The organism is Cryobacterium lyxosi, from assembly GCF_004403345.1.
GTDB classification, from domain to species: domain Bacteria; phylum Actinomycetota; class Actinomycetes; order Actinomycetales; family Microbacteriaceae; genus Cryobacterium; species Cryobacterium lyxosi.
In genome coordinates, this window is the sequence record NZ_SOGT01000008.1 from 115,344 (window position 1) to 173,014 (window position 57,671).

At 64.1% G+C, this 57,671-nt stretch carries 52 protein-coding genes and 1 pseudogene (2 of these 53 cut by a window edge); 25 read left to right on the top strand and 28 right to left on the bottom strand.

The genetic code is table 11. The features are described from left to right. The 3 genes from crcB to E3T27_RS06770 form a co-directional block, all read right to left on the bottom strand. Positions 1 to 113, bottom strand: partial view of a fluoride efflux transporter CrcB gene (gene crcB, locus E3T27_RS06760; protein WP_134572025.1) — the beginning only. The gene continues 268 nt to the left of window position 1, outside the view; only the first 113 of its 381 coding nucleotides appear in the window; the start codon lies at positions 111 to 113; the stop codon falls past the left edge of the window. Then, positions 110 to 562, bottom strand: a complete 453-nt coding sequence (locus E3T27_RS06765; protein WP_134572026.1) for a CrcB family protein — start codon at positions 560 to 562, stop codon at positions 110 to 112. Before E3T27_RS06765 ends, crcB begins: the two co-directional genes overlap by 4 nt. A 231-nt stretch (positions 563 to 793) precedes the next feature. Further along, on the bottom strand, positions 794 to 1,153 hold the full coding sequence (locus E3T27_RS06770; RefSeq protein ID WP_233200686.1) for an ArsR/SmtB family transcription factor: 360 nt from the start codon (positions 1,151 to 1,153) through the stop codon (positions 794 to 796). A 146-nt stretch (positions 1,154 to 1,299) separates the two neighbouring features. Between E3T27_RS06770 and arsB the strand changes: the two genes are divergently transcribed. From arsB to E3T27_RS06785, 3 genes are read left to right on the top strand one after another with little or no spacing between them, the layout of a single operon-like run. Next, a complete protein-coding gene (arsB, locus tag E3T27_RS06775; RefSeq protein ID WP_233200704.1) occupies positions 1,300 to 2,364 on the top strand; it encodes an ACR3 family arsenite efflux transporter in 1,065 nt (354 codons plus the stop codon). Between the two features lie 25 nt (positions 2,365 to 2,389). Next, positions 2,390 to 2,794: an arsenate reductase ArsC gene (locus E3T27_RS06780; RefSeq protein ID WP_104127764.1), complete on the top strand. Its 405-nt coding sequence runs from the start codon at positions 2,390 to 2,392 to the stop codon at positions 2,792 to 2,794. A gap of 2 nt (positions 2,795 to 2,796) precedes the next feature. After that, positions 2,797 to 3,435, top strand: coding sequence for an arsenate reductase ArsC (locus E3T27_RS06785; RefSeq protein ID WP_104196774.1), 639 nt, complete (start codon positions 2,797 to 2,799; stop codon positions 3,433 to 3,435). 144 nt (positions 3,436 to 3,579) lie between these two features. Here E3T27_RS06785 and E3T27_RS06790 read toward each other — a convergent pair whose 3' ends face one another. From E3T27_RS06790 to E3T27_RS06810, 5 genes are all read right to left on the bottom strand, one after another. After that, the gene (locus E3T27_RS06790) at positions 3,580 to 3,855 is read right to left on the bottom strand and encodes a metal-sensitive transcriptional regulator (RefSeq protein WP_104196775.1); all 276 of its coding nucleotides are present in this window, start codon (positions 3,853 to 3,855) and stop codon (positions 3,580 to 3,582) included. A 1-nt stretch (position 3,856) separates the two neighbouring features. Next, positions 3,857 to 4,159 (bottom strand): rhodanese-like domain-containing protein, encoded by a 303-nt coding sequence (locus E3T27_RS06795; protein ID WP_104196776.1) that lies wholly within the window; start codon positions 4,157 to 4,159, stop codon positions 3,857 to 3,859. Further along, complete coding sequence (locus E3T27_RS06800; RefSeq protein ID WP_134572027.1) at positions 4,156 to 5,823, bottom strand: FAD-dependent oxidoreductase; 1,668 nt, start codon at positions 5,821 to 5,823, stop codon at positions 4,156 to 4,158. The genes E3T27_RS06795 and E3T27_RS06800 overlap by 4 nt, the downstream gene beginning before the upstream one ends. A 186-nt stretch (positions 5,824 to 6,009) precedes the next feature. Continuing rightward, a complete protein-coding gene (locus E3T27_RS06805; protein ID WP_134572028.1) occupies positions 6,010 to 8,238 on the bottom strand; it encodes a heavy metal translocating P-type ATPase in 2,229 nt (742 codons plus the stop codon). Further along, a complete protein-coding gene (locus tag E3T27_RS06810) occupies positions 8,238 to 8,462 on the bottom strand; it encodes a heavy-metal-associated domain-containing protein (protein ID WP_104196779.1) in 225 nt (74 codons plus the stop codon). The genes E3T27_RS06805 and E3T27_RS06810 overlap by 1 nt, the downstream gene beginning before the upstream one ends. Before the next feature lie 134 nt (positions 8,463 to 8,596). Between E3T27_RS06810 and E3T27_RS06815 the strand changes: the two genes are divergently transcribed. Together E3T27_RS06815 and E3T27_RS06820 are read left to right on the top strand one after the other, a co-directional pair. Continuing rightward, entirely contained in the window at positions 8,597 to 8,905 is a 309-nt protein-coding gene (locus E3T27_RS06815; RefSeq protein ID WP_104127771.1) for a metal-sensitive transcriptional regulator, read from the top strand. 93 nt (positions 8,906 to 8,998) lie between these two features. Beyond that, positions 8,999 to 9,685: a response regulator gene (locus tag E3T27_RS06820; RefSeq protein ID WP_134572029.1), complete on the top strand. Its 687-nt coding sequence runs from the start codon at positions 8,999 to 9,001 to the stop codon at positions 9,683 to 9,685. On the opposite strand, the gene E3T27_RS06825 is transcribed toward E3T27_RS06820, so the two are convergent. After that, positions 9,585 to 11,345: a GAF domain-containing sensor histidine kinase gene (locus E3T27_RS06825; RefSeq protein WP_134572030.1), complete on the bottom strand. Its 1,761-nt coding sequence runs from the start codon at positions 11,343 to 11,345 to the stop codon at positions 9,585 to 9,587. The two genes, E3T27_RS06820 and E3T27_RS06825, sit on opposite strands and share 101 nt — an antisense overlap. A 62-nt stretch (positions 11,346 to 11,407) precedes the next feature. Further along, positions 11,408 to 12,262 carry a universal stress protein gene (locus E3T27_RS06830; RefSeq protein ID WP_134572031.1) on the bottom strand — a complete coding sequence of 285 codons (855 nt, stop codon included), beginning with the start codon at positions 12,260 to 12,262 and terminating at the stop codon, positions 11,408 to 11,410. A 257-nt stretch (positions 12,263 to 12,519) separates the two neighbouring features. Between E3T27_RS06830 and E3T27_RS06835 the strand changes: the two genes are divergently transcribed. The 3 genes from E3T27_RS06835 to E3T27_RS06845 all read left to right on the top strand — a co-directional run bounded on the left by E3T27_RS06835 (position 12,520) and on the right by E3T27_RS06845 (position 15,889). After that, positions 12,520 to 13,575 (top strand): zinc-dependent alcohol dehydrogenase family protein, encoded by a 1,056-nt coding sequence (locus E3T27_RS06835; protein ID WP_134572032.1) that lies wholly within the window; start codon positions 12,520 to 12,522, stop codon positions 13,573 to 13,575. Between the two features lie 287 nt (positions 13,576 to 13,862). Beyond that, entirely contained in the window at positions 13,863 to 14,726 is an 864-nt protein-coding gene (locus E3T27_RS06840; protein ID WP_134572033.1) for a universal stress protein, read from the top strand. Between the two features lie 188 nt (positions 14,727 to 14,914). Next, complete coding sequence (locus E3T27_RS06845) at positions 14,915 to 15,889, top strand: hypothetical protein (RefSeq protein ID WP_134572034.1); 975 nt, start codon at positions 14,915 to 14,917, stop codon at positions 15,887 to 15,889. A gap of 8 nt (positions 15,890 to 15,897) precedes the next feature. Here E3T27_RS06845 and E3T27_RS06850 read toward each other — a convergent pair whose 3' ends face one another. After that, on the bottom strand, positions 15,898 to 16,686 hold the full coding sequence (locus tag E3T27_RS06850) for an NUDIX hydrolase (RefSeq protein ID WP_134572035.1): 789 nt from the start codon (positions 16,684 to 16,686) through the stop codon (positions 15,898 to 15,900). Positions 16,687 to 16,841: 155 nt separating this feature from the next. Between E3T27_RS06850 and E3T27_RS06855 the strand changes: the two genes are divergently transcribed. The 8 genes from E3T27_RS06855 to E3T27_RS06890 all read left to right on the top strand — a co-directional run bounded on the left by E3T27_RS06855 (position 16,842) and on the right by E3T27_RS06890 (position 25,998). Next, on the top strand, positions 16,842 to 17,897 hold the full coding sequence (locus E3T27_RS06855; protein ID WP_104196788.1) for a 2,3-butanediol dehydrogenase: 1,056 nt from the start codon (positions 16,842 to 16,844) through the stop codon (positions 17,895 to 17,897). 65 nt (positions 17,898 to 17,962) lie between these two features. Continuing rightward, entirely contained in the window at positions 17,963 to 18,730 is a 768-nt protein-coding gene (locus tag E3T27_RS06860) for an MBL fold metallo-hydrolase (RefSeq protein ID WP_104196789.1), read from the top strand. A gap of 420 nt (positions 18,731 to 19,150) precedes the next feature. Beyond that, positions 19,151 to 20,233, top strand: a complete 1,083-nt coding sequence (locus tag E3T27_RS06865; RefSeq protein WP_134572036.1) for a hypothetical protein — start codon at positions 19,151 to 19,153, stop codon at positions 20,231 to 20,233. Then, on the top strand, positions 20,234 to 21,805 hold the full coding sequence (locus E3T27_RS06870; protein ID WP_241992159.1) for an efflux RND transporter periplasmic adaptor subunit: 1,572 nt from the start codon (positions 20,234 to 20,236) through the stop codon (positions 21,803 to 21,805). Then, the gene (locus tag E3T27_RS06875) at positions 21,802 to 22,482 is read left to right on the top strand and encodes an ABC transporter ATP-binding protein (protein WP_134572037.1); all 681 of its coding nucleotides are present in this window, start codon (positions 21,802 to 21,804) and stop codon (positions 22,480 to 22,482) included. Before E3T27_RS06870 ends, E3T27_RS06875 begins: the two co-directional genes overlap by 4 nt. Beyond that, entirely contained in the window at positions 22,479 to 23,810 is a 1,332-nt protein-coding gene (locus E3T27_RS06880) for an ABC transporter permease (RefSeq protein WP_134572038.1), read from the top strand. Before E3T27_RS06875 ends, E3T27_RS06880 begins: the two co-directional genes overlap by 4 nt. Before the next feature lie 71 nt (positions 23,811 to 23,881). After that, entirely contained in the window at positions 23,882 to 25,357 is a 1,476-nt protein-coding gene (locus tag E3T27_RS06885; protein ID WP_134572039.1) for an MFS transporter, read from the top strand. 143 nt (positions 25,358 to 25,500) lie between these two features. Next, positions 25,501 to 25,998, top strand: a complete 498-nt coding sequence (locus E3T27_RS06890) for a universal stress protein (RefSeq protein WP_134572040.1) — start codon at positions 25,501 to 25,503, stop codon at positions 25,996 to 25,998. Between the two features lie 200 nt (positions 25,999 to 26,198). Here the strand turns inward: E3T27_RS06890 and nrdF are convergent, their stop codons facing one another. From nrdF to mmsA (E3T27_RS06925), 7 genes are all read right to left on the bottom strand, one after another. Continuing rightward, positions 26,199 to 27,173, bottom strand: a complete 975-nt coding sequence (gene nrdF / locus E3T27_RS06895; RefSeq protein WP_134572041.1) for a class 1b ribonucleoside-diphosphate reductase subunit beta — start codon at positions 27,171 to 27,173, stop codon at positions 26,199 to 26,201. 73 nt (positions 27,174 to 27,246) lie between these two features. Then, positions 27,247 to 29,370: a class 1b ribonucleoside-diphosphate reductase subunit alpha gene (nrdE, locus tag E3T27_RS06900; protein WP_104196796.1), complete on the bottom strand. Its 2,124-nt coding sequence runs from the start codon at positions 29,368 to 29,370 to the stop codon at positions 27,247 to 27,249. An 11-nt stretch (positions 29,371 to 29,381) separates the two neighbouring features. After that, complete coding sequence (gene nrdI, locus E3T27_RS06905; protein ID WP_104127790.1) at positions 29,382 to 29,786, bottom strand: class Ib ribonucleoside-diphosphate reductase assembly flavoprotein NrdI; 405 nt, start codon at positions 29,784 to 29,786, stop codon at positions 29,382 to 29,384. 62 nt (positions 29,787 to 29,848) lie between these two features. Beyond that, positions 29,849 to 30,082: a glutaredoxin-like protein NrdH gene (gene nrdH / locus E3T27_RS06910; RefSeq protein ID WP_104127791.1), complete on the bottom strand. Its 234-nt coding sequence runs from the start codon at positions 30,080 to 30,082 to the stop codon at positions 29,849 to 29,851. Between the two features lie 461 nt (positions 30,083 to 30,543). Further along, positions 30,544 to 31,635, bottom strand: a complete 1,092-nt coding sequence (locus E3T27_RS06915) for a substrate-binding domain-containing protein (RefSeq protein ID WP_104196797.1) — start codon at positions 31,633 to 31,635, stop codon at positions 30,544 to 30,546. A 92-nt stretch (positions 31,636 to 31,727) separates the two neighbouring features. Then, the gene (gene mmsB / locus E3T27_RS06920) at positions 31,728 to 33,041 is read right to left on the bottom strand and encodes a multiple monosaccharide ABC transporter permease (protein WP_134572042.1); all 1,314 of its coding nucleotides are present in this window, start codon (positions 33,039 to 33,041) and stop codon (positions 31,728 to 31,730) included. Beyond that, entirely contained in the window at positions 33,038 to 34,588 is a 1,551-nt protein-coding gene (gene mmsA / locus E3T27_RS06925; RefSeq protein ID WP_104196799.1) for a multiple monosaccharide ABC transporter ATP-binding protein, read from the bottom strand. Before mmsA (E3T27_RS06925) ends, mmsB (E3T27_RS06920) begins: the two co-directional genes overlap by 4 nt. 165 nt (positions 34,589 to 34,753) lie before the next feature. Between mmsA (E3T27_RS06925) and E3T27_RS06930 the strand changes: the two genes are divergently transcribed. Continuing rightward, on the top strand, positions 34,754 to 35,572 hold the full coding sequence (locus tag E3T27_RS06930; protein ID WP_134572043.1) for a shikimate 5-dehydrogenase: 819 nt from the start codon (positions 34,754 to 34,756) through the stop codon (positions 35,570 to 35,572). 67 nt (positions 35,573 to 35,639) lie between these two features. On the opposite strand, the gene mmsB (E3T27_RS06935) is transcribed toward E3T27_RS06930, so the two are convergent. The 7 genes from mmsB (E3T27_RS06935) to E3T27_RS06965 form a co-directional block, all read right to left on the bottom strand. Continuing rightward, entirely contained in the window at positions 35,640 to 36,869 is a 1,230-nt protein-coding gene (mmsB, locus tag E3T27_RS06935) for a multiple monosaccharide ABC transporter permease (protein ID WP_104196801.1), read from the bottom strand. Between the two features lie 30 nt (positions 36,870 to 36,899). After that, positions 36,900 to 38,429, bottom strand: coding sequence for a multiple monosaccharide ABC transporter ATP-binding protein (gene mmsA, locus E3T27_RS06940; protein ID WP_104196802.1), 1,530 nt, complete (start codon positions 38,427 to 38,429; stop codon positions 36,900 to 36,902). A gap of 170 nt (positions 38,430 to 38,599) precedes the next feature. Then, positions 38,600 to 39,724, bottom strand: a complete 1,125-nt coding sequence (chvE, locus tag E3T27_RS06945; protein ID WP_277612394.1) for a multiple monosaccharide ABC transporter substrate-binding protein — start codon at positions 39,722 to 39,724, stop codon at positions 38,600 to 38,602. A 69-nt stretch (positions 39,725 to 39,793) separates the two neighbouring features. Continuing rightward, complete coding sequence (araA, locus tag E3T27_RS06950) at positions 39,794 to 41,311, bottom strand: L-arabinose isomerase (protein ID WP_134572044.1); 1,518 nt, start codon at positions 41,309 to 41,311, stop codon at positions 39,794 to 39,796. Next, entirely contained in the window at positions 41,311 to 42,021 is a 711-nt protein-coding gene (locus E3T27_RS06955; protein WP_104196804.1) for an L-ribulose-5-phosphate 4-epimerase, read from the bottom strand. Before E3T27_RS06955 ends, araA begins: the two co-directional genes overlap by 1 nt. Continuing rightward, positions 42,018 to 43,775 carry a ribulokinase gene (araB, locus tag E3T27_RS06960; RefSeq protein ID WP_241992160.1) on the bottom strand — a complete coding sequence of 586 codons (1,758 nt, stop codon included), beginning with the start codon at positions 43,773 to 43,775 and terminating at the stop codon, positions 42,018 to 42,020. The genes E3T27_RS06955 and araB overlap by 4 nt, the downstream gene beginning before the upstream one ends. A gap of 248 nt (positions 43,776 to 44,023) precedes the next feature. Beyond that, positions 44,024 to 45,052: a LacI family DNA-binding transcriptional regulator gene (locus E3T27_RS06965; protein ID WP_134572046.1), complete on the bottom strand. Its 1,029-nt coding sequence runs from the start codon at positions 45,050 to 45,052 to the stop codon at positions 44,024 to 44,026. Between the two features lie 146 nt (positions 45,053 to 45,198). Here E3T27_RS06965 and E3T27_RS06970 point away from each other — a divergent pair. The 6 genes and pseudogenes from E3T27_RS06970 to arfA form a co-directional block, all read left to right on the top strand. Continuing rightward, a pseudogene (locus E3T27_RS06970) lies at positions 45,199 to 45,648 on the top strand (aldose epimerase family protein); the annotation flags it as partial. A gap of 66 nt (positions 45,649 to 45,714) precedes the next feature. Then, positions 45,715 to 46,731 carry a LacI family DNA-binding transcriptional regulator gene (locus tag E3T27_RS06975; protein WP_134572047.1) on the top strand — a complete coding sequence of 339 codons (1,017 nt, stop codon included), beginning with the start codon at positions 45,715 to 45,717 and terminating at the stop codon, positions 46,729 to 46,731. Positions 46,732 to 46,820: 89 nt separating this feature from the next. Then, positions 46,821 to 48,167, top strand: a complete 1,347-nt coding sequence (locus E3T27_RS06980) for an extracellular solute-binding protein (protein WP_104196809.1) — start codon at positions 46,821 to 46,823, stop codon at positions 48,165 to 48,167. Positions 48,168 to 48,243: 76 nt separating this feature from the next. Beyond that, entirely contained in the window at positions 48,244 to 49,188 is a 945-nt protein-coding gene (locus E3T27_RS06985) for a carbohydrate ABC transporter permease (RefSeq protein WP_104196810.1), read from the top strand. Next, entirely contained in the window at positions 49,185 to 50,084 is a 900-nt protein-coding gene (locus E3T27_RS06990; protein WP_134572048.1) for a carbohydrate ABC transporter permease, read from the top strand. The genes E3T27_RS06985 and E3T27_RS06990 overlap by 4 nt, the downstream gene beginning before the upstream one ends. A gap of 48 nt (positions 50,085 to 50,132) precedes the next feature. Then, on the top strand, positions 50,133 to 51,668 hold the full coding sequence (arfA, locus tag E3T27_RS06995; RefSeq protein WP_134572049.1) for an arabinosylfuranosidase ArfA: 1,536 nt from the start codon (positions 50,133 to 50,135) through the stop codon (positions 51,666 to 51,668). Positions 51,669 to 51,732: 64 nt separating this feature from the next. On the opposite strand, the gene E3T27_RS07000 is transcribed toward arfA, so the two are convergent. Both E3T27_RS07000 and E3T27_RS07005 read right to left on the bottom strand, forming a co-directional pair. After that, positions 51,733 to 52,884, bottom strand: a complete 1,152-nt coding sequence (locus E3T27_RS07000; protein ID WP_134572050.1) for a cystathionine gamma-synthase — start codon at positions 52,882 to 52,884, stop codon at positions 51,733 to 51,735. Between the two features lie 24 nt (positions 52,885 to 52,908). Further along, a complete protein-coding gene (locus E3T27_RS07005; RefSeq protein ID WP_134572051.1) occupies positions 52,909 to 54,273 on the bottom strand; it encodes a cystathionine beta-synthase in 1,365 nt (454 codons plus the stop codon). Positions 54,274 to 54,531: 258 nt separating this feature from the next. Here E3T27_RS07005 and E3T27_RS07010 point away from each other — a divergent pair, with 258 nt between their 5' ends. Beyond that, positions 54,532 to 55,212, top strand: a complete 681-nt coding sequence (locus E3T27_RS07010) for a DUF3105 domain-containing protein (protein WP_134572052.1) — start codon at positions 54,532 to 54,534, stop codon at positions 55,210 to 55,212. 13 nt (positions 55,213 to 55,225) lie between these two features. Beyond that, positions 55,226 to 55,930, top strand: coding sequence for a DUF305 domain-containing protein (locus tag E3T27_RS07015; RefSeq protein WP_134572053.1), 705 nt, complete (start codon positions 55,226 to 55,228; stop codon positions 55,928 to 55,930). Positions 55,931 to 56,031: 101 nt separating this feature from the next. Here the strand turns inward: E3T27_RS07015 and E3T27_RS07020 are convergent, their stop codons facing one another. Then, positions 56,032 to 57,671: the 3' portion of an ABC transporter ATP-binding protein gene (locus tag E3T27_RS07020; protein ID WP_420898046.1), read on the bottom strand. Its footprint extends 280 nt past the window's final position; the window shows 1,640 of its 1,920 coding nt (coding positions 281–1,920); the start codon falls outside the window, past its right edge; the stop codon is at positions 56,032 to 56,034.

Consider the following 57,671-nt stretch of genomic DNA (forward strand, 5'->3'; position numbering starts at 1 on the left):
CCGAACGGGAACGCGTCACCCAGCCGGGATCGCACGAGGCCGTCGAGAAGGAACCGGGCGGCCGCGCCCGCGCCGCCAGCCGCGGCGATGGCCAGGAACAGGAGGGGGGTCATGCCGTCTCCTCCCCAGCGACTGCGGGGCCGTCGTGCGTGCGCCGGTGCAGCGCCGCACCGATCAGGATGCCGAGCCAGGTGGCGACGCCACCGAACAGAACCGAACCAAGACCATAGGCAATGGCCACTCCGGTCGCACCATCCTGCAGCAAAAAAACGCTGTCGGTTGCGAGGGCGCTGTAGGTCGTGAATCCGCCGAGCAGTCCGGTGCCGAGCAGCAGGCGCGCGGTGCGGCGACGGCCAACGTCGGTTCCGCGACGCGCGAGGGCCTCGAGGAGCAGCCCAAGCAGCAGGGCACCGAGCAGGTTGATGCCGAGGGTGGTCAGCGGCAGTCGAGCCCCAGCGGCGAGATCAACCGGGGGCAGCGCGAGTGTGACTGCCTCGCGGAGCGCGGTGCCCACAGTTCCGCCGAGAAAGACGAGGCCGACGTAACCCCAACGCCGGTGCACGGCGCCCGGCGTGATCGTGTCGATGGTTCACCTGTCTCATCGTTGCTGGTTCCGTCACAATCAGCGGGAACCATTGGCCCCGGCCGAGTCGAGCGGATGCTCCGACGAGATCGGGCGCCGTGGCCAGAATACATGCCCTTTTCGGCACGTTTTCACGGCGGTACGGCAGCGCGGCACGGCAGCGCGACCGCGCTTCGGTCGAACGGAGGCCGCAGGTTGGACAGCCGCGAGTCAGATAGCGGAGAGCACCCGGGCGACAGCGCCCAGCGAGCCGGGCACCAGGCTGTAGTACGACCAGGTTCCACGTTTGGCGCGGCTGAGAAACCCCGCCTCCACGAGCACCTTGAGGTGGTGCGAGATGGTGGGCTGGCTCAGGGTGAGCTGGTCGGTCAGGTCGCAGACGCAGGCTTCCTGGTTGGCATGGGCTGAGACGATCGAGATGATGCGCAGCCGGGCCGGATCGGCGAGGGCTTTGAGCGAATGGGCGAGGGTCTCGGCGTGCTCAGGTGAGGTGGCCGCGCGCGCCTGCGGAGTGGAGCAGGCATCCGCTCGCGAAATGTCAGTCAGGGGCAGGATCTGGGTAAACGTCACGTGAACACACTCTCCTTAGATTGACATTGGTCGATGTATTGCTCTAGCGTAAGGATCGACAACGATCAATGTTAGCGCGAATCGCTGTCGTCAATACTTGGAGATTCGTGAGCAACACAGCAATAGCACCCACCCGGCTCGGCGCAATGGACCGGCTGCTGCCGGTCTGGATCCTCGCTGCCATGGGCCTCGGCCTGCTGCTCGCCGTGTTCGTTCCAGCCGTCGGTGACGTGCTCCACGCCTTCACCATCGGGTCGATCAGCGTGCCGATCGCCATCGGACTGCTCATCATGATGTACCCGGTGCTCGCCAAGGTGCGCTACACGGATGCCCGTGCCGTCGCCGCCGACAAACGCCTCCTGGTCTCCTCCCTGCTGCTGAACTGGCTGGTCGGCCCAGCCCTCATGTTCGCCCTGGCCTGGATTTTTCTGCCCGACCTGCCGGAATACCGCACCGGGCTCATCATCGTCGGCCTCGCCCGCTGCATCGCCATGGTGCTGATCTGGAACGACCTTGCCTGCGGTGACCGCGAAGCCGCAGCCTTCCTCGTCGCCGTGAACTCGGTCTTCCAGGTCGTCGCGTTCGGCGTCCTCGGCTGGTTCTACCTGCAAATACTGCCGGGCTGGCTCGGTCTGCCCACCACGAGCGCCGAGTTCTCGATCTGGGCCATCACCGCGAGCGTTCTGGTATTCCTGGGCATACCGCTCCTGGCCGGTTATCTGTCCCGTCGCATTGGCGAGGCTCGGCGTGGCCGCGACTGGTACGAGGCCACGTTCCTCCCCCGGGTCGGCCCGTTCGCCCTCTGGGGCTTGCTGTTCACGATTGTGATGCTCTTCGCCCTGCAGGGCCAGCAGGTCATCGATCATCCGGGTGACGTGGCACGCATCGCCCTGCCGATGCTGGTCTACTTCGCGGTGATGTTCTTGGTCGGGTTTTTCACCGGTCGCCTGCTGCGCATGACCTACGAGCGCACCACGACCCTCGCCTTCACGGCCGCCGGCAACAACTTCGAGCTCGCCATCGCCGTTGCGATCGGAACCTTCGGCGCCCTCAGCGGCCAGGCCCTCGCCGGCATCGTCGGTCCGCTCATCGAGGTCCCAGCCCTCGTCGCCCTCGTCTACGTCGCGCTCTGGCTCAAGCCTCGCCTGTTTCCCGAGCGGATGCCCGCGGCCGACGCGCCGACGACGCCCGCGGCATCCTCTCTCGTTTAGACCACACTCAAGGAAGAAGCGTTCTATGAAACCCTCCGTACTGTTCGTCTGCGTGCACAACGCCGGCCGCTCGCAGATGGCCGCCGGCTATCTGACCGCTCTGGCGCAGGGGCGAGTCGACGTGTTTTCGGCTGGCTCCGAACCGAAGGATCAGATCAACCCGGTAGCGATCGCCGCGATGGCCGAAGAGGGCATCGATATCGCCGGTAACGTGCCGAAGATTCTCACGACCGAAGCCGTCAGGCAGTCCGACGTGGTCATCACCATGGGCTGCGGCGACGCCTGCCCGATCTTTCCCGGCAAGCGCTACGAGGACTGGCTGCTGGACGACCCGGCCGGCCAGGGCATCGAGAGCGTGCGCCCCATTCGCGATGAGATCAAGGCGCGCGTCGAGGCGCTCCTCGCCGAGATTCTGCCGGTCAAGGCTTAACCATGCTTCCCGGCCTCAGCTATCCCGAAGAGTCCCTCAAACGACTCGCCGGTGACCTGGCCGAGCGCTTTCACGGCGTTTTCGCTACCGAAACCGTCGAACGGTACGTGCTCGAGTCCTACACCGGGCTGCTGCGCACCTCGAGCGTGAAGGCACACCTCACCACCCGCACGGCGCGGTTTTCGCGTGAGCGCCTCACCGCACTCGCCCAGGCCAAGGGCGCCATCGAGCGTGCGGTGCCCGAGGTACTGTTCGTCTGCGAGCAGAATGCCGGCCGGTCGCAGATGGCCGCGGTGTTCACCAACGTGCTGTCCGGTGGGGCCGTGCACGTGCGCTCGGCGGGATCGATGCCGTCGTCGGAGCTGGACCCCACGATGGTCGCGGTCATGACCGAGCTCGGCCTGTCGCTCGACGAGTCGTTCCCGAAGCCCCTCACCGACGACGTCGTGCAGGCGGCCGACGTCGTGATCACCATGGGCTGCGGCGACGCCTGCCCGATCTATCCCGGCAAACGCTACGTGGACTGGGAACTCGTCGACCCGGCGGGCCAGCCGATCGACGAGGTGCGGCGCATCCGTGACCAGGTCAAGGCCAATGTCATCGAGATGCTTGCCGGTCTCGGAGTGTCCCCCGCGGTCTAAGTCCCGCCTGTTCCAGCCCCAGGGAGCGCGGGTCACTTCTGCGGACGGGGCCCGGGCCCCGTCCCCGGGCCCAGTTTATAAACTGGGCCCGGGGCTACAAGGTGGGCCCGGCGAGCGGATACCCCGCACCCCGCTCCCCGCTCCCTAGGCGAGCGTCAGGAACAACTTCTCGAGCTCGGCGACCGTGAGCGAGTTCTCGTCGTCGGGGTTCGCGATGCAGTCGCGCATCGCGGTCGACACGATGACGAAACCCGCCTTGTCGAGCGCGCTGGACACGGCAGCGAGCTGGGTGACGACGTCGCGGCAATTGCCCCCGCCCTCGACCGCGGCAATGACGGCGGTCAGCTGCCCCTGCGCCCGGCGTAGCCGGTTCAGGATCTTTTTCTGCTCGGTAGCCCGGGCATCGTGTGAGATCGTCATCTCAGGCTCCCTGCTCGGTCGGGAGCCCGGCCTGCTGCCAGGCCTTCGTGCCCCCGGCAATGTTCACAGCGTCGTGACCGTGGGCCGCGAGGTACTCGACCACCTGCGCGCTGCGACCGCCGACGGCGCAGATGACGTGCACCGGAACATCCGCTGGAATCTCACCCATGCGCTCGACGATCTCAGCCATCGGAATGTGCATCACGCCGGGTACGTGGGCGGCTTCGTACTCCCCCGGTTCGCGCACGTCGATGACGACTGGCGCGTCGAGCACCGAGAGTTCGGTGACGGTGATCTCTTTCATACGGGGACCCTTTCAACAGTGGGGGAAACAACAAGATTAGACGTTCCGGCAAGCCAGGTGCGGTAGCCGCCGTCGAGGTTCTGCACGTCGAATCCGTGCTGGGTGAGAATGCGCGCGGCGGTGTGGCCGCGCTGGCCGACCTGACAGTGCACGATCAGCGGCACCCGTGGCAACTCGACGAGTCGCTCGCGCAGGTCCTCGAGCGAGAGGTTGATCGCGCCCGGAATGCTGCCCGTGGCAAATTCGCCGGCGGAGCGAACGTCAACGAGCACGGCGCCCGCCGCGCGCGCCGCCGCCAGCTCATGCCACTGGAGGTTCACGCTCGTGCCCCGCGCGAGGTTGTCGGCGACATAGCCGAGCTGGTTGATCGGGTCTTTCGCCGAGGCATACTGCGGTGCGTAGGCGAGTTCGAGTCGGGTCAAAGCGGATGCGCTCAGCCCGGCCGCCATCGCGACCGCAATCACGTCGATGCGCTTGTCCACCCCCACGCCGCCCACGATCTGCGCTCCCAGAATTGCATCGGACTCGGCGTCGATCAGAAGTTTGATCGACATGCCCTCGGCCCCGGGGTAGTAGCCGGCGTGGTTGGCCGGATGGGTGTGAACGATACGGTGGGCGCGTCCCGCCTCGACCAGGCGCTTCTCACTCCAGCCGACCAGGGCTACGGTGAGGCCGAAAATCCCGAGGATTCCGGCGCCGACGGCCGGGGCTGCCTGCTCGGCGGTGCCGGCGATGCTGTCGGCGACGGAACGGCCGTGGCGGTTCGCGAGTCCGGCCATGGTGACGAGCGTGCCGGAGCCGTTGACGGCATCCGCTTTCTCGACACCGTCGCCGACGGCGAAGATGTGCGGGTCGCTGGTGGCCTGGGTGCCGTCGACCCAGACACCGCCGCTCCGGCCGATTCTAAGGCCCGCCTGCTCGGCGAGGGTGACGTCGGGCCGCACGCCGCTCGCGTCGATCACGAGGTCGGCCGGTACGGTCGTGCCGTCGCTCAGGGCGACAGTGCCTGGCGCGGCGGAACCGACCACAGTGGTTCCGAGTCGCACGTCGACGCCTCGTTCACGCAGGCGATCAAGCACGGGCGCGGCCATTTCGGGGTCGAGCGGGGTGAAGATCTGCGGCCCGCGCTGCACGAGGGTCACGTGCACGCCACGGTGCACGAGGTTTTCAACGGCTTCGAGACCAATGAAGCCGCCGCCGACCACCACAGCGCATGCCCCGCTCGTTTCGGCGAGCACCGCGGTGATGTGGTCGACGTCGTCGACGGTGCGGAGGGTGTGGGTGGGGATGGCCGTGTCGTCAATCGCGGCGGAGCGGGCCGAGGCACCGGCGGCGAGCACGAGGCGGTCGTAGCGCTCGACGCTGTGTTCACCGGTGACCAGGTTGCGCACAGAGACGGTCTGGGCTGCTCGGTCGATCTGCACGACCTCGGTATCGATACGCACGTCGAGCGCGAAGCGAGCCTCGAGGGATTCCGGGGTCTGCAGCAGCAGTTCATCGCGATTACGGATGACTCCCCCCACGAAATACGGCAGGCCGCAGTTAGCGAACGAGACGTAGTGTCCACGCTCGAATACGATGATCTCGGCGCTCTCGTCGAGCCGGCGCAACCTGGTAGCTGCCGACATTCCGCCCGCAACTCCGCCTACGATGATGATTTTCATGTGTGAGCCTCCAGTGCAAATATACCCCATAGGGTATCCAGGCACAAGGTGACGGAGGAGCGACGGGCGCGGCATCCGCTCGCGACGGGCCCACCTTATGAACGTGGGCCCGGTCTATAAACTGGGCCCACGTTCCGGGCCCGGGCCCCGTCCCAAAAGAACCCACACACACTCCCCGGGCACGGTTCAGGCGGTCGGCAGCGCCCGAAACCCGCGCAGGCGCAGGCTGTTGGTCACCACGAAGACCGACGACAGGGCCATCGCAGCGCCGGCGATCAGGGGGTTGAGCAAACCGGCCATCGCGAGCGGAATCGCCGCAACGTTGTAGGCGAAGGCCCAGAACAGGTTGGCTTTGATCGTCGCGAGGGTACGCCGAGACAAGCGGATGGCGTCGGCTGCGGCCAGCAGGTCGCTGCGCATGAGGGTGAGGTCGCTCGCCTCAATGGCAACGTCGGTGCCAGACCCCATCGCAATGCCGAGGTCAGCTGTAGCCAGGGCGACGGCATCATTCACCCCATCCCCCACCATGGCGACCACGTGCCCCTTCGCCTGCAACTCACGGATCACCCGCGCCTTGTCGGCGGGCAGCACCCCGGCGGTCACGTCGATGATGCCAACCTCAGCCGCAACACTCTGCGCGACCGCGAGATTGTCACCGGTCACGAGCAGGGGCGTCAGCCCGAGAGTGCGAAAGCGCGCGACGGCAGCGACGCTCGTGGGCTTCACCGTGTCGGAGACGGTGAGCACGCCGCGCACCCGTCCCTCCCAGGCCACCAGGACGGCCGTCTTGCCGTCCCCTTCGGCCGTACCCATCACGGCCTGCATCTCGATCGGCACGTTCAACCCCCACCGGTTCAGCAGCCACACCGGACGCCCGACCAGAATCTGCCGGCCGTCAACCGTGGCCTGCACCCCGAGCCCTTGTTCCGACGCAAACGCCGACGAAGCTGGCAATGACCCAAGCCGCGACAGCGCACCCGCCGTGATAGCCCGCGCAATCGGATGCTCCGACCCACTTTCCGCAGCCCCCGCCAAACGCAGCAACTCGTCTTCAGAACCACATTCGTACGCGTTCACGGTCGCCAGCGTCATGCGCCCGGTGGTGATCGTTCCGGTCTTGTCGAGAACGATCGTGTCGACACGGCGCGTGGACTCGAGTACCTGCGGCCCCTTGATCAGAATGCCCAGCTGCGCGCCGCGCCCGGTGCCCACCAGCAGAGCGGTCGGCGTGGCGAGCCCGAGCGCGCACGGGCAGGCGATGATGAGCGTCGCCACGGCCGCGGTGAATGCCATCGCCGGCCCGGCGCCGACCAGCAGCCAGCCGGCCAGCGTGGCCAGGGCGAGCCCGATCACGATCGGCACGAAGATGCCGGAAACCCGGTCGGCCAGGCGCTGCACCTCGGCCTTGCCGGTTTGCGCCTGCTCGACCAGTCGACCGATCTGGGCTAGCTCGGTATTGGCGCCGACCTGCGTCGCCCGCACCACGAGCCGTCCGCCGGAGTTCAGCGTGGCACCCACAACGCTGTCACCGGGCCCCACCTCGAGCGGCACCGATTCGCCGGTGAGCAGGCTCGCATCGATAGCGCTCGAGCCGTCGACGATCACCCCGTCGGTCGCGATCTTCTCGCCCGGCCGCACGACAAACTGGTCACCCACCACGAGCAGGGCGGTACTGATGCGGCTCTCGACGCCGTCGCGCAGCAGGGTGGTCTCCTTCGCGCCGAGCTCCAGCAATGCCCGCAGGGCCGCGCCGGAGTTGCGCTTGGCCCGTGCCTCCGCGTAGCGACCGGCCAGAATAAACACGGTGACAGCGGATGCCACCTCGAGATAGATCTCGTCGGCGCCACTACCCGGGGTGGCCGAGAACGTGAAGCTCATGGTCATTCCGGCCATCCCGGCCATGCCGAAAAACAGGGCGTAGAGCGACCAACCGAGGGCGGCCAGCACGCCGACGCTGACCAGGGTGTCCATGGTTGCGGCGCCGTGGCGGGCGTTCACCCAGGCGGCGCGGTGGAATGGCCAGGCACCCCAGGTGGCGACGGGAGCCGCCAGGGTCAGGGCCAGCCACTGCCAGTTCGTGAATTGCAGCGCGGGAATCATCGACAGGATGATGACCGGCAGGGTCAGTGCGGCTGAGATCAGCAGGCGCTGGCGCAGGGAAGCGACCTCGAGGGAGGCGGCGTCTTTTTCGATGACAACGGCCGGCAACGCGGCCGTGTAACCGGTGGCTTCAATGGTCTTGATGGCATCGTCGACGCTCGTACCAGCGGGCACGAAAACGCTCGCTTTCTCCGTGGCGTAGTTCACCGTGGCGGCGACCCCGGGCATGCGGTTGAGCTTCTTCTCAATGCGGGCAGCGCACGAAGTGCAGGTCATGCCCCCAACGAGCAGGTCAACCTGTTGGCCAGCGGCCATCAGGCAGCGGCTACCAGCTGGTAGCCCGCCTCCTCAACGGCCGCGGCGACCAGGGTTCGGTCGAGTTCCGACGTGCTCGTAACGGTGACCTGTGAAGTGCCGCCCTTGACGAGTTCTACGGTGACGTTTTCGGCGCCCGCAACAAGCCCGATCTCCTCGGTCACGCTCGCGACGCAGTGGCCGCAGGTCATTCCGTCAACGCCGTACGCGGTCGTGATGCTCATGGTGATTCCTCACTGTCTTGTACCTCGAATGGGTATTCATTCGAGCATACCCCTTGGGGGTACCGTTACTCCAACTATACCCCGAGGGGGTACAGTTGAGGCTGGGGTTCACGAGCAACGCAGAGGATAGGGCCATGAGCGATTCCGAGACCCACGACGGTCCGCACGGCTACATCTCGAACAAGGATGCTTACCTCAAGCGCCTGCGCCGCATCGAGGGCCAGGCTCGCGGCTTGCAGGGCATGGTTACCGACGACAAATACTGCATCGACATTCTCACCCAGATTTCCGCCATGACGAGCGCCCTCGAATCAGTCGCTCTGGGCCTCCTCGATGATCACCTCACCCACTGCGTGTTGCACGCGGCCATGGCCGGTGGCGCCGAAGCGGAGGCCAAGCTGCAGGAGGCCTCGGCGGCCATCGCGCGGTTGGTGCGTTCTTAGAGGACCGGACCTTTGGCCCTAGTCGCCGGGCCGAGCGGCGCGCGACACTGATGATACGCATGGAGCCAGCGTGCTCATTCGGGAAGGACCATTATGAACCTGCCGCACAGCGCGCCCCAGACGACGGCCGGGGCAACGCCCGCCGTTCCCATCCGCGTTTTCATCCTCGACGACCACGAGCTGGTGCGTCGCGGCCTGCGTGAATTGCTCGAGGGTGAGGGTTTCGACGTCGTCGCCGACACCGGCCTGGCAGCGGAAGCCACCGTCCTGATCCCGAAGCTGCGCCCCGACGTGGCCATTCTCGACGCCCGCCTGCCCGACGGCACCGGTATCGAGGTCTGTCGCGACGTGCGCTCGGTCGATCCGGCATTGCAGTGCCTCATTCTCACGAGCTACGACGACGAGCAGGCCTTGCGCGGTGCGGTGCTGGCAGGCGCGGCCGGCTACGTACTGAAAGAGATTCGCAGCACCGACCTGCTCGGCAAGATCCGCCGCGCTGCCGACGGTGAATCCCTGTTCGATCCCGCGGTCAAGGCGGGCATCATCGCCGGGCTGGCCGATCCACAAGACGTCCGCCTTGCGTCGCTCACCGCGCAGGAGCGCAAGGTGCTCGACCTGATCGGCGTGGGTTTGACCAACCGTGAGATCGGTCAAACCATGTTTCTGGCCGAAAAGACCGTCAAGAACTACGTGTCTTCGATGCTGGCGAAACTGGATTTTCAGCGCCGAACCCAGGCTGCCGTGTACGTTGCGAAACGTGGAGACGAACACCAACGGTAACTTCCGGAACCGGTGCCGACCAACGCAGCCGCGTCCCCTCGCCTAAAATGCTGCGCACAGAGAACTTTCCGCCGAGCAGCGTCGCGCGCTCCTTGAGGTTGTCCAGGCCGCTGCGGCGGGTGAGCTTACTGAAACCACAGCCGTTATCGGCGATGACCAGCTTGAAACGATCGCCCTGAGCATCAACCGAAATGTCGATCGTGCTCGCCTGGGAATGCCGCGCCGCGTTGCTGAGCCCCTCCGAGATCACGGCAAGCAGGCTGCTGCTGAGGTCATCGGACACCGGCGCATCGATCGGCCCCGATAAGCGGATGCGCGGCGCGAACGGCAGGCTCGCCGCCCCCTCTTTGATCACAGCCAGAATGCGACTGCTCAGCGTGTCGGCGTCCTGCGCCATTCCGCGCAGCGAATAGATCGTGTCGCGCAGCTCCCGAATGGTGTCATCGAGCTCCGTCGTAACCGCGTTGATGCGATCCAGCGCGATCGGATCGTTGGTGAACCGCCGCAGACTCTGCATGCTCAGCCCGGCGGCGAAAAGCCGCTGGATGACCAGGTCGTGCAGGTCGCGGGCAATACGGTCACGGTCCCCCAGCACGGCCTGCTCTTCACGCATGCGATGCACCGAGGCCAGTTCGAGGGCGAGCGACAGCTGGGTGCCAAAGACCGCGCTCATCTCGACATCGGTAAGACTGTATGCAGCGGATGCCGGTGCCCGCGACAGCAGAATCACGCCCTGCCCGTCCCCGGCTGGCCCCAGGGCTGCAATGAGCGTTGACCCCAGATGCGACCACGCGGTAACCGAGCCGGGCGCGGCATCCGCATCCTGCAGGGGCGGCGTGACGAGCGTGGCAGACCGGCCGGTGGCCTGCAGTTCGCGCAGCACGCCGGCCTGCAGCAGCACGGTCGTACCGACCAGTGCTGACGCGACAGCACCGGTTTGCGTCGTGCCAGCTGCGGCTGCGCAGTACAGGCTATCGTCGGTAGGAAACCCGATCACGGCCAGGTCGGCACCGGACGCCGCGAGTGCCCGCTGAACGACAAGGTCGAGGCCGTTGTCTTCGCCGTCAACGGGTCGCAGCAGGTCGCGGCCCATCGCAGCGACCGCCTCGAGCCAACGTGAGCGGGCGCGGGACTCATCGTAGAGACGCGCGTTCTCGATCGTGACACCGGCGGCCGCGGCGAGCGCGACGGCCAGGGTCTGGTCTTCGTCGGTGAAGTCGCCACCGCCCTCCTTCTCAGTGAGATACAGGTTGCCGAAGACGGTGTCGCGCACCCGCACCGGAACGCCGAGGAATGATTTCATCGGCGGATGATGGGCGGGAAAACCGAAAGAATCCGGGTGGTCGTGCAGGTCATGCAGACGAAGGGGGTGCGGTTCCCGAATGAGCAACCCGAGCACGCCATGGCCGACCGGAAGCGCTCCGATCTGCCGAACGGTCTCCTCGTCGAAGCCCACGGTGATGAAGTGACTCAGGGCCTGACCCGTGCCGATTACGCCCAGGGCACCGTACCGCGCCTGCACGAGCTCGCAGGCCGCGACGGTGACGCGTTCCAGCACGGCCTCCAGACTGAGGTCTTCGGCCACCGAAACGACGGCGTCGAGCAGACCGCGCATACGGTCCTGGGTGAGGGCGAGCTCGGCGGCGGTCTGATCCGTCATAGTCGCCCCCACCCTTGTGCCGCTTGGTGGTCTAACTGTGGCACGACTTCAGGGCGGTGAAGCTATTTATGGGTGGTTCTGGTGACAATTGTCGGGCAGGTGATGTGCAACAGCACCTCGTGGCTGACCGACCCCATCAGCAAGCGCTGCAGTGAGCCCCGGCCCCGGCTGCCCACGACGAGCAGCTGGGCCGTGCGGGCGGCCGCAACGAGCGCCCTGGCTGGCGATTCGTCGGTCTCGAGAACCTGGTGCACCACCAAGTCGGGGTAGTGAGTTGTCAGACCCGCCACGGACTCAGCGAGCACCACACGTTCCTCTTCCATGCGCTCGGTCACAGCGTCGGCGGGGATGCTGCGCAGCACGCGGCGATTCGGCAGGCGCACCGCGTAGAGGGCATATAGTTCCTGACCGGTACGATCGGCCTCGGCGGCGGCGAACGCCACGGCGGCGATCGAATCAGCGGAGCCGTCGACGCCGACGTAGACGCCGGAGCGTTCGGTTTCGGGCAGCGAGGGGATGACGGCGACCGGACAGGTTGACAGTGCCGCGATCTGCAGGCTCACACTGCCAAACAATTCGCCTTCGACCCGGCCCTTCTGATCGGTGCCGACGACGACGAGGGCGGCGTCTTTCGACAACTCGCTGAGAACGCGCGGCGCACTGCCCGTGCGCAGTTCGGTGTGGGTGGTGACCGCGGGCGCGAAGATCTCGGCGCGGGCAGCGGCCTCGGCGAGCAGTTTCTTCTCGGCGTCGAGAATGCTGTCGTAGTAGCCGTAACCGTCGGCCAGCCAGGTTTCGTACACGGTGTGCATGAGCATCACCGGACTTTTAACGTTGGCGGCTCGGGCCATAGCCCACGCGAGGGCGGTCTCGCCGGCAGCCGAATCATCGATGCCGACCACAATCATCCGGTTCATTGCTCTACCTCGTTCTTGATCGCAGGTCGCAGCAGTGGAGTCTCCCGCCACGAAGGAGGAGCTGATGCCCCATCGCCTCGCCTTTATTCTGTCAGCCGCCCGGGCCAACACGTAGGGCCGGAAGTCCCGATTGGGTGCCCAATCTGCAGCCCCGTCGGGGCGGGACTTTCGGCCCTAGTCGCCGGTGACCGTTCGGTCATACCGTGGCTTCGAGGGGTTTTTGCCCGCTCATACTCTTAAGAATCGAGGAGAAGCTCGTGAAGGCACTCGTTTATGGTGGCCCCGGCCAAAAAAGCTGGACCGACGTTCCCGACCCGACGCTGCACAGCCCGACCGATGCCATCGTGCGCGTGGACACGACCACGATCTGCGGCACCGACCTGCACATTCTCAAGGGCGACGTTCCCGCTGTCACCGTCGGGCGCATCCTCGGCCATGAGGGCGTTGGAACCATCACCGAGGTCGGTTCAGCGGTCAGCAACCTGAAAGTCGGTGACCGCGTCATCATCTCCTGCATCAAGAGCTGCGGACACTGCAGTAATTGCAGCAACGGCCTCTACTCCCACTGCCTCGGCGACGAGGGCGCCTCGGGCATCGGCTGGGTCTTCGGCCACCTGATCGACGGCACCCAGGCCGAGTTCGTGCGCGTGCCCTACGCCGACAACTCCCTGCACAAGCTGCCGGAGGGCGTCAGCGACGACCAGGGCGTCATGCTCAGCGACATTCTGCCGACCGGTTTTGAAATCGGCGTGCAGTACGGCCGGGTCAAGCCCGGCGATGTCGTCGCCGTCATCGGCGCCGGCCCGGTCGGCCTGGCCGCCATTGCCACCGCCGGCCTCTACGGCGCAGCGAGCATCATCGCGATCGACCTGGACGAGAACCGGCTCGAGCGCGCCCGCGACTTCGGCGCGACCGACACCGTCGTCTCCGGCCCCGCCGATTGGAAAGACCGGGTGCTCGCACTGACCGACGGCGCCGGCGTCGACGTCGCGATCGAGGCCGTCGGCATTCCGGCGACCTTCACCATGGCCACCGAGATCGTGCGCCCGGGCGGCAACATCGCCAACGTCGGCGTGCACGGCCAACCCGTCGACCTCCACCTCGAAACCCTCTGGATTCAAAACATCAACATCAGCATGGGGCTGGTCAACGCCAACACCACCAAGATGTTGCTCAAGCTCGTCGCGAGCAAGAAGCTGCCGGCTGAGAAACTGGCCACGCATCACTTCAACTTCGACCAGTTCCTCGAGGCCTACGACACCTTCAGCCGCGCGGCCGAAACGAAGGCACTCAAGGTCGTCATCTCTCGCTGACCAGGTATTCCCGGAGGTTTTCCTGGGAGGTCTTCCTGCGCACTCTGCTCGTCTGCGAACCGATGTCCGGCGGCCCCCGCCTCGAGGCGGGGGCCGCTCGTGTGAGTTTTCTGGTGACCAGGAGTATCGCCCTGGCGCCGGGCGAGGTTCGCCGCGTGAATCATCACCAGACGTGACTTAAGGCCCTACTCGCGGGCACCGGCGATAGCTAACGTGAAGATCACTCGTTGGTGACGTTCACACGACATTCCCGCTCGTGGCCCGCCACCGTAGAAGGGATTGAGCTCATGACGCACACGCTCACACGGAACCAGACGGTGGTCGCGTGGGATGGGTCGGACCCCGCTCGGGCGGCCCTGGATTGGTCACTCGCCCGCTGCAACGATGGCGAGCTCACCCTGGTGCGCATCCTCGACCGAACGGTATCGTCGGCGGATTACTTCGCCGAGGAGTCCACCACCGTGCACGCCCGCGAAGTACTCAAGGATGCCGCCGACCGGGTGAGCGCAAAATACCCGGATCTCACCGTGCACGCCGATCTACGCTCCGGGGACCCGGTCACCGAACTGCGCGCGTTGAGCGAAACCGACACCATCGTTGTGGTGGGAACGCACCGTCGTCGCGGATCGACCCTGCGTTACGAGTGGTCGATGGGGGCCCGACTGGCCGGTTCGGCCCGGGGACCGATCGCGATTATTCCGGAGGGCGACAGCACACACCATGCCGGCGTCGTGGTCGGCGTCGACGGATCGGCGGCCTCGAACGCCGCCGTGGGCTTCGCCGCGAAGGAGGCCGACCGCACCGGCCAGGAACTGCACGCGATCCACGCGTGGCAGGAGCCGCTTGTCTGGCGCGACACGACCGAACCCGACGCTCGGTTTCTACAGACGCTGGAGAAGTCCCATCGGCGCATTCTCGACGAAGCACTGGTCACCGTCGCCCGCCGTTATCCGGCGCTCTCGATTCGGCCATCACTCGTGCGCGGCGCCCCGCAATCGGCGCTGCTCGACGCTTCCCGTGGAGCCGCGCTGCTCGTCGTGGGCGACCATGGGCAGAAGGGCATCTCGAAACTACTGCTCGGTTCGGTGAGCCACTCGATTGTGCTGAACATCCAGTCGCCCATGGTGGTCATTCCCGCTCCGCGCATCTGATTGGGAGGCGCCCCGCGCAGGTCGGGTGGCGGAGGCCACCGAAGCCGCCGGGCGAGCTCGCGGCACTCGTTGAAGACGGTGGCACCCCTAGCAACAAGTGCCCGCTTCTCGGCGGAGTGCCGCGACGAACGAGCGTTCACATCTCGCAGGCCTGCTGCGAACCGGCCGAGGCCGGTTAGGGTTTTGGTATGAGCACTTTCGCGCTGCCCCGTCGTCACCTGCGCATTCTGGCGACCGGCATGGCCCTCATCGGGCTTGCAGCGACGCTCATCGCACTGCCGCCGGCATCGGTCGCCGCCGCACCGCTGTCGCCCGCCACGGCTGACCCGACGGACACGGCTGACCCGGCTGACCCGACGGACCCGGCTGACCCGACGGACCCGGTAACCACCGACCCCGCTGTGTTCGACCCCGGTCTCATCATCAGCGACTTCAACTTCTTCAACCCGGACGCCCTCACCCAGAGCGGCATCCAGGATTTTCTCGAACAGCGTTCCTGCCGGCCGAGCGACAGCGTGCCCTGCCTCTGGGAGTTTCGCGAAACGACGACCAGCCAGCCAGCCCAGGGCGATGGGCACTGCCAGCCCTACATCGGCGCCGAGAACGAAACGGCCGCCCGGATCATCGCGAAGATCGCGGCGGCCTGCACGGTCAGCCCCAAGGTCTTGCTGGTGTTGCTGCAGAAGGAACAATCCCTGCTGACCCGACCGAGCGCATCCGGTTATCTGCGCGCCACCGGCTACGGCTGCCCGGATACCGCAGACTGTGACGCCCAATATTTCGGTTTCTTCAACCAGGTCTACAACGCGGCCTGGCAGTTTCGGCAGTACACCCAGGAGCCCGACCGGGCATTCAAAATCGGCAGTGTTGACGTGGGCTTCAACCCCAACGCCGAATGCGGGGCCTCCATCGTCGGCGTCAAGAACCAGGCCACCGCCAACCTGTATAACTACACGCCCTATCAGCCCAACGCGGTTGCCGTCGCGAATGCCGGCGACGAGGGCGACGGATGCTCGACCTACGGCAACCTCAATTTCTGGCTGTTCTATAACGACTGGTTCGGGGATTCGACCCTCGAACCGTTCTCGGTGATGTTCGACGACTGCCTCAACTTCGTCGGCGGCCAGGACTGTGCGCCCGTGTCGCTCCTGCCCGACGTCTAGGCTGCCGGCTAGCTCACGCTGTACACCCACGGTACCTGGCCGACTTCCAGGCGGTGACGACCGCCGGCCTGCTCGGCGAGCGCATCATCGGCGTAGGCGACATCCCCCGCCCAGAACAGCGCCGACCCCCGCTCGCTCGTACCGAGCCGGGTTTCGTAGTGTGCCAGGGCGCGCCTTTGGGCACGCGCCATGATCTCGGCCACCGACCCGTCACCTTGCAGCCCGTGCAGGGTGACCCAGGTCGGAGCCACGAGGGTCATTAGAGCGGATGCGTGCCGCTCCAGCGCCTCGGCCGGCCGCAGCCAGGTGTAATCGATCACCTCATCCTCGGCGAGCACGATGGTGCCGGGCGGCGCGGGCGTGAGGTAGAACCAGGTACGTAGTCGCTTCGGGGCGCTGCGCGGAGGCACCCACACCGCCGTCGCGATCAGCGCCTCGGGCACGACTTCGAGCCCGGTCTCTTCCCGCACCTCACGCACGGCAGCCCGACGGGCGGCGAGCTGTTCGACGGCCTCCGCCTTCGCAGCCGGGCCAAGCCCGTCGGGTAGGCCCACCGAGCCGCGGTCGACCGCCTTCTCCCCCGCACTGGCGGGGCCAGCCGGCGCCGCCTCATCCGCTGCCCGCCGGTCGCCCGGGTCGACGCCGCCGCCGGGAAACACCCACGCACCGGCGAAAGACCCTCGGTGACGGGGGCGTTCGAGCAGCAGCACCTCGGGCCCGGTGGCACTGTCACGCAGCAAGACCACCGTGGCAGCGACTCCGATACGTGCTGGCACTGGCTCGGTGTCTCGCGTCATCGCTGGTCCTTCGGGTGTCGAGTCGGGCAGGCTTTTTCCACCCTAACGCCGGGCCTTCACCGCTACCCGGCGAGTAGGCTGCAAACACGCCGAAGAGTATCGCCGGTGCCACGAGGGTATTGTCGCTGTTTCGGTGCAAGGAGTAGTGAGGCATCATGAAAGCAGCGCGTTTTCACGGCCCAGCAGACATCCGCATCGAGGACATCCCCGCACCCGAACTTCGACCAGGAGCCGTCACCATCGACGTGGCCTGGTGCGGAATCTGCGGAACAGACCTGCACGAATACCTCGACGGGCCGATCTTCATTCCGGCCGAGGGGCATCCCCACCCGCTCTCCCACGAAGAGGAGCCAGTCACGCTCGGCCACGAATTCTCCGGCACCATCAGCGCGCTTGGCGAGGGAGTGACCGACCTCGCAGTCGGAGACAACGTCGTGGTCGAACCCTACTTCGTCTGCAATGAATGCGCTCCCTGCCTGGCTGGCAACTACCACCTGTGCACGAAGATGGGTTTCATCGGGCTGGCCGGTGGAGGCGGAGGACTCAGCGAGCAGGTCGTCGTCGACCGCCGCTGGGTACACGCCATCGGCGATATCCCCCTCGACGAAGCCGCGTTGATCGAACCACTCTCGGTGGCACACCACGCCTTCGTGCGCAGTGGGGCCAAAGCCGGCGATGTTGCCCTCATCGGCGGCGCCGGCCCGATCGGCCTGCTCGTCGCCGCCGTACTCAAGGCCAAGGGCCTGACGGTGATCATGTCCGAACTCAGCGAGGCACGCAAGGAGAAGGCGCGGGGCACCGGCGTGGCCGATCACGTGCTCGATCCGAGTAAGGAAGACGTCGTCGCTCGGGTGCGGGAACTCACCGGGGGCAACGGCGCCGACGTCTGCTTCGAATGCACGAGCGTGAACGTTGTACTGGACCAGCTGTTCGACGCTGTTCGACCCGCCGGCGTCATCGTCAACGTGTCGATCTGGGGTAAGCCGGCCAGCATCGACATGCAGAAGCTCGTGCTCAAAGAGATCGACCTGCGTGGAACGATCGCCTACGTGCGCGACCACCCGGCGACCATCAAGCTCGTGCAAGACGGCCGGGTCAAGCTGGCGCCGTTCATCACCGGTCGCATCGCACTCGATGACCTCATCACGCAGGGCTTCGACACCCTCATCAATCACAACGAGACCGCGGTCAAGATCATCGTTCACCCCTGACCAGTGCCGAATGGTGGCGTCTCGAGCCTCGGGGCGCCGCCACTTGCGGCAGTAAGCTGCCAGCTATGCCCGACGACATCATGCGCACGAGTCCGCTCACCCGCAGCCTGCTCGCGCCAAATGCCGGTCCGATGACGCTCGACGGCACCAACAGCTACCTCATCAAGGCGCCCGACGCGCACACGATCGTCGTCGTCGACCCGGGGCCGCTGCATGAGGGACACCTCGCAACCCTTGCCGCCTCCGGCCGGGTCGAGCTCGTACTGATCACACACCGGCACGCCGATCACACGGCGGCAAGCGTTCGATTCGCCGAGCTCACCGGTGCCCCGGTGCGGGCCTTCGATCCGGCCTTCTGCGTGAATGGCGACCCGCTGGGCGACGGGGAGCTGATTGCGGCCGCCGGCACCAGCATCCGCATTCTGGCCATGCCGGGACACACCGACGACTCAGTCTGTCTGCACCTGCCCGGCGACGGCGCCACCGGCTCCGTCCTGACCGGCGACACCATCCTCGGCCGCGGAACGTCGATCATCGACGGCGCCCTCGCCGACTACTTAGCCTCGCTCGAGGCCCTGCGCGTGCTCGGGCCGGCCATCGTGCTGCCCGCGCATGGCCCGGTGCTGCCCGACCTCGCGGCCATCTGCTCGGCCTACCTCGCGCACCGCCACGAGCGTCTCGACCAGGTGCGCGCCGCGCTCGAGGCCCTCGGTTCGGCGGCGACCGTGGCCCAGGTCACCGATCTGGTCTACTCGCAAACGGATGCCGCGGTGCGGTTCGCCGCCGAGGCATCCGTTCGGGCGCAGCTGGCCTACCTGCACGCCGCGCGCTGACCGAGCTCGCGACGCTACCTGCCGGGCTTCTTGTTTTCCAGGGCGCGGGCCGCCAGGGCGCGGGCCCTGGCACCGGCAGTGTCTGCTGCAGCGCTGAACCGGGCATTTTTAATCCCCGAGCTGGCCGTTCGGGCAACCTTGTTGCTCTGTTTAGGGTTTTGAGCCATGGTGCATTTTCCAATCACGTGAAACCGGGAGGTGACTCCTTAGTGAACCCTATCCGTACCTCACACCCCGTCCCACGCCATAACTCCTGCAATCTGTCTCGACGATATTTAACTCTCCCGTCATTACGCGGATCTGATCATCACGGGTGAGAAATTGCAGGAGTTATGCGCGCAGCCCTTGCAGTTCCCCTGCCGTCTTCCGCTCGAGCACCGGCCCGAGCCGACAAGTTGCATACAAAACAGACCAAGCAGTATGGTTTTTGTGGCGCTGCATTTTGGCGTCTACCCCAGCCGTTCTCGCGGTGCGCTAGCGTCTGGGGAGATCGGGGGCGGCGATCGGTTATTGGCGCAGCCCAGACAATGCTCAAAGGGGAACTTCATGCGCCATCGCTCACTGCTCACGGCCATCGCCGCCGCCGCTCTTTTGTCGCTGACGCTCGCGGGGTGCAGCGGTGAGAAGGCGGCCGAGAAGCTCGATCCGGCCGAGGGCCCGCTGGCGAAGTACATGTCGGGGATCTATGCGGGTTTCGATGAAGACTCGGTGATCGCTCAGCAGAACGAGCAAGAGGAACTCGTCGCTGCGTGCATGTCTGACGAAGGCTTCGACTACACGCCCGCCGACGCTGCGCAGTACAGCGGCATGATGGGCGACAGCGGCGAGGAGTACGGCACCGAGAAGTGGGTGGCTGAAAACGGATACGGCATGAGCCAGTCCCCGGAGCAGCTGGCCGCGCAGGAAGAGGAGAGCGAGGCCTACGTCGATCCGAACCAGGACTACCTGGCGTCACTCTCCGCGGGCGAGCAAACCGCATATAACGAAGCACTCAACGGCCCACAGCCCTCAGAAGAAGAGATCGCCGACGGTTCCTACGTGGACAGCTACGAAGCTAAGGGCTGCTACGGCGCAGCCTTTCAGGAAATCAACGGCGACCAGCCATCACCAGAAGATCACGCCGCGGTCTACGACGCGATGAGCACCCTGTACCAAGACCTGCAGAAGTCCCCCGCGATCGTGAAGCTCGACGCTGAGTGGGCGGCCTGCATGGCCGATACCGGGTATGCGACCTTCGCGAAGAAGGCTGACGCACAGGAGTCGATCATGGACGCGCAAAACGCGCTCTATGAAGACGAGGCCGGCACCACCCCCGATGAGAAGGTTCTCGCGGATCTGCGCGAACAGGAACTTGCGCTGGCGATGGCCGACTTCACCTGCGCCGAAGATGTGGACTACACCGAAGCAACAACCAAGGTGCAGTTCGAGCTGGAAGAACAATTCATCACCGACCACAAGTCCGAGCTTGACGCGCTCATCGCAGACTCCGAGCAAGGCAAGTAGGTGTCACGCCTGTTCGGGCGACGAGCAGCGACAGAGCCAGATGCGACCGAGGTGATCGACCTCGACGCTGTCGCGCCGCCCACCCGCTCAGGCAGTCAGGGCTGGCGCCGCCTGTTCGCCGGCAATCGGGTGATCTGGGTCATGGCCACCGTCGCCATCGTCGCGCTCGTGGTCGGCCTCGGGCTTGGCCAGCTGATCGTCTCGCCCGGGCAGGCTGCAGCGGATGCCGATGCTCCCGCCGGCGGCCTCATCACGGTCCCCATCGAAAACCGGCAACTGGCCAACGACGTCACCATGCGCGGCGACGCCACCTACGCCGACTCGGTGGAGGTCTCGATCGAAACCGGCGAACTCGCCGGGGCGCCCATCGTCACCGGGCAGGTGCCCGAAGTCGCCGCCATCTTCGACACCGCCTCGATCGCGCTCGAGGTCACCGGTCGCCCGGTGATCGTCCTGCCCGGCGACCTGCCGGTCTACCGCACCCTGCGCGTCGGCGTCTCCGGCCCCGACGTGCTGCAGTTCAAGCAGGGCTTGAACGCCGCCGGAATCGATGCCGGCGCGCTTGACTCCGACGTGTTCGACGCGCAAACGGCGAACGCTGTCACCGCGCTCTATGCCAAGGTCGGCTACCCAGCGCCCTCCGGCGGCGGCGACGTCGCGATCGCGGTGAGCGGCGCCGAAGCCGGAGTCACGAGCGCGCAGGCATCCGTCGACAGCGCCAACGGCGCCCTCACCACGGTGCAGGGCGCCGCGTCGAACGTCGACGTGGTCGAGCAGGGCAACCTCGTGCGGAGCGCAGAGCGGGCGCTTGCCCTGGCCAGGACCGAGGGAACCCCCAACGAGATAGCGGATGCCGAGGAGTCCGTCACCCTGGCCGTCGCCCGCCAGGCCCAGGCTCTCGCGCCACGCGACGCGAGCGCTGAAAAAGCTGCCGTCACCGCGGCCAAAGCCGAACTGACCCGTGCAAACGCGACCCTGAGCGACGCCCGTGACGGCGCGCTCGCGTACCTGCCGGCCGGCGAAGTGCTCTACCTGCCCGGCCTCCCCCGCCGGGTCGACGAGATCAGCGTCAAACGCGGATCGAGCATCACCGGGCCGGTCATGCGGGTTTCCGGCGCGACGCTCGTGATCTCCGGCTCGGCAACCGCGAGCGATGCCGCACTGCTCGAAGTCGGCGCCCCGGCCACTCTCGCCATGCCCGATGGTGACCAGCCCGCAACGATCTCCTCGGTGCTCCCCGCCGAACCGGCCACTGGTGAGACCGCGAGCGGCCGCTTCACCGTATTGTTCGCTCCCGACGCTCTCACTGACGAGCAGATCCAGGCCGTGCAGGGCAGCAACGTGCGTGTGCGCGTGCCGGTCAGTTCAACCGAGGGCGACGTACTCGCCGTTCCGCTCGCCGCACTAACCGCGGGGCCTGGCGGCGAATCCCGCGTTGAATTCGCTCCCGGCGGCTCCGCCGACACGGTGCTGGTCGAGGTCACGACCGGGCTTGCCGCCGAAGGTTTCGTGGAGATCACCGCCGTCGACGGCTCGTTGGGCGTCGGAGATCTCGTCGTGGTGGGCCGGTGATCGCGGCCCCGGTCGTCGAACTGGTCAACGTCACCCGGTCTTTTCCCGGGCCACCCGAGGTACAGGCGCTCAAATCGGTCAACCTGCGGGTGGAACGCGGCGACTACCTGTCCATCGTCGGCCCGAGCGGATCGGGCAAGTCAACGATGCTCAACCTGCTCGGCCTGCTCGACCGGCCGAGCGTCGGCGAATATCACCTCGACGGCACCTCGACGAGCCTGCTCGATGAGAAGCAGCGCGCCATCGTGCGCGGCGGCACCATCGGCTTCGTCTTTCAGGCGTTCCACCTACTGCCGCACCGCACAGTGCTCGACAATGTGCTGCTCGCCACGCTCTACAGCGGCGTGCTGCGCGCCGAGCGCGAGGACCGCGCCCGAGCCGCCCTCGACCGCGTGAAACTCAATCACCGCCTCGATTTTCTGCCTGGCACCCTCTCCGGCGGTGAACGCCAGCGCGTGGCCGTAGCACGCGCTGTCGTCGCTTCCCCCGAACTGCTGCTCGCCGACGAACCGACCGGTAACCTCGACGAGGCCACCGGCGGTGAGGTCATGGACCTGTTCGAAGAGCTGCACGCCGACGGCCTGACCCTCATCGTCATCACCCACGACCGGGCCGTGAGCGATCGGGCCGAACGCCGCGTGCGCATCACCGACGGTCGCCTGAGTGAGCTGTCATGAAGGTCTTCGTCAAGCGGATGCTGCGCCGTTCCCGCGCCGCAGCGGCCCCTGATGCTGAGCTGACGGCATCCGCTGAACTGACGCCCAGCATCGTTCCGGTCGTTCGTCGCGCCGACCGGTTCTCGGTGCAGGACCTGATGGTCGAGGCGAGCTACGGCGTGGGCGCCCGCCCAAGCCGACTCGTGATGACGACCCTCGGCACCGTGCTCGGCATCGCCTCACTCGTGGTCACCATTGGGTTCGCGCAGACCGCCGCCGGGCAGATTTCCAACCAGTTCGACGCCGTCTCGGCGACCCAGGTCATGATCGAACCGGCCTCAACCCGCAATTCGAGCGGTAATGAACAGACCACCGGGCGGCTACCGTGGGATGCCCCGGAGCGGGTCAATCGCCTCGCCGGGGTGGAACGCGCGGGCCTCGTGGCCGAGATCGACGTCGACGGCCAGCTCGTGACCTCCGTTCCCGTCAACGACCCCTCGGCCGCGCAAACCCTGAGCCCCGCCGTCATCGCCACCTCGCCGGGCCTGCTCGCCGCAGTGCGCGGGCAGGTCGTCACCGGGCGCTACTTCGACGTCGGCCACGACGAGCGCGCCGACCGGGTCGTCGTGCTCGGCGCTCGAGCCGCCGAAACGCTCAGCATCAACCGGGTCGACTCGCAGCCGTCGATCTTCATCGGCGAGGTTCCATACACGGTCATCGGCATCATCGACGGCGTCGAGCGCCGCGCCAACCTGCTCGACGCCGTCATTGTGCCGCTCGGCACCGCGCGCGCCGACTTCGGACTCACCGCCCCGACCGAACTGCACGTCAAGATCGATGTCGGCGCCGGCACGCTCGTGGCCCGGCAGGCACCGATTGCGCTCGACCCGAACGCACCCGAGAACTTCACTGTGCAGGCGCCCGCCGCCGCTTCGTCGCTGCAAGACAATATCCAGGCCGATATCAACATCGTCTTCCTCACGCTCGGCATTCTCGCCCTGCTCGCCGGCGGTCTCGGCATCGCCAACGTCACCCTGCTCTCGGTGATGGAACGGGTCGGCGAGATCGGCCTGCGCCGGGCGCTCGGCGCGACCAAGCGCGACATCGCGCGGCAGTTCATCGTCGAGTCGGCCGTGATCGGTCTGCTCGGCGGCCTGATCGGCTCGGCGCTTGGGGTACTCGCGGTCGTCGTCGTGTCGCTGCTGCAGGGCTGGACGCCCATACTCGACCCGTTCGTCGCCGTCGGCGCCGCGCTGCTCGGAATCGTCGTGGGGCTGGCCGCCGGCGCCTATCCCGCCGTGCGCGCCTCCAACATCGAGCCGATCACGGCCCTGCGCGGTGGCACCTAGGGGCCAGCCACGGCAGTCCGCGTGCCGAAGATCGTACTGGCCTGTGACCCGGGATCTAGAATCAATGGACCATGCCGAAGACCACTCCTCCCGCCTCCGAGCACGCCGACAGGTCGAAGCGGCAAGCCTTCTGGGTGTGCGTGGGAGTTGCTTCGCTGACAATCCTCGACCTGTCCAAGATCAATGTCGGCTTGCCGGCCATGGAGCAGTCGCTCGGCGGCGGTACCACCGAACTCCAGCTCATCGTCGCTGGTTACGCACTCGCCTTCGGGCTCGCGCTGGTACCGTCCGGTCGGCTGGGCGACATCCATTCCCGGCGACTCATGTTCATTGTCGGTCTCTGCGCTTTCACGGCCGCGAGCATCCTGTGCGCGCTCGCGCCTACGATCGAATTTTTGATAGTGGCGCGTATCGCGCAGGGAATTGCTGCGGGAATTCAGATGCCGCAGGTACTCGGGCTGATCCAACAGCTGTACCAGGGCGCGGCACGAGGACGCGCCTTCGGCTTGTTTGGAGCGGTCATCGGAGTTTCGACGGCCTTCGGACCGACCCTCGGTGGCCTTCTGATCGCCGTCGGCGGCCCCGATAACGGCTGGCGCCTGTCGTTTTGGATGAACGTGCCGCTGGGTCTTCTGGCACTCTTCTTCGCGATGCGAGTGCTTCCGAAACGCCAGAGCCATGAGCGAGAACGCACGGGACTCGACCTCGTCGGCATCCTGTTGCTGGGAATTGCCACTCTCGGCCTCATGCTTCCGTTCGTGCTGACGACCGGCGCCCCAACGGATGACCCCCGCCGCTGGTTCTGGCTGATCGTGTTCGGTCTGTCCAGCGCCGCCTTCTTCTGGTGGGAACGGCACTACCAGCACAGGGGCAAGTCACCTGTTGTGAATTTCGGGCTCTTTCGTACGGCGTCCTACCGCAACGGGATACTGATCACTACGGCCTATTTTGCGGCAATTCCGCCGTACTTTCTGCTGGTCACCCTTTTTTTGCAACAGGGCCTTGGGCTTGAGCCCGTCTTCGCCGGAATGGTGAGCATCTCGTTTGCCCTCACCTCCGCTGTGACGTCGTGGATCGGCGGTCGCCTGGTCTTCCGTTGGGGCCGCCAGCTCGTCGCTCTCGGCCTGGTCACCGTCATGATCGGCTTTGTGCTCGTTCTCTTGGCGGGATTATCCGCCTCGGTCGGCCTCGCACCGTGGCTGATCGCCGCTGCCATGACGATGACCGGCGCCGGCGGTGGCCTCGTCATTTCACCGAACCAGACGCTCATCCTGAGCGAAGTTCCCATCACTCAGGGCGGCGTCGCCGGGTCGATGGCCCAGGTAGGCCAGCGAGTGGGAACGGCCATCGGAGTCGCGGCGATAATCTCGACCTTCTACGCAACGTTGTACGCGGAGGCGAGCCAGCCTGACCGCGTGCAGGTGTTTCGTGACGGTTTCCTCAACGGAATCCTGGTGGCGCTGGTACTCATCGCCGTTGCCCTGGTGTTCGCCCTGGTCGACCTGTTCGAACACCGAACGAAGACGTCTGCCCTACCGATCGCCTGAACGCGACTTTTCTTCGTCGATGAACGAAAATCTCCGCCTCGGTTTACGGCGAATCGGGGCGCAATCTGCCATGCTGGCCGTGACCCGAGGTACGACAGGGGATCCCGTCCGTCTGCCGGGTGCCGGAGACAAGGGAGTGCAGCATGAGCCAGTACGTAATTGTTGGGGTGGTACCAGGGCAGCCGGATACCGTCGTAGAGCAGGCGGCCGCGTTCGCGGCGCGTTTCAACGCGGAACTGGTGTGCGCATCCGTGGACGCCGGCCAGCACCAGGTCTACGACCTGGGCTACGGCACGATGACGAGTTTGCCACTCACAGGCGACTCGCCCGAACGTGCGGAGGAGACATTCGACCCGGAGCTCACGGCACGCCTGGCTGTACTCCTCGACGGACGCGGTCTCCCCTGGAGCACCCGGGCCTTGGCCGGCAAACCGGCCCGGGCCCTCGGCGACCTGGCCAACACGCTCAACGCGGCGATGATCGTGGTCGGAACCAGGGAGGCGACGTTGCGGGCCAGCCTGCAGGAGTTCATCAACGGTTCGGTGGCAGCGCAACTGGCGCACCGTCAGCATCGCCCGGTGGTGGTGATTCCGCTCGCCCCGATTCCGTCTGATCAGGCCCTGCCCTGGGACCCCGCTTGATCGCGGCACACGGTGTTGGCAACACCGCAGTCTCAACGGATGCTTCGAGCCCGCTGGAGTGACAACCGCGGCAATCCTTACTCGCGGCGCGAAGGCTGCCTGACCCACCACCGATTCACGAAAGACCAGGCGTCGTGCCAACCGGCCTGTTCACAGAAGGGCGGATGCCACAGCATCCGCCCTTCTGTGAAATTCGAGGCCTAGAAGTCCCAGTCGTCGTCTTCGGTAACGACAGCCTTGCCGATCACGTACGACGATCCCGAGCCCGAGAAGAAGTCGTGGTTCTCGTCGCCGTTCGGTGAGAGGGCGGAGAGAATCGCCGGGTTCACGTCGCAGACATCCTTCGGGAAGATCGCCTCGTAGCCGAGGTTCATCAGAGCCTTGTTGGCGTTGTAGTGCAGAAACTTCTTGACGTCTTCGGTCAGGCCGACCTCGTCGTACAGGTCCTGCGTATACTGCACCTCGTTCTCGTACAGCTCGAACACGAGGTTGAAGGCGTAGTCCTTGATCTCATCGCGACGCTCCTGCGTGGCGTTTTCGAGACCCTTCTGAAACTTGTAGCCGATGTAGTAGCCGTGCACCGCTTCATCCCGAATGATCAAACGGATGAGGTCGGCCGTGTTGGTCAGGCGCGCCCGGCTGGAGAAGTACATCGGCAGGTAGAAGCCCGAGTAGAACAGGAACGACTCGAGCAGAACCGAGGCGACCTTACGCTTGAGCGCATCGTCGCCCTGGTAATAATCCATCACGATCGAGGCCTTGCGCTGCAGGTACTCGTTCTCGGTCGACCAGCGGAACGCCTCGTCGATCTCCTTGGTGGAAGCGAGCGTCGAGAAGATCGACGAGTAGCTCTTGGCGTGCACCGACTCCATGAACGCGATGTTCGTGTAGACAGCCTCTTCGTGCGGGGTGATGGCATCCGGAATCAACGACACGGCGCCGACGGTGCCCTGGATCGTGTCGAGCAGGGTCAGCCCGGCGAACACGCGCATGGTGAGCTGCTGCTCGACCGGCGTGAGCTGGTTCCACGACTGGATGTCGTTGCTGAGCGGAATCTTCTCCGGCAGCCAGAAGTTGTTGGTCAGCCGGTTCCAGACCTCGACGTCTTTCTCGTCTTCGATCTTGTTCCAGTTGATCGCATCAACGTGCGACACCAGTTTGAGCTTGTCAATCATGGGTTCCTCCGGGAGCCGTACCACTACAGTCAGTCAGAAATTTACAGTGAGCTCACTCGAGCGCTTGATGTGCTCAGAGTGCGCAGGACACGCAACCCTCAATTTCCGTACCCTCGAGGGCCATCTGCCGCAGACGGATGTAGTAGATCGTCTTGATGCCCTTTTTCCAAGCATAGATCTGGGCGCGGTTGATGTCGCGGGTGGTCGCGGTGTCCTTGAAGAACAGGGTCAACGAGAGGCCCTGGTCTACGTGCTGCGTCGCCGCCGCGTACACGTCGATGATCTTCTCGTAGCCGATTTCGTAAGCATCCTGGTAGTACTCGGTGTTGTCGTTCGTCATGAACGGCGCCGGGTAGTACACGCGGCCCAACTTGCCTTCCTTGCGAATCTCGATCTTCGCCGCGATCGGGTGGATCGACGCGGTCGAGTTGTTGATGTACGAGATCGACCCGGTGGGCGGCACGGCCTGCAGGTTCTGGTTGTAGATACCGTGCTTGACAACGGATGCCTTCAGCTCGGCCCAGTCGGCCTGCGTCGGAATCGACACCCCGGCCTGGGAGAAGAGTTCGGCCCCGCGAGCCGTCGCCGGCTCCCACACCTGGTCGGTGTACTTGTCGAAGAACACCCCGGAGGCATAGGTGGAGTTTTCGAAGCCCTCAAAAGCGCGGCCGCGCTCGATGGCGATGGCGTTGGAGGCACGCAGGGCGTGGAACAACACCGTGTAGAAGTAGATGTTGGTGAAGTCGATGCTCTCTTCACTGCCGTAGTAGACGCGCTCACGGGCGAGGTAGCCGTGCATGTTCATCTGGCCGAGGCCGATGGCGTGCGAGCGGTCATTTCCGTCTTCAATCGACCGAACCGAGCTGATGTGGCTCTGCTCCGATACCGCGTTGAGGCCGCGAATGGCAGCATCGACGGTGCGGCCGAGGTCGCCGGAATCCATGGCCAAGGCAATGTTCATCGACCCCAGGTTGCAGGAGATGTCCTTCCCGATCTCGTTGTAGGAGAGGTCCTCGTTGTAGGTCGTCGGGGTGTTCACCTGCAAAATCTCGGAGCACAGGTTCGACATGTTGATGCGGCCCTCGATCGGGTTCGCCGCGTTCACCGTGTCTTCAAACATGATGTACGGGTAGCCCGACTCGAACTGAATCTCGGCAAGGGTCTGGAAGAACTCGCGCGCCTTCATCTTGGACTTCTTGATGCGGGGGTTGTCGACCATCTCGTGGTACTTCTCGCTCACCGAGATATCGGCGAAGGGCACGCCGTAGACGCGCTCCACGTCGTAGGGCGAGAAGAGATACATCCAGTCGTCATTCTTGGCCAGTTCGAAGGTGATGTCGGGAATGACGACACCGAGCGAGAGGGTCTTGATGCGAATCTTCTCGTCAGCGTTCTCCCGCTTGGTGTCGAGAAAACGCATGATGTCGGGGTGGTGCGCGTGCAGGTAGACAGCGCCGGCGCCCTGGCGGGCACCGAGCTGGTTGGCGTAGCTGAAAGAGTCTTCGAGCAGCTTCATCACGGGAATGATGCCGCTGGACTGGTTCTCGATCTGCTTGATCGGTGCGCCGGCTTCGCGAATGTTGGAGAGCAGCAGGGCTACGCCGCCGCCACGCTTGGAGAGCTGCAGCGAGGAGTTGATGCCACGCGAGATCGATTCCATGTTGTCTTCGATGCGCAGCAAAAAGCACGAGACGAGTTCGCCGCGCTGGGCCTTGCCGGAGTTCAAAAAGGTCGGGGTTGCCGGCTGGAAGCGGCCGGCGATGATCTCTTCGACCAGGGCGACGGCAAGCTTCTCATCGCCGGATGCGAGACCGAGTGCGGTCATGACTACCCGGTCTTCGAAACGCTCGAGGTACCGCTTACCGTCGAAGGTCTTCAGCGTGTACGAGGTGTAGTACTTGAACGCGCCGAGGAAGCTCTGAAAGCGGAACTTCTTCGAGTAGGCCAAATCGTTCAGGCTTGTGATGAACTCGAAGGAGTACTGGTCGAGCACGGCCTGCTCGTAGTATTCCTTCTCGACCAGGTAGTCGAGGCGCTCGCGCAGCGAGTGGAAGAATACCGTGTTCTGGTTGACGTGCTGCAGGAAGAACTCGCGGGCGGCCTCGCGGTCCTTGTCGAACTGGATCTCCCCGTTCGGGCCGTACAGGTTGAGCATCGCGTTGAGCGAGTGATAGTCCATGGCCGACGGTGCGTCCATGGGCGTGACTTTCACGGCTGTTGTTTCCAAAATTCTTCCAATCCGTCATGAACGATGCGCACATCATCCGGTGTTCCAAATACTTCAAAGCGATAGAGGTACGGCACCTTGCACTTCGCGGCGATGATGTCGCCGGCCAGGCAATAGGCGGTACCGAAATTCATATTGCCGGCGCCGATGACGCCGCGGATCAACGACCGATTGGTCTTATTGTTCAAAAACTTGATGACCTGCTTGGGCACCGCCCCGCCCGCACTGCCGCCTCCATAGGTGGGCACGCAGAGCACGTACGGCTCCGTGGCTATGAGCGGCTCTTCACGCGTATGCAGAGGTATGCGCGCTGCCTTCCGACCGAGTTTCTCGACGAACCGGCGCGTGTTACCCGAGGTGCTCGAGAAATACACGATGTCAGTCATCTGTTGTGGCGATTCTGATCGGCGAGACTTTCGGGTGGGTGGGGCGTGCTGGTTGAGGTGAACTACGCGAGGCGAGCAGCGAGTGCGTTGATCTTGTCGGGGCGAAAGCCCGACCAGTGCTCTTCGTCGGTGATCACGACGGGAGCCTGCAGGTAACCCAAAGCCTTGACGGCCTCCAGAGCGTTTTCGTCGACCGAGAGGTCGAGCACCTCGTACTCGATGCCCTTGTTGTCGAGGGCACGGTACGTGGCCGCGCACTGTACGCAGGAGGGCTTCGTGTAAACGGTGATTGCCATGGTTATGGCCTTTCTTCTTGGCTGGTAAAGTCTAATTCTGTTCGACATACTTCGCAAGTATGTTCGATAAAACTCCTTGATCACCGGCAAGAAACCTGTCAAGGAACGTCGTGCAAAGTGAGCAAGTGTACTGTCTGGCTGTAGCGCCTGACTAGAGTTCCAATACTACATCTAGTGATGGCCACACTCAATAGCTACTACATGCAGTAATTACAATTGTGTAGTTATCCACCGACATTCCACATTTTGCTCACAGTCCCCCCACTCCGATTCGCCCGAATCCCGCGGAATCCGACGCAGTTATCCACAGGCAACACTCGCAGCATAATTTTGCCTGTGAAATGGCATCCGGCGTGTCGGGCACCCTCCAGCCACGAAGATACGCGTATGCCGGCACAGACAAAACGGGCCGGCCCCCACGACTGTGGAGACCGACCCGTCGGATCAGCGGAAGCTTCTCGCTACTTGGTCAGCGGCGACAACTTCGGGTCGTTGGCGTACGCCTCAGCCGCGTTGTCCTTGGTCACAATGACCGGCGGCAGCAGGAACGCTGGAACGATCTTGTTGCCGTTGTCGTAGGTGTCGTCGTTGGTCACGGGAGTTCCACCGGTCTGCAGCATCTTGACCATGTCGATGGCCTGCTTCACGAGAACACGGGTGTCCTTGTTGATGGTCGAGTACTGCTCGCCGGCCATGATCGACTTGACCGACTCTACTTCGGAGTCCTGTCCGGTGACCACCGGGATGGACTTGCCAGCTGCCTTCACCGAAGTGATGATGGCGCGGGCCAGGGTGTCGTTGGGCGAGAGCACGCCGTCGACTTCCTGGCTGCCGTAGGTGCTGGTCAGCAGCGAGTCCATGCGGCTCTGCGCGTTCTCCGGCTTCCAGTCGGCGGTTGCGGTCTGCTTGATGTCGGTCTGCCCGGAGGCAACAACGAGCGTTCCGTCGTCGATCTTCGGCTGCAGCACGCTCATGGCCCCATTGAAGAACACCGGCGCGTTGGCGTCAGCGGAGTTGCCGGAGAACAGTTCAATGTTGTACGGACCCTCGGGCTTTTTCGCCGCGAGGCCGTCAAGCAGGGCCTGCCCCTGCAACTCGCCTACCTTGAAGTTGTCGTAGGCCACGTAGTAGTCGACGTCGTCGGTGTTCAGAATGAGACGGTCGTAGGCGATGACGATGGCACCGGCGTCATGGGCGTCCTTGACCTGCGTGCCGAGCTGGCCGCCGTCCTGGGCTCCGACGATGATGACCTTGGCTCCGTTGGTGACCATGGCCGACATCTGATCCTGCTGGTCCTTCACCGTTGTAGACGCTCCGGCGTATTGCACGTCGCCCTTGAACCCTGCCTCTTTGAGACCGTCCTCGAACAGCCCCCCAGCGAGAACCCAGTTCTCGCTGGTCTTTGAGGGGAGGGCTACACCGATGACGGAGTCAGCCGGGAACCCGACCGCGGCACTGCCGTCGCCGGCCGTCTCAGGCGCTCGGCTCGAGCAGCCGGAGAGCGCCATGAGCGCTACTGCGGCCATCGCTGTGACCGTGAGAATTTTTCGCATGTCAATCACTTTCTGTTTATTGATGTACAGGACTTGGCGGAAGGGAATAGGAAAAAGCTCATGAGACCTGTGGCGTTACGAAACGCAGGGACTTAGTTGAACGGCAGGTCGGCTGGCCGCGAGGTCTCGGACGCGCCGGCCTTCGGGCGCACCGCGGGCGGCGGTGTCGCCGGGTCGGTAACCTTGCGCTTGCGGGTGAGGAGCCCGATAATCGAGGGCCGCCCCTGGCTCTTGTTCCAGACGTCCACTCCGACGGCCGCCAACAGCACCATGCCCTTGATGATCTGCACCAGGTCAGAGCCCACGCCGAGTAGCTGAAGCCCGTTGTTCAACACCGCCATCACCAAACCACCGACGATGGAACCGATGACGGTGCCGATCCCGCCGGATACTGCGGCGCCACCGATGAAGACCGCGGCAATCGCGTCGAGTTCCCAGCTGAGTCCGTCTTGCGGGCCGGATGCTCCGGCACGAGCGACGAAGATCATGCCGGCCAGGGCAGACAGGATCGACATGTTCATCATGACGAGGAAGTCCACTCGGCGTGAGTTCACTCCGGAGAGTTCCGCGGCGAGTTTGTTACCGCCGACCGCGTAAATGTGGCGGCCTAGGATGGTGTTGCGGGTGACGAAACTGTAGAACAGCACGAGCACGCCGAGGATGATGCCCGACACCGGGAAGCTGGTGCCCACCCGGCCGCCAGCAAATAGGAATGTCGCGTAGATGACAACAGCGTCGAGGAGTCCGATCTTGACCAAGCTGGCCCAGAGCGGGGAGGAATCCGAGTGCATCGTCTTCTGCACCCGCCTGGCCCGCCACTCCCGCACGGCGATGGCGATGGCGATGGCGAATCCGAGCAGCAGAGTGAGGTTGTTGTATCCAGTGGTCGGACCCACCTCCGGAAGGTATCCGGCACCGATTATGGTGAAGGCCTCTGGGACGGGCACCGTGTTGGCGTTACCGAAGAATTGGTTGCCGCCACGGAAAATGAGCATGCCGGCCAGGGTGACGATGAAGGCTGGTACGCCGATGTAGGCCACCCAGAATCCTTGCCAGGCCCCGATCACTGCGCCCACCAGGAGGCCGAAGAGCAGCGCCAACGGCCAGGGGAAGTTCCACTGCGACATAGACGTGGCCACCACGATGCCCGCGAACGCTGCGACCGATCCAACCGATAGGTCGATGTGACCGGCGATGATCACCATGACCATGCCGATGGCCAGGATCAAAATGTAGGAGTACTGGCTCACCAGGTTGATCAGGTTGCCCGGAGAGAGCGTGAGCCCGCCGGTCAAAATCTGAAACAGCGCAATAATGGCGATCAGGCTGAAGAGAATGCCGAACTGACGAATATTACTGCCGAAGATCGACTTGCGTTTCTCGGTCGTGGTTGTGTTGCCGCTCATATGCTGCGCACCTTCTTTTTGGCAGAGGTCATGCTTTTCATCAGGGTTTCCGGGTCGGCGTCAGCACCGTCGATGCAGTCGGTGATGGTGCCTTCGAAGATTGTGTAGATGCGGTCGGCCAGGCCAAGCAGCTCCGGCAGTTCGGACGAGATCAGGATTACGCCCTTGCCCTGGGCGGCGAGCGCCTGGATGATCCCGTAGATCTCGTATTTCGCGCCGACATCGATGCCTCGGGTGGGTTCGTCCAGAATCAGGATGTCGGGGTCGGTGAACATCCATTTGGCCAACACCACCTTTTGTTGGTTGCCACCCGACAGCTTGCTCACCCCCATCTCGACGTTGGGGGTCTTGATGCGCAAGTTTTTGCGGTACTCCTCGGCGATGGAGTATTCCTTGGCGTCGTTGACCACCGAGCCAACCGAGATCTTCGAGAGCTTGGCCGAGACGACGGAGCGCTTGATATCGTCGAGCAGGTTGAGCCCGAGCGCTTTGCGATCCTCACTGACGTAGGCGAGGCCGTGATCGATGGCCTCGCCCACGTTGCGAAGCACAATCTCCTTGCCGTCCTTGAAGATGCGGCCCGAGATGAAGTTGCCGTAGGAACGGCCGAAGATGCTCATGGCCAGCTCGGTGCGCCCGGCACCCATCAGTCCGGCGATACCGACGATCTCGCCGGTGCGCACGGTGAGGTTCGACCCTTTCGCGACCATCCGCTCGGACACCTGCGGGTGTTGCACGGTCCAATCGCGCACCTCGAAGAAGACCTCGCCGATCTTTGGAGTGCGATCGGGAAACCGACTCTCCAGGCTGCGTCCGACCATTCCACGAATGATGCGGTCCTCGTTGACGCCGTCGGCGGCGATGTCGAGGGTCTCGATCGACTGGCCGTCACGAATGATGGTGATCGTGTCGGCGATCTGCTCGATCTCGTTGAGCTTGTGGGAGATCATGATCGAGCTGATGCCCTTGCCCTTGAGCCCGCGAATGAGGTCGAGCAGGTGCTGGGAGTCGGCTTCGTTGAGTGCAGCGGTCGGCTCGTCGAGAATGAGTACCTTGACCGATTTGTTGAGCGCCTTGGCGATCTCAACCAGCTGCTGCTTGCCGACACCGATGTTCTTGACTTGGGTGTCCGGATCGTCACGCAGGCCGACCCGGGCAAGCAGTTCGTAGGCGGTGCGCTTGGCGCCGATCCAATCGATGGCGCCCCACTTGGTGGGCTCATTGCCAAGAAAGATGTTTTCGGTGATCGAGAGCTCCGGAATAAGCGCGAGCTCCTGATGGATGATCGCGACTCCAGCCGCTTCGCTTGAGCGAATGTCTTTGAACCGCATCTCGGCGCCCTGCAAGATAATGTCCCCAGAGTAGGAACCGTACGGGTAGACACCGGAGAGCACTTTCATCAACGTGGACTTGCCTGCGCCATTCTCACCGCAGATCGCGTGGATTTCTCCAGCCCTGACCGTCAGTGACACGTTGGACAGCGCCTTGACGCCGGGAAATTCCTTGGTGATGGAGCGCATCTCAAGAATTACGTGTTCAGCCGCCATTGGTTGCTCCTCAGGTAGCGCAAGATTGTGACCGTTCACAGCGTACTAAATGGTGGCCTTGCTGCTTACCACTGTCAAGATTTCTTAGTAACGCTTGAATAACAAGAGCCGGAAGTCAGTGCCGGTCACGTCAAATGAAGGATTGGACCGCGCCACACTAGAGCCATGCCCATCCTCAACAAAGACATGACCCTGTGCATCTCGCTCTCGGCCCGGCCCAGCAATATCGGCACTCGGTTCCACAATTATCTCTATGAGGAACTCGGTCTGAACTACATCTACAAGGCGTTCGCCCCTGTCGATCTTGCCGATGCCATCGCGGGCGTTCGCGGGCTGGGTATCCGCGGTTGTGCGGTGTCGATGCCGTACAAGGAAGACGTGATTGTCCTCGTCGACGAGATGGATGCCTCGGCGCAGGCCATCGACTCGGTAAACACCATCGTGAACGACAACGGTCGACTGCGGGCCTACAACACCGATTACACCGCTGTTCGCCGGTTACTTGCCCAGCACGACATCTCCCCCGAGCTTTCGGTTCTGGTTCGCGGCAGCGGCGGCATGGCCAAGGCCGTCGCAGCCGCACTACGCGACGCGGGATTTCGAAACGGCACGATCGTCGCGCGCAACGAGGCGACCGGGCAAGCTCTCGCCGCTCTCTACGGCTACGCCTGGGCACCACGGGTCGGTGCTCTGACAGCTGACCTCCTGGTCAACGTCACCCCGCGGGGAATGGCGCCCGATGAAGCGCGCTTGTCCTTTCGCACCGAAACCATTGCGGCTGCGCTGGTGGTCTTCGATGTCGTCGCCTCCCCTTCGGAAACGCAGCTTATTCGCGTCGCTCGAGCGGCGGGCAAGCCCATCATCACCGGCGCCGAAGTCGTGGCGCTACAGGCAGAGGAGCAGTTCGTTCTCTACACGGGTATCCGGCCGACCCCCGACCAGATCCAGCGAGCCGCGGCGTTTTCTCGCGACTTGCCGCTGTGACCAGAACAGGCCGGAACACTCATGCGTTCCGGCCTGTTCTGCGTCTGACGCGGCTCGCGCAGTGCGGTCAGCGACCGCCGGAGCGCCGCTTGTTGTAGACGTCGAAGGCCACAGCGAGAAGCAATACGAGGCCCTTCACTGCCTGCTGCCACTCGATGCCGATGCCGAGAATCGACATGCCGTTGTTGAGCACGCCGATGATCAAGCCGCCGATGATGGCGCCGCCGACAGTACCGATACCGCCCTGCACGGCAGCACCGCCAATGAAGGCAGCGGAGATGGCCTCGAGTTCGAAACCGTCACCGGCTTTCGGTCCGGCCAGGTTGAGGCGGGCGGTGAAGATGAGGCCCGCGAGGGCGGCGAGAATTCCCATGTTCACGAACAGGTAGAAGTCCACCTTGCGGTTCTTGATACCCGAGAGTTCCGCCGCGTGGCGGTTGCCACCGATCGCGTAGATGTGACGGCCGAATACCGTGCGGTTCATGACCACGCCGTAGATCAGCACGAGCACGGCGAGCACGATCAGTGTCACCGGGATGCCCTTGTAGCTGGCCAGGGCGTACGCGAAGAAGCCGAGCGCCGCGGTGATGAGTACGAGCTTGGCTACGAACCACACAAGGGGCTCGACCTCCTGGCCGTACTTGGCCCGACCGAGGCGGGTACGCACCTGCTGCACAATCAAGGCGATCACGGCGATCACGCCGACCCCGAGGGTGAGCGGGTCGAGGTCGAACTCGCCGAACACGTCAGTGAGGAAGCCGTTGCCGAGCGCGCGGTACTCTGCCGGGAAGGAGCCGATATTCGAGTTTCCCAGCACAACGAGTGCGAGGCCACGGAAGATCAGCATTCCGGCCAGGGTCACGATGAAGGCCGGGATACCCACGTAGGCGATCCAGAAGCCTTGCCAGACGCCCACGAGCGCGCCGATGCCGAGGGACATGATGATGGCAAGCCACCACGGCAAGCCCCACTGCACGGCAAAGACACCGGAACACGCACCGACGAAGGCCGCCACCGATCCGACCGACAGGTCGATGTGGCCCGCGACGATCACCATCACCATCCCAATCGCGAGAACGAGGATATAGCCGTTCTGCACGATCAAGTTGGAGATATTCTGCGGGCGCAAGAGGATGCCATCGGTCAGGAAAGTGAACAACACCACCACCAGAACGAGGGCAATGAAAATACCGTTCTTTCCGAGGTCGGCCAGTACGTGGCTCAGCCAGGAAGCAGTCTTGTTCTCCCTCGGGTTGACCACGCCTCCCGTGGCCGGCGTGGTCTCTTGGTCACTCATTGGGTTTCTCCTTTTCCGCTAGCGCCGGCGCTAGCGGGCCTTTTCCATGGTCATGTGCTTGATGAGAGTCTCCGGGGTGGCGCTCTCAATCGGGAATTCCCCGGTGATGGCGCCCTCGGCCAGGGTGTAAATTCGGTCGCAGATTCCGAGCAGTTCCGGCAGTTCCGAGGAGATGACGATCACGCCCTTGCCGGCCGCGGCGAGTTTGTTGATGATCGTGTAGATCTCATATTTCGCCCCGACGTCAATACCGCGGGTCGGCTCGTCGAGAATCAGCACGTCGGGGTTGGAATAGATCCACTTCGACAACACCACCTTCTGCTGATTGCCACCGGAGAGCTTGCCGGTCTTCACAAGCACGTTTGGAGCCTTGATGTTCATGCTGGCGCGGTATTCGTTGGCGACCTGATACTCCTCGTTGTCGTTCACGAGGCCGTTTCGCACTAGTCGGTGGAGCGCCGCCATCGAAATGTTGCGCTTGATGTCCTCGATCAAGTTGAGACCGAAGGTCTTGCGATCCTCGGTCGCGTAGGCCAGGCCGTTGTCGATGGCTTCGGTGACGGTGCGGGTCCTGATCTCCACGCCGTGCTTGAAAACCTTGCCGCTGATCCGGCTGCCATACGAGCGCCCAAACAAACTCATCGCGAATTCGGTGCGGCCCGCTCCCATGAGTCCGGCAATCCCCACGATCTCCCCGGCGCGCACGTTGAGGTTGACGTGATCGACCATCATGCGGGTCGTGTCTTGCGGGTGGAAGGCGGTCCAGTCCTCCACCCGGAGAATCTCTGCCCCGATGTCGGGGGTGTGATCCGGGTAGCGGTGTTCAAGGTCCCGACCAACCATGTCCTTGATGATGCGCTCTTCGGTGACATCGTCCTTGGCGATGGTCTCGATGGCCCGGCCGTCTCGAATGACCGTGACGGAGTCGGAGACTTTCTTGATCTCGTTGAGCTTGTGGCTAATAATGATCGAGGTGATGCCCTGGCCCTTGAGGTGCAGAATGAGGTCGAGCAGGTGGTCGGAGTCGTCATCGTTGAGCGCCGCCGTTGGCTCGTCCAGAATCAGCAGTTTCACCCGTTTGGAGAGGGCTTTGGCGATTTCGACGAGCTGCTGCTTGCCGACACCGATGTCCATGATGCGGGTCGTCGGGTTTTCTTTCAACCCCACGCGTGCAAGAAGCTTCGCAGCCTCTGAGTTGGTTTCGTTCCAGTCGATAAGACCCAACGCGCCTCGTTGCTCGTTGTTCAGAAATATATTCTCTGCAATGGAGAGGTAGGGGCTGAGGGCGAGCTCCTGGTGGATGATCACGATCCCCTTGGCCTCGGAGTCGCTGATGCTCTTGAACTCAACGATCTCGTCCTCGAAGACGATGTCTCCCGTGTAGGTACCGTGTGGGTAGACGCCGCTGAGCACCTTCATCAGGGTTGATTTTCCGGCACCGTTTTCGCCGCAAATGGCGTGCACCTCGCCACGACCGACGTCGAGCGTCACCGCGGAGAGTGCTTTTACGCCGGGAAACGTCTTGGTGATGCCGCGCATCTCAAGGATGTTCGTGGTCACGTGAGCACCTTCTTCATTCCTCTTGTGAATGGTCGATACCGGAAGCGTTCTCGCAAGAAAGCGCGATTTCGGCAGCCGGCAGAAAATCTGTCTGGCAGAACGGTCGGTGGGCTAGAACTACCCCACCGACCGTTGTGCAGAGTTTGAAACAGGGTGGAACGGGGTGGAAATTAGCCCTTGATATCGGCTTCGGTCCAGTAGCCAGAGTCGATAAGCAGGGCCGGGATGTTGTCTTTGACCACGATCGCCGATTCGAGAAGGAACGACGGAACGACCTTCACTCCGTTGTCGTAGTCCTTGGTGTTGTTGATCTCTGGTTCTTCGCCGTTGAGCAGGGCGACGGCCATGTCCACGGCCACAGCTGCGAGTTCGCGGGTGTCCTTGAAGATGGTGCCGTACTGCTCACCCGAGTTGATCGCCTTCACCGAGTCGATCTCGGCGTCCTGGCCGGAGATGACGGGCCAGCCGTCTCCCACGGTGTAGCCCGAGCCCTCGAGTGCCGAGATGATGCCACGGGAGATACCGTCGTATGGGGACAGGATGGCGTTGACCACGGTGCCGTCCGAGTACTGAGCGGTGAGAAGGTCCTCCATCCGAGCCTGAGCTTCTTCTCCAGCCCAGCGCAGGGTTGCAACCTGCTCGATGTCGGTCTGGTTGCTCTTGACCACGAGCACGCCGTCGTCGATCAGCGGCTGAAAGACATCCATGGCACCGTTGAAGAAGAAGAAAGCGTTGTTGTCATCGAGCGAACCGGCGAACAGCTCCAGGTTGAACGGACCAGCGGGCGCGCCCTCAATGGCAGTGCCGTCGAGTTCGACGAGGCCAAGGCCGTTCAGAACCGACCAGGCCTGCTGCTGTCCGACCTTGAAGTTGTCGAAGGATGCGTAGTAGTCGACGTTCTCGGTGTCGCGAATGAGTCGGTCGTAGGCGATTACCGGAATGTCTGCATCAGCAGCATCCTGCAGCACGCTGGTGAGGGTCGTACCGTCGATCGAGGCCACGATCAGGGCTTCCGCTCCCTTGGTGATCATGTTTTCAATTTGCGAAACCTGCATGGGGATGTCGTCCTCGGCATACTGCAGGTCGACGGTGAATCCCTGTTCTTCCAGCTGGCTCTTCACGGCGTTGCCGTCCGCGATCCAACGTTCGGAACTCTTTGTCGGCATGGCCACGCCGATCAGGCCCTTGTCGCCGCTGCCGGCGGTACCGGCGGAGCCGCCACCCGAGGAGCAGGCTGCCATCGATACCACGAGGGCACCCGCGGCCACGACGGCGAAGAATACGTTCTTTTTCACTGTGTTTCCTTTCGATCTTTATCGTCTTTGATGTGAATTGCAGAATGTGAATTGCAGAATGTGAAACGGTTACATGCCTTGCGCCAGTCGGTAGTAGGACTGATTCCAACGCACTTCGCGGCTAAAATCGCGCAGGGTGGTGGTCTTATCGATCACGAGCAGCTCGGTGCGAGCGATCTCGGCGAAATCGTGGAACACCTCGATACCGACGGATGTCGACATCACGGTGTGGTGGGCGGCGCCGGCGGTCAGCCAGGCGGCCGCGGAGGTGGCGAAGTCGGGTTCGGGGCGCCAGACTGCGCGCCCCACGGGCAGCTTCGGGAGGGCCTGAGTCGGCTCGACAACCTGGACGACGTTCGCGACCAGACGGAAGCGGTCGCGCATGTCGCTCATGGCTACGACCACGGCAGGCCCGGCATCCGCCGTGAACACCAGGCGCACGGGGTCTTCCCGGCCCCCGATGCCGAGCGGGTGGATCTCCAGGCTCGCCCTGGCCGATGAGAGTGCCGGGTTCACCTCGAGCATGTGGGCCCCGAGGATGAGCTCCGCCCCCGGCGTGAGGTCGTAGGTGTAGTCCTCCATCAGGCTGGCACCGCCGGGCAGGCCAGCACCCATAACATTGGCGACACGCACCAGCACGGCGGTCTTCCAGTCGCCCTCCGCTCCGAAACCGTAACCCTGCGCCATCAGGCGCTGCACGGCCAGCCCAGGCAGTTGTCGCAGCGCGCCCAGGTCTTCGAAACTCGTCGTGAACGCGCCAAATCCGCCTTCTTCGAGAAAAGACAGCAGGCCGAGTTCCTGCGCGGCACCGTAGCGAAGCGACGCATGGCGGTCCCCGCCAACGCGCAGCTCGGGTGCCACGTCATACAGCTCTGCATATTCAGCCACGAGCGCATCGATCTCGGCGTCGGAGACGGAGTCGACGACCTCGGCCAGTTCGTTGACGGGCCAGGTATTGACCTGCACTCCGAAGCGCAACTCGGCCTCGGTTTTATCACCCTCGGTCACGGCCACGTAACGCATGTTGTCGCCGAACCGGGCAAGTTTCATGCTGCGGCTCGCGGCCCAGCCCGCAGCTGCACGGGTCCAGGATCCGATACTGCCCGACACGGCCGGGTTCGACACGTGACCGACAACGGTCTTCCGGGTCACACCGAGGCGCGTCTGAATATAGCCGAACTCCCGGTCACCGTGGGCTGCCTGGTTGAGGTTCATGAAGTCGAAGTCGATCTCAGCCCAGGGCAGTTCCACATTTGCCTGTGTGTGCAGGTGCAACAGCGGCTTGGTGAGCGCGTCGAGGCCGGCAATCCACATCTTCGCCGGTGAGAAGGTGTGCATCCAGGCGATGAGGCCGATCACGGAGTCGTCGGCGTTCGCGTCGAGGGCGGCGCGGCGGATGGACTCGGAGCCCGTCAGCACGGGCTTCCAGACGATCTTCACCGGGACATCACTCGACGCACCGAGGGCCCGGGCGATTTCCTGGCTCTGCTCAGCTACCTGGCGGAGGGTTTCTTCACCATAGAGGTTCTGGCTTCCGGTGAGGAACCAGACCTCGACGTGATCGAGGGTGGTGTTGAGGGCAGCCATTACTGAAGTTCTCCTTGGGGCGCTTGTCCGTAGACGTTCTGGTACCGGTCGAACAGGGAATCAACTACCGACTGCGGAATAGCGACGAGCGGCCCACCCGTACGGGCCAGGTGCACGGTGCGAGCGACATCTTCGACCATGACAGCGGCCTTCACCGCGTCGCGAGCGTCGCTGCCAATCGTGAACGGGCCATGGTTCGCCATCAGCACCGCGCGGGAGCGATGCCCGGTCAGGGTCTCCACGATGCCCCGCCCGATGGAGTCGTCACCGATAATGGCGAACGGGCCCACCGGCACCGGGCCACCGAATTCGTCGGCCATCGCCGTGATCACACACGGAATCGCTTCGCTTCGCGCGGCCCACGCTGTGGCGTAGGTGGAGTGCGTGTGCACGACGCCGCCGACGTCCGGCATGTGCCGGTACACGTACGCGTGGGCGGCGGTGTCGCTTGAGGGGGAACGATCACTTCCCGGTGTGCCGAGAATGACCTGTCCGTCGAGGTCGCACAGGATCATGTTCTCGGGCGCCAGGTCGGCGTAGTCGACACCGCTGGGCTTGATCACGAACAGGTCGGCTCCTGGCACCCGACCAGAGACGTTGCCGCCGGTCCAGACGACGAGGGCGTTCCTGACGAGCTCGCCGTGGAGCAGGGCGATGTCGGCCCGCACGCGGGCGATCGCGACCTCGATCTGAGGCCCGAAGGTGCTCATGAGAGCACCGGCAGGTTTGCGGGGGCCGTGGCATCCGCTGCAGCAGCTGTAGCAGCTGTAGCAGCTGTAGCAGCTGTAGCAGCTGCGTTACGCTTCAACGCCTTCAGCCGGTGCATCACATCGTTCTCGCCGCGACCGAAGTAGTCGTGCAGCTGCGTGTACTCCGCATAGAGCAGGTCATAAGCGGATGCCGCCGCCTCGTTCGGCAGGTACACGTTCTTATTGAGCTTGCCCATCTTCTCGCCAGCGGCACGCACGTCGGGGTAGGCCCCCGCCGCGACGGCGGCGTGGATTGCGGAGCCGAGAGCCGGGCCCTGGTCGCTTGCGATGGTCGAGATCGGCAAACGCAGGATGTCGCTGTAGGTCTGCATCAGGAACGCGTTCTGCAGCAGTCCGCCCGCTACGATGAATTCGGTGACCGGCACGCCGGAGTCCTGGAAGGTCTCGACAATGGTGCGGGTGCCGAAGGCCGTCGCCTCCAGGAGGGCACGGTAGACCTCTTCCGTGCGGGTCGTGAGCGTCATACCCACGACCAGGCCGGACAGTTCGTGGTCGACCAGTACCGAGCGGTTACCACTGTGCCAGTCGAGTGCGACGAGCCCGTGCCCGCCGACAGGCTGATCCTTGGCCAGGTCGGTCAGGTACTGGTGCACGCTCTGGCCGGCCGCTGCCGCCTCGTCGTGGTACCGCGCGGGAACCTGGGTACGCACGTACCAGGCGAAAATGTCCCCCACGCCACTCTGGCCGGCCTCGTAGCCATAGAGCCCGCTGACAATGCCGCCGTCAACGACGCCGCACATGCCGGGAACCTCGGCGAGGCGGTCGGAGTTCATGACGTGGCAGGTACTGGTGCCCATGATGGCGACCATCTGGCCGGGATTCACGGCCTGCGCTGCCGGGGCAGTCACGTGCGCGTCCACATTGCCCACGGCCACCGCAATACCTTCCGGCAGACCGGTCCACGCGGCGGCAACGGCCGTGAGGGTGCCAGCGGATGCGCCGAGCTGGCCAATCCGGTGCGCCACCTTGTCCACGGCAAACCGGGCAAAAGCAGGATTCAATGCGCCCAGAAACTCTTCGCTCGGATACGCACCATCCTGCAGGATCCCTTTGTAACCGGCCGTGCAGGCATTGCGCACGTACTCGCCGGTGAGCTGCCAGACGATCCAGTCCGCCGCTTCGACCCAGCGGTCCATTCGGGCGTACAGCTCGGGGTCTTCCTCCAGCAGCTGCAGACCCTTCGCGAATTCCCACTCGCTCGAGATGAGGCCCCCGTAACGCGGCAGCCACTTCTCGCCGCGCTCGAAGGCGAGATCGTTGATGCGGTCAGCCTGCGACTGGGCCGCGTGGTGCTTCCACAGCTTCACGTAGGCGTGCGGGCGGGCCGTATATTCGGGCAACTCGCACAGAGGGGTGCCATCACTGATCACCGGCACCATCGTGCAGGCCGTGAAATCGGTGCCGATGCCGATAACGCGGGTGGGGTCAATTCCCGCGTTACGAACAGCGGCGGGAACGGCGCTCTGAAGCACGGCGACGTAATCCTGGGGTACCTGCAGAGCCCACTCGGGCGGCAAAGAGGTCGCGGTCGCTGTGAGCGTCGTGTCCATCACGGCGTGCGGGTAATCAAGAACAGCAGAGCCCAGTTCGACGCCATCCGATACACGAACGACAACGGCCCGGCCCGAGAGGGTGCCGTAGTCGACGCCGATCACGTACGATTCGTGCTCGCCGGACACCTGCTCACTACTCACGAATGTGACTCCCTTGTCGATGGCCGTGCAGTGTTCGATCCCGTTCCCGGTGTGCTCTGATGTTCCGACGATGGCGACTCGTCGCCGGTGCCGGTTGAGGCTGTCTCAGGAAATGTGACCGTTCACATCTAGGTTTTTATAGTACCGGTAGACAGGATTCGCATGTCAAGTACGCGACGTTACGTTTCCGTAACGGAGATATTCGTCCGGAAGTGAACGCGAAACCTGCCCAGGGCACGAGCTTGGCCTCAGAACGACGGAGCCGCCGTGGACGAACGAACGATCAGCTCGGGAACGAGCGTGTCGGGATGCACTGCGCCTTCTCCCGCGATCTCGGACAGCAAGACGGCGATGCACCGTCGTCCCAGCTCGGCGAAGTCTTGCCGCACCGTCGTCAGGGGCGGCCAGAAGTGTGCAGCTTCCGGGATGTCGTCGAAGCCCACAATGCTCACGTCGCCCGGGATGCTCAATCCCTCGTCGTGCAGAGCGTGCATAAGCCCGAGCGCCATCTGATCGTTGGAGGAGAATATCGCGGTGAAGTCACGCACTCGCAGCAGTTCCCGACCGACCTGGTAGCCGAAGTTGGCGGTCCAGTCGCCGAGAATGGGAGCCGTGGTGGGAACGTCCCTGGCTCCCATTTCTACCAGGAACCCGTGCATCCGGGCTTCGGCTTCGATCCAATTCTGTGGGCCCGCCAGATGAAAGATGCGGCGGTGACCCAGTTGGATGAGGTGGCGGGTGGCCAACCGTGCTCCGGCTATCTGGTCGACGAAAAGCGTGCGGTTCCCGCGGTTGCCGCGGTTGCCGTCGGATTGCAGCGTCACAAATGGCACGTCGATCGACAACCGCTGCAGAACGGCGAAGACGCGTTCCTGCGGGGCGATCACGACAATGCCCTCAACGCCCTGGTTCAGCAGGTGATCGAGGGCGCCCTGGATAGATTCGGGTTTGTCCCCGGCGATATTCGCAATATTCACGAGGTATCCGGCGTCACGGCCGGCGTCCTGAATCGCCGCGATACTGCTCGCCGGGCCGTATTCGGCACTCGAGGCTGACAGCACCCCGATGGTGCGCGAACGCCCCCGCGAGAGGTCTCGGGCAGCCCTGTTCGGGCGGTAGTTCAAGTCCTTCATAGCCTGCACGACGCGAGCCCTGGTGGAATCCCGAATGCTCGGGTGGTCGTTGAGCACCCGAGACACGGTCTGGTAGGAGACCTCGGCGACGCGCGCGACATCACGGATGCTCGGCGCGCGCGCCTTGGGTACTTCAATCGACACGACAAGACCCTGCTGAGATGTGAGCGGTCACAATTGTGATCCACTCTCATTATGCCCCGACCTCCGCCGGATGTGACAGTCACAATCGTGCAGTCGTGCGCCATTCGCCGCGCGGATCCGCCGGTTGAGGAACCGGACCGCACCCCTACCTGGTCGCTGGCCCTGGTCGCGTCGACGACTGGACCCTGCAGCTCCCCGCCGGCGAAGTGATGACCGTCACCGAAGATCGCCTCACGCCCGCCGGCATCCGACGCGTTGAAACTGAATCGAATGGGGCCTACGACTTTCGGACGCCGCGACCCATTGCCGGGACGGCGATCGATCACGCCTTCACCGCTCTCGTGCGGGATGGTTCGGATACCGTGACGGTCCGACTGCTTGATCCCTCCGGCTCCGGGGTCGCGATGACCTGGGGCACCGACTGCCCGTGGGTGCAGATTCACACCGCAGACCTTCCCGACCCGGCGCAATCACGGCGTGGGCTTGCCGTAGAACCCATGACCTGCCCACCGGACGCCTTCAACTCCACGATCGACCTGATCTCTATCCGGCCCGGCGAGACGTCCAAGGCGTCGTGGAGCATCAGTGCGCTCTAGCCACGATTCAGCCTGAACCGCCTGACCAAACGAGGGGTCGCATCGCGTTTGGGTTAGCCTTCAGCTATGCGCCCAACGGTCAAAGACGTCGCGGCCCTCGCGGGCGTATCGCCCAAGACCGTGTCAAACGTCATGAACGGCGTGGTGTTCGTCGCGCCGGAAACCCGGAGCCGAGTCGAATCGGCGATCACCGAGCTCGCTTATGTTCCCAACCTGAGCGCCCGCGGGCTCCGGAACGGCCGCACGGGGGTCATCGCTCTTGCCATGCCGGACCTGGGCACTCCATACTCGGCAGAGATGTCGCATTTTTTCGTGGAAGTGGCGCACGAACAGGGCTGGGGCGTGCAGTTCGAGGAAACGTCCGAACGCCCGGGCCGCGCGCTCAGCCTCGTATCGCGGGCCAGGGCGCACCTCGTCGACGGCGTCATCCTGAACCCGATCACCATTCAGGAAAGCAAATTGGTTGACGATGGCTCTCTGCCGCCACTCGTCATGATCGGAGAAGTCGAGCAGCAGCGCAACGATCAGGTCTGGGTGGACAGCGTCGCCGCCGCGCGGGACATGACGAGGCACCTGATCGAGCTCGGGCATCGACGCATCGCGATCGTCGGATCCCCCGGCCCAGCCTTCCAGACCGCCACGGCCGACCTGCGCCAGCGCGGCTACCGGGAGGCACTCCGCGCCGCGGCCATCGATTCGGATCCCCTTCTGGAGATCTCCTGTCACGAGTGGTCGCCGCGAGCAGCTTCCGAGGCGGTGACCGAATTCTTAAGGGTGAACCCGGCGCCCGATGCGTTCTTCTGCTTCACCGATTCCATGGCCATCGGCACGATGAGCGCCCTGTGGACCGCGGGAATCCCGGTGCCGGGCGACGTGTCGGTCGCAGGGTTCGATGACATCGCCGACGGACAGTTCGCCACACCGCCGCTGACGACGGTGAGCTTTGACAAACGTGAATTCGCCGAGCGCGCGCTCGCACTTCTGGTGCAGCGCATGGGCAGCCCCGACGCGCCCCCAACCCGCGTGACGATCGCTCACACCGTTGTGGCCCGAGCAAGCACCCGCGTGCGAACACCAGCCTGAGGTTTCACTCCCCCGGTATCCGGGAAAAAACTTCTTGCTCTTTCATTACAACGATGTAATGCTGGGGCCACCTCACAAAGGAGTGATCAATGACACCAGCACGGGTACCGATCGGAAGCACCGGAGTGCTCACCCGTCGCAGCGTTCTCGCTGGCAGCGCGGCGCTTTTCGGGGGCGCCTTCCTGGCCACTGGCCTCAGTGGATGCGCCGCCACCGCTGGTCGATCCGGCGCGGAACAGTTGGCGTTTTGGCACCTGCTCACCGGCGGCGACGGCATCAAAATGGCGGGCCTCGTCGACGAGGCAAACGCCGACAACCCGGGCTTTCACGTGACGCAGACCGTGCTGACCTGGGGCACGCCGTACTATACGAAGCTCGCGATGGCCTCGGCCGGAGGCCGCGCTCCCGACGTAGCGGTCATGCACGCCTCGCGCCTCCCCGGCTACGCACCCGGGGGGCTGCTCGACCCCTGGGACCTGGACGTGCTGGCCCATTACGGCATCACCGAAGACAGCTTCCCGGCACCGATCTGGGAAGCATGCTTCAGCGGCGGCGAGTTGTTCTCCGTCGCGCTCGACGCGCATCCGTTCATCTTGATGTACAACACCGAGATCGCTGCCGCAGCCGGTGTGCTCGGCTCCGACGGCCAGCTGATCGACATCGACTCCCCCGAGCAGTTCGTGGACGTCGCCCGGAAGATGCAGGTCGTCACCGGCAAGCATGGATTGTCCTACGGCTATCTCGGCGACGGCGCACAGATGTGGCGTCTCTTTTACACTTTCTACAAGCAGCAGGGGGCCGACATGACCCTCACACCGGGCGAAAACGTCGAGGTCGACGAAGACGCCGCGGTCACGTCCCTCGAATTCATGCAGACCCTGCTCGACGACACAATCGCCACGGCGAGTGGCGACTATGCCACGGCCCTGGCCGAATTCGTCAACGGCGAGAGTGGGCTCTTCTTCAGTGGCGTCTGGGAGTTGCCCACCATGACGGCAGCCAACGTACCGATGGACGCGACGCCGATCCCCACACTCTTCGGCACTCCGGCCGTCTACGCAGACTCGCATACTTTTGTTCTGCCGCATCAGGACAACCCTGACCCTGCCAGGCGCGAGGAGGTTTACCTGTTCGTGTCGAACGTACTGAAGAACTCGATCAGCTGGGCACAGGCCGGCCATATTCCGGCCTACCTGCCCGTCGTCGACGGCCCCGGCTACGCCGAGCTGATCCCGCAGGCGCACTACGCGATGGCGGCGGAGAATCTGAATTACGACCCGCAGGCGTGGTTCACCGGTTCGGGTTCCGATTTTCAGAATTTCTTCGCGGAGAACGTGCAGTCCGTCCTGCTCAACAAGACGGATGCCAGAGCGGGCTTCCAGGGATTCGTGCGGCGCCTCAACGTGCTGCTGTCCAAGCCGAACCCGGTCCGATGATGAACACCGCGACCAACCCTGGTACCACCGAAACATCTATCCCTGACTCATCAACCGGGCAACGAGAGAGCCGATCATGACTGAGGTTGTCGCACCACCCCGCGCCGAGGTGTCCGTGCAGACCATCGCGAACGCAGCCCCGCGCATGCCCCGCTCTCGCCGGCGGGAAAACACGGTGGGCTGGGCTTTTCTCGCCCCGTTCGCCGTCGTGTTCGTCCTCTTCCTCGTGACGCCGCTGGCCTGGGGTTTCTATCTCAGCTTTACCGGGCAATCCCTCACCGGGGCCGGCGGAGGACTCGTCGGCTTCGCCAACTACTCCGAGGCGCTCGGCGACCCCGACATGTGGCGTTCCATGGGCAACACCCTGTGGTTTACCGTGCTGAGCACGGTGCCACTCGTGCTCGTCGCTCTCGCCATGGCGGTGCTCGTCAACCTCGGCCTCCCCGGCCAGTGGATCTGGCGGCTCGCTTTCTTCATGCCCTACCTGCTCGCCTCGAGTGTGGTCTCGCTGTTCTGGGTGTGGCTGTACAACCCCCAACTCGGACTCGTGAACGCCCTGACCGGACTCTTCGGGGCGACCCCGGTGGCGTGGCTACAGGACACCGACTGGGCCATGATCGCGATCGTGATCACCACAGTGTGGTGGACGGTGGGCTTCAATTTTCTGCTCTACCTCGCCGCCTTACAGAACATTCCCGAACAGCAATACGAGGCAGCCGCACTCGACGGCGCGGGCAAGTGGCGTCAGCTGTTCTTCATCACGATTCCCCAACTGGCACCCACGACCATGCTGATCGTCATCCTGCAGGTGCTCGCATCCCTCAAGGTCTTCGATCAGATCTATCAGATGACCGGCGGAGGTCCCGGTGGCGCCACCCGGTCAACGGTCGAGTACATATTCGAGGTCGGATTCACCGGCTACCGCTTCGGCTACTCGTCGGCGATTTCGTACATCTTCTTCGCCATCATCGTCATCGTGTCCATCGCGCAGTTCGTGTTCCGAAAGGGAGCCCGCTCATGACCGCTCAGCTGCTTGTCCCGTCCGACATCGTTGAGCGCGCGGTCTCATCACGCCGCCGGACGGTGCCCACAAGAACATCGGCGTCCTCCGTCGTCGCGTTCGCCATCCTCGCCGTGCTGGCTCTCGGCTGGCTGCTGCCCTTTGTCTGGGCGGTCGTCACGTCGCTGAAGACCGAGACGGATGCCGGCTCGACACCGGTGTCGTGGTTTCCGGAGAGCGGATTCACCATCGCGGCCTATCTCAAGGTGCTGGGCGAAGGAAACCTGCTCACCTGGACGGCCAACAGCCTCTTCACCACCGTGGCAATCACCGTGATCACCGTTGTCGTCTCGGCGCTGGCCGCCTACGCGTTCTCCCGCATCGATTTCAGCGGCCGCCGCTGGATTTTTGTGCTGGTTATCGCCTCGATCATCATCCCCCCTCAGGTTCTCATCATCCCGCTGTTCTACCAGATGCTCGCCCTCAACCTGGTGGACACCTACTGGGGCATCATCCTGCCCCAGGTCATCGCACCAGCCATGGTGTTCGTGCTGAAGAAATTCTTCGACCAGATTCCGATCGAGCTCGAAGACGCCGCACGGATGGACGGCGCGTCCCGGCTGCGCATCTTCTGGTCGATAGTGGTGCCGCTGTCCCGCCCCATCCTCGCGGCCGTATCGATCTTCGTCTTCATCGGGGCCTGGAACAATTTTCTGTGGCCATTCATCGTGACGAACAACTCCTTACTGATGACCCTTCCCGTAGGACTGCAGACGGTCAAGAGCGCCTACGGCGTGCAATACGCAGAAAACATGGCGATGGCGATCCTCGCCGCCCTGCCGCTCATTGTCGTGTTCCTCATCTTCCAGCGCCAGATCATCAAGGGCATCGCCACCACCGGGCTCGGCGGCCAGTAGGTCAGCACACCCGGTTCAGACTTCACTCGCACCATTGACAGGAGAATCATGACCAACGCTCGAATCACCCTCGTTCGCGACTTCACCCTCGGGGAGGTGCCCCGTCGCCTGTTTGGGTCCTTCGTCGAGCACATGGGGCGCTGTGTTTACACCGGAATCTTCGAGCCCGGGCATCCTGAGGCCGACGAGAAGGGCTTCCGCCAGGACGTTCTCAAACTCGTCAAGGAATTGGGCCCCACCGTCGTGCGCTACCCGGGTGGCAATTTCGTCTCGGGATATAACTGGGAGGACGGCGTCGGTCCCGTCGACAAGCGCCCGCGCCGGCTTGATGGGGCCTGGCACACCGTCGAGTCCAACGCCTTCGGCCTGCACGAATTCGTGGACTGGTCCAGACTCGCCGGGACCGAGATCATGGAGGCGGTCAATCTTGGCACCCGGGGGGTGGATGCTGCCCGTGAGCTTGTGGAATACTCCAACCACCCCGGCGGCACGTACCTCTCCGACCTGCGCAAGCAAAACGGCTCGGCCGAGCCGTTCGACATCAAGCTCTGGTGCCTCGGCAATGAGCTCGACGGCCCCTGGCAGATCGGGCACAAGACCGCGCACGAATACGGTCGGCTGGCTCAGGAAGCCGGCAAAGCCATGCGCTTCGTCGATCCAGACATCGAACTGGTTGCCGTTGGAAGTTCGCACTCCAGCATGCCCACCTTCGGCGAATGGGAGCACACCGTGCTCACGCACGCCTACGACGAGGTGGACTACGTGTCGCTGCACGCCTACTACCAGGAAGACGACGGTGACGTGAAGAGTTTTCTCGCCACGGCAGTCGACATGGACTATTTCATCGAATCCGTCGTGTCAACGGTGGATGCCGTTCGTGCAGCCGGCAAGCACAGCAAGCACGTCAATCTTTCCTTCGATGAGTGGAACGTCTGGTACCAACGCGGCCTCGACACCGACGACCAGCCGCATAATGTCTCGAAGGGCTGGCGCGAGCATCCGCGTCTCATCGAAGATGCCTACAACGTGACAGATGCCATCGTCGTCGGGACACTACTGAACTCACTCCTGCGCCATGGCGACCGCGTGAAAATCGCCAATCAGGCCCAGCTCGTGAACGTGATCGCGCCGATTCGCAGTGAAGAAAACGGGCCGGCCTGGCGCCAGTCCATCTTCTGGCCCTTCGCCAGAATGGCGGAGCTGGCCCGTGGGCAGATCCTTCGGGCCAGCGTCGACTCAGACAAGTACGAATCCGCCAAGTTTGGCGACGTAGATGTCGTCGACGTGAGCGCAACCTGGGACGAAGACAACGGCCGGGTAGCTCTGTTCGTCGCCAATCGCGGCCTTGACGAGCCTGCCGACGTGGACGTGTCCCTGTCTGGTTTCGTGGTCGGACGCGTGAGTCGAGCTGAGGTACTGCGTGTGCCAAACGGCAAGGACAGGTTTGCCACCAACACCCTCGAGGGCGGCGAACAGGTGGGGCTGTCCCCGCTGACCGGGGTGACCGTGACCGGCAGCCGTCTCCGGTTCACGCTCCCCGCGCTGTGCTGGGCTGTCATCGAGGTCGAGGTCACCCGGGCCTAGTCGGTGCAAACCACGGGATGGCTGAGCTCGCCATCCCGCGGTCGCGCCCGGCCACGCGGCCCCGCTATCCGCGGGGCAGGGCGCTCGCGAGATCGGCGATGAGGTCATCGACGTCTTCGATGCCGACCGAGAGGCGCACGATGTTGTCGGGCACCTCGAGTTCGGTGCCGCGGACGGAGGCATGCGTCATCTCCGAGGGGTAGTTCACGAGAGATTCGACCCCGCCGAGCGATTCGGCAAGCTGGAACAGGTGCATCGACTCGGCGAACAGGCGCGCAGCAGCGGCTCCGCCGGCGAACGCGACGGAGATCATGCCGCCAAAGCCGGACATCTGCTTTGCGGCCAACTCGTGGCCGGGGTGGCCGGGCAGCCCCGGGTAGAAAACCTGCTCGATCGCCGGATGTCCATCGAGATACTCGGCAATGGCCTGCGCGTTTTTGCAATGGCGCTCCATGCGCACCGAGAGCGTCTTGATGCCGCGCACGGTGAGCCAGGCGTCGAGCGGAGCCGACACGGGGCCGGCCGCGAACTGCAGAAACTGGGCCTTCTCGTAAAGCTCGTCGTCGTTGATGATGAGCGCGCCACCGAGTACGTCCGAGTGGCCGCCGAGATATTTCGTGGTCGAGTGCACGACCACGTCAGCGCCAAAGTCAAGCGGATGCTGCAGGGCCGGTGACGCAAAAGTGTTGTCGACGATCGCGACTATGCCGTGCCGGTGCGCGATCTCGGCGAGCGCCGCAATGTCGCTGATCTTCATGAGCGGATTGCTCGGCGTCTCAACCCAGAGGATCTTCGTTTCCGGACGGATGGCCGCTTCGACCGCCGTGAGGTCGCTCATCTCGACCGTGGTGTTCTGCACACTCCACGCGGCGTGCACCTTGTTGATGAGGCGGTGGGTTCCGCCGTAGACGTCGTTGCCGAGCACGACGTGGTCGCCGGGCTGGAGAATGGCGCGCAGGATGGTGTCTTCCGCGGCGAGTCCGCTCGCAAATGACAAGCCGTGCTTGCCGCCCTCCAGGGCTGCGAGTAGCGTTTCGAGCACGGTGCGGGTGGGATTGCCGCCACGACTGTACTCATACCCGCCACGCAGGTTGCCGATGCCGTCCTGAACGTAGGTCGAGGTCTGGTAGATCGGCGGAATGACTGCGCCGGTGGTCGGGTCGAACGCCTGACCGGCGTGGATGGCGATCGTGTCGAAGTTCTGGTTATTGGCCATTGTGGGCTCCCTCTGTGAAAAAGATCAGACGCTCAGGTAGCTGAGCAGGTCATGCCGGGTGATGACGCCGAGCGGTTTGCCGCCGTCGGTCACCAGCAGCGCGTCGTGGTCTGCGAAGGCGGCGCGGGCGGCTGCCACCGGCTCGTTGACCCCGATCAGCGGCAATGCATCACCAACGATTGAGCCGACTCGATCGGTGAGCTTCGCGTCGCCGGAGAAGACGAGGCCCATGAGGGCACGCTCATCAACCGCGCCGAGTACCTCACCCATGACGACGGGCGGTTTGGCGCTCAACACCAGCAGCTGGGACACTCCCTGGCTCGTCATGGTCTCGATCGCATCGTGCACGGTGTCACTTGGATGCACGTACACCAGGGCTGGCAGGCGCCCGGTCTTCGATTCCAGCAAATGAGCGACCGTGTGACCGGCCGGAGCGTTGCTGAAACCGTAGCTGCGCATCCACCCGTCGTTGAAGATTTTGCCGAGGTAGCCGCGCCCGCCGTCGGGCAGCAGCACGACGATCGTGTCGTCGGGCCCGAGGTTCTCGGCCGCGCGCAGGGCTGCGACAACGGCCATGCCGCTCGAACCGCCGACGAGGATTCCTTCTTCGAGGGCGAGTCGGCGGGTCATGGCGAAGGAATCTGCGTCGGAGACGGCGATGACCTCGTGCACGACCGTTGGATCGTAGGCGCCAGGCCAGAAATCCTCGCCGACACCCTCGACCAGGTAGGGCCGACCGGTGCCGCCGGAGTAGACCGAGCCTTCCGGGTCCGCTCCGATGATGCGCACGGCGTCGTTCGAGACCTCGCGCAGGTAGCGGCCGGTTCCGGTGATGGTGCCGCCGGTGCCGACGCCGGCGACGAAATGGGTGACGGTTCCGTCGGTGTCGCGCCAGATCTCGGGGCCGGTGGTCTCATAGTGGCTGAGCGGGCCGTTCGGGTTGAAGTACTGGTTGGGCTTGAAGGCACCGGGAATGTCCCGGGCCAGCCGGTCGGAGACGCTGTAGTACGACTGGGGGTCCTCCGGTGAAACGGATGTCGGCGTCACGACGATCTCGGCGCCGTAGGCCGTGAGCACGTTGCGCTTGTCTTCGCCGACCTTGTCGGGCAGTACGAACACACACTTATAACCGCGCTGCTGCGCCACCAAAGCAAGACCGACGCCGGTATTGCCGGACGTCGGTTCGACGATCGTGCCGCCGGGCTTCAACAGGCCGTCTCGCTCGGCGGCATCGATGATGCGCACCGCGATGCGGTCCTTCGCCGACCCGCCCGGATTGAGGTACTCGAGTTTCACAAGCACCGTCGCGGTCAATCCGTCGGTGACCTTGTGCAGTTTGACCAGCGGGGTGTCACCGATGAGGTCAAGAACGGTGTCTGCGATCTTCATGGAAATTCCTTCTGTCGGGCTGCGCGCCAGATGGCAGGCGCGGCCTCGGGGTTGCTCACCGATTCAGCGCTGACCGGCGCGTTCGCACGAAATCGACTAGCGGCCGCAGCAACACGACGATAAGCGGTCGCCCCTCCACTCTAACGGGCGGCGAGATCCGGTCACCAGCCTGAGAAATAACCGTGAGAGCGGCACCGGGGGAAGCTACAGGGACGACTGGTACGTTCAGGTAGAAGAAGCTCCCATAGAGAGGCCGTCGTGACCCCCCAGCCCGGTTCCCCCGTCAATAAAGCGTCAATCAAGGAAGAACGCACCGCGAAGCGTGCGAAAAAGCTGGAGCAGTACCATCGCCAGCAAAAGCGCGGCAAGCGTAATCGTCTGATTGGCATTATCGGCGGCGCTGTGGCGATCGTCGCGATCATCGCCCTGATCGTGACCGCGTTCGTGCTCACGCCGAAGGCCGCCAACTATGCCGGCGGCGGCGCAGGCGATGCGTCGACGATCGACGGTGTCGAGACTTTCACGAACACAGCCGGCCACGTCGAGACCGCCGTCACCTACGAGCAGACGCCGCCCGCCGGCGGCCAGCACGCTCAGGCTTGGCTCAATTGCGGCGTGTACGACCAGGCAGTTCCGAACGAGAACGCCGTGCACGCACTCGAACACGGTGCCATCTGGGTCACCTACGATCCGTCCATCTCCGACGCTGAGCTCGATCTGCTGAAGACGGAACTACCCTCCAGCTACGTTGTGCTGTCGCCCTTCGAAGGGATTCCCGCACCGATCGTGCTGAGCGGCTGGAATTCACAGCTGCAGGTTGACAATGCTGACGACCCGCGCATCGCCGAATACTTAACCGAATTCTGGAAGAGCACCAACGTTCCAGAAGACGGCGCCCCCTGCTCCGGTGGGATCGACGCACCCGGCAAAGTTTCATAAACCGCGCTAACCCGTGACTTCTGATCACTCACAGCCCACAGCGGATGCCCACCCACCGCGCCAACGCCGCTCCGTGTTGCGCGCCATCACCGTCACTGTTGTGGTCACGGCGCTCGTTGTCGGCGCTGCGGCCTTTTCGGCGGGGCGCCTGAGCACGCTTACCGACGCCACGCCCGACACGACAAGTGCCGAGGCTGGCTTTGCCAGGGACATGCAGGAACACCACAATCAGGGCGTTGAACTCGCCCTGATTGTTCGCGATCGTACCGACGACGCGCCCGTGCGGCTACTCGCCTACGACATTGCCACGACGCAGGCCAAGCAAAGCGGGCAGATGTCGGGCTGGCTCGCTGTCTGGGGGCTGCCGCAATTTGCTCCCGAACCATCAATGACCTGGATGACCCGGCCCGGCCTGTCCGGCACCACTCACGATTCGTCTCACTCGGCCAGCGCCGGCGCAAGCCACGTCGCCGGAGAACCGATGCCCGGACTCGCGACCCCGGCGCAGATTGCCGCACTCACCGCGGCATCCGGTGTGGAAGCGGAGAGGCAGTTTCTCGTCATCATGATCGCCCACCACCGGGGTGCGATCGAGATGGCCGATGCCGTTCTGGACCGCAGCACGAACGCGACCGTGCAGGCCTTCGCTACCTCGGTGGTGTTGAGCCAGGAATCTGAGATCGAACTGATGACCGGCATGCTCGCCGAACGTTCGTAGCCCGCGCCGTCCCGGGCCCACCTTGTGAACGCGGGCCCAGTTTATAAACTGGGCCCGCGGACGGGGCCCGGGCCCCGTCCGTGACAGTCCCGTGGGGGCAGTCAGGGGGCGGGGGCGTCAGCGGGGAGGGGGCTCGCGGTGATTTGGCGGTCGTAGAGGCTCGCGTAGACGGCGCCGCGGGCGAGCAGTTCGGCGTGGGTGCCGCGCTCCACGATGCGCCCGGCGTCGACGACGAAGATCACATCGGCGTCGACGATCGTCGAGAGGCGGTGCGCGATTGCAATAGTGGTGCGACCATGACTCGCGGTGTCGAGCGCGGCCTGCACCACGCTCTCCGAGATGGAATCGAGCGCGCTCGTGGCCTCGTCGAGGATGAGCACCGGCGGGTCTTTCAGTAAGACGCGTGCGATGGCGATGCGCTGCTTCTCACCGCCGGACAGCCGGTAGCCGCGCTCCCCCACCATGGTGTCGTACTTCTCCGGAAAGGAGTCGATCGTGTCGTGAATGTTGGCGGCGCGGGCGGCCGCGATGAGCTCAGAATCCGTGGCCTCTGGTTTGGCATAGCGCAGGTTCTCGGCGATGGTGGCGTGGAACAGGTAGGTCTCCTGGCTCACGATGCCGATATGGGAGACGAGCGACTCCTGTTGCAGGTCGCGCACATCAAGGCCGGAGAACAGCACACGGCCGGCCGCGGCTTCGTAGAAACGCGGAATCAGGTACGAGACGGTGGTTTTGCCGGCCCCGGACGGCCCCACAAAAGCGGCGAACTGCCCCGGCTCGATTGTCAAGGACACGTCGTCGAGGGTCGGGCGCGCGTCACCGCGAGCGTCCGGGTAGGCAAATTGCACCCGGTCGAACTCCACCCGGCCGCGAGCCGCCCCGGCCGACGGCACCAGGGCGGCGCCGGGCTTGTCGCTTATCGCCGGCTTCAGGTCGAGGTATTCGAAGATGCGCGCGAACAGCGCTGACGAGGTTTGCAGGTCGAGGGCGACCCGCATGAGGCCGAGCAGCGGAAAGATCAGTCGAGCCTGCACCGTGGTGAACGCCACGATGGTGCCGGGCGTGACTTCCGTGGTGCCGTTGAAGATGAGCGCCCCGGCCACAAGGTAGACGATCGCAGGAATGGCCGACAGGAACACGCTCACCGTGGCGAAGAACCACTGGCCGCTCATCTGCTGGCTCACCTGCAGGCGCACCTGGTTGCGGTTCTCTTCGGCGTAGCGTTCGATCTCGTTCTGCTGTCGGGTGAAGCTCTTTGAGAGCAGAATGCCGGACACGCTCAGGGTCTCCTGTGTGATGGCGGTCATATCCGACAGCGATTCCTGCGTCTTACCGGCAATGCGTGCCCGCACCTGCCCGACGCGGCGCTGGGCGAACACCAGAGTGGGCATCAGTACCACGGCCACGATGGTCAGCTGCCAGTTCAGCAGCAGCATCGCCACGAAGGCGGCGATCACGGTGACCGTGTTGCCGAGGATGCTCGAGATGGTGTTGGTCAGCACCGTCGCGACGCCGCCGACGTCGTTTTGCAACCGCGACTGAATCACGCCGGTCTTGGTTTTGGTGAAGAAGCTCAGCTCCATCGCCTGCAGGTGGGTGAACAGCCTTACGCGCAGGGCGCCCATGACTTTGTTGCCCACCGTGGCCGTCAGCCAGGTCTGCCAGACGCCGAGCAGCGCATTGACCAGAAAAACACCGAGCATGAGCGCCACCAGCACCCCGAGCACCGACAGGTTGGGAG

Bases quoted from the DNA above. Each gene is read 5' to 3' on its own strand.
- arsB (WP_233200704.1), top strand. From the start codon at position 1,300: ATGGACCGGCTGCTGCCGGTCTGGATCCTCGCTGCCATGGGCCTCGGC.
- E3T27_RS06780 (WP_104127764.1), top strand. From the start codon at position 2,390: ATGAAACCCTCCGTACTGTTCGTCTGCGTGCACAACGCCGGCCGCTCG.
- E3T27_RS06785 (WP_104196774.1), top strand. From the start codon at position 2,797: ATGCTTCCCGGCCTCAGCTATCCCGAAGAGTCCCTCAAACGACTCGCC.
- E3T27_RS06790 (WP_104196775.1), bottom strand. From the start codon at position 3,855: ATGACGATCTCACACGATGCCCGGGCTACCGAGCAGAAAAAGATCCTG.
- E3T27_RS06795 (WP_104196776.1), bottom strand. From the start codon at position 4,159: ATGAAAGAGATCACCGTCACCGAACTCTCGGTGCTCGACGCGCCAGTC.
- E3T27_RS06800 (WP_134572027.1), bottom strand. From the start codon at position 5,823: ATGAAAATCATCATCGTAGGCGGAGTTGCGGGCGGAATGTCGGCAGCT.
- E3T27_RS06805 (WP_134572028.1), bottom strand. From the start codon at position 8,238: ATGGCCGCTGGCCAACAGGTTGACCTGCTCGTTGGGGGCATGACCTGC.
- E3T27_RS06810 (WP_104196779.1), bottom strand. From the start codon at position 8,462: ATGAGCATCACGACCGCGTACGGCGTTGACGGAATGACCTGCGGCCAC.
- E3T27_RS06815 (WP_104127771.1), top strand. From the start codon at position 8,597: ATGAGCGATTCCGAGACCCACGACGGTCCGCACGGCTACATCTCGAAC.
- E3T27_RS06820 (WP_134572029.1), top strand. From the start codon at position 8,999: ATGAACCTGCCGCACAGCGCGCCCCAGACGACGGCCGGGGCAACGCCC.
- E3T27_RS06825 (WP_134572030.1), bottom strand. From the start codon at position 11,345: ATGACGGATCAGACCGCCGCCGAGCTCGCCCTCACCCAGGACCGTATG.
- E3T27_RS06830 (WP_134572031.1), bottom strand. From the start codon at position 12,262: ATGAACCGGATGATTGTGGTCGGCATCGATGATTCGGCTGCCGGCGAG.
- E3T27_RS06840 (WP_134572033.1), top strand. From the start codon at position 13,863: ATGACGCACACGCTCACACGGAACCAGACGGTGGTCGCGTGGGATGGG.
- E3T27_RS06845 (WP_134572034.1), top strand. From the start codon at position 14,915: ATGAGCACTTTCGCGCTGCCCCGTCGTCACCTGCGCATTCTGGCGACC.
- E3T27_RS06850 (WP_134572035.1), bottom strand. From the start codon at position 16,686: ATGACGCGAGACACCGAGCCAGTGCCAGCACGTATCGGAGTCGCTGCC.
- E3T27_RS06855 (WP_104196788.1), top strand. From the start codon at position 16,842: ATGAAAGCAGCGCGTTTTCACGGCCCAGCAGACATCCGCATCGAGGAC.
- E3T27_RS06860 (WP_104196789.1), top strand. From the start codon at position 17,963: ATGCCCGACGACATCATGCGCACGAGTCCGCTCACCCGCAGCCTGCTC.
- E3T27_RS06865 (WP_134572036.1), top strand. From the start codon at position 19,151: ATGGTTTTTGTGGCGCTGCATTTTGGCGTCTACCCCAGCCGTTCTCGC.
- E3T27_RS06880 (WP_134572038.1), top strand. From the start codon at position 22,479: ATGAAGGTCTTCGTCAAGCGGATGCTGCGCCGTTCCCGCGCCGCAGCG.
- E3T27_RS06885 (WP_134572039.1), top strand. From the start codon at position 23,882: ATGCCGAAGACCACTCCTCCCGCCTCCGAGCACGCCGACAGGTCGAAG.
- E3T27_RS06890 (WP_134572040.1), top strand. From the start codon at position 25,501: ATGAGCCAGTACGTAATTGTTGGGGTGGTACCAGGGCAGCCGGATACC.
- nrdF (WP_134572041.1), bottom strand. From the start codon at position 27,173: ATGATTGACAAGCTCAAACTGGTGTCGCACGTTGATGCGATCAACTGG.
- nrdE (WP_104196796.1), bottom strand. From the start codon at position 29,370: ATGGACGCACCGTCGGCCATGGACTATCACTCGCTCAACGCGATGCTC.
- nrdI (WP_104127790.1), bottom strand. From the start codon at position 29,786: ATGACTGACATCGTGTATTTCTCGAGCACCTCGGGTAACACGCGCCGG.
- nrdH (WP_104127791.1), bottom strand. From the start codon at position 30,082: ATGGCAATCACCGTTTACACGAAGCCCTCCTGCGTACAGTGCGCGGCC.
- E3T27_RS06915 (WP_104196797.1), bottom strand. From the start codon at position 31,635: ATGCGAAAAATTCTCACGGTCACAGCGATGGCCGCAGTAGCGCTCATG.
- mmsB (WP_134572042.1), bottom strand. From the start codon at position 33,041: ATGAGCGGCAACACAACCACGACCGAGAAACGCAAGTCGATCTTCGGC.
- mmsA (WP_104196799.1), bottom strand. From the start codon at position 34,588: ATGGCGGCTGAACACGTAATTCTTGAGATGCGCTCCATCACCAAGGAA.
- E3T27_RS06930 (WP_134572043.1), top strand. From the start codon at position 34,754: ATGCCCATCCTCAACAAAGACATGACCCTGTGCATCTCGCTCTCGGCC.
- mmsB (WP_104196801.1), bottom strand. From the start codon at position 36,869: ATGAGTGACCAAGAGACCACGCCGGCCACGGGAGGCGTGGTCAACCCG.
- araA (WP_134572044.1), bottom strand. From the start codon at position 41,311: ATGGCTGCCCTCAACACCACCCTCGATCACGTCGAGGTCTGGTTCCTC.
- E3T27_RS06955 (WP_104196804.1), bottom strand. From the start codon at position 42,021: ATGAGCACCTTCGGGCCTCAGATCGAGGTCGCGATCGCCCGCGTGCGG.
- E3T27_RS06975 (WP_134572047.1), top strand. From the start codon at position 45,715: ATGCGCCCAACGGTCAAAGACGTCGCGGCCCTCGCGGGCGTATCGCCC.
- E3T27_RS06980 (WP_104196809.1), top strand. From the start codon at position 46,821: ATGACACCAGCACGGGTACCGATCGGAAGCACCGGAGTGCTCACCCGT.
- E3T27_RS06985 (WP_104196810.1), top strand. From the start codon at position 48,244: ATGACTGAGGTTGTCGCACCACCCCGCGCCGAGGTGTCCGTGCAGACC.
- E3T27_RS06990 (WP_134572048.1), top strand. From the start codon at position 49,185: ATGACCGCTCAGCTGCTTGTCCCGTCCGACATCGTTGAGCGCGCGGTC.
- arfA (WP_134572049.1), top strand. From the start codon at position 50,133: ATGACCAACGCTCGAATCACCCTCGTTCGCGACTTCACCCTCGGGGAG.
- E3T27_RS07000 (WP_134572050.1), bottom strand. From the start codon at position 52,884: ATGGCCAATAACCAGAACTTCGACACGATCGCCATCCACGCCGGTCAG.
- E3T27_RS07005 (WP_134572051.1), bottom strand. From the start codon at position 54,273: ATGAAGATCGCAGACACCGTTCTTGACCTCATCGGTGACACCCCGCTG.